Origin of the sequence: Afipia carboxidovorans OM5 (assembly GCF_000218565.1) — a bacterium.
GTDB lineage: Bacteria > Pseudomonadota > Alphaproteobacteria > Rhizobiales > Xanthobacteraceae > Afipia > Afipia carboxidovorans.
The window spans coordinates 1,822,348-1,880,018 of record NC_015684.1 but is presented as its reverse complement, the minus strand read 5'-3'; the positions used below and the strand labels follow the sequence as shown (position 1 = coordinate 1,880,018).

Sequence of the window (57,671 nt, the reverse complement as noted above, 5' to 3'; positions counted from 1 at the left end):
CAGACGATGGCGACAAGCCCGGCGCGCCAGGCAGCCTCCGCCTTCGCCCGCACCACCGCGTCGGTCTCGCCATGGTCGGTGCGGCGCTCGGAGTGCCCGACGATGACGTACGTGGCCCCCGCATCGGCCAGCATCTCGGCGGAGATATCGCCGGTATTGGCGCCGGAAGCCTCAGCGTGACAGTCCTGCCCGCCGATCGCGACCTTCGATCCGATCATGGCAGCGGCCGCCGGGAAGATCAGCGTCGCAGGCGGGCAGATCAGAAGATCGACCCTGCGCCAGACTTCGCCTGCACCCTTGCCGATCGCCGCAAGTTCACCGAGCGAGGCCTTGAGGCCGTTCATCTTCCAGTTCCCCGCGATCAGCGGTCGGATCTTGCCGGGCATCCTTGAAGCTCCCTCCCGTTGGCGACCTCGTTCCCGCTATCAGAGGCGCCGCATGGGCGCCACCCGGAGCCGGGCCTTATCCAGCACTCAAGGTCGCAGGCTTCGCACCCGGCCGCGGTTGCTCCCGTCAAAACGGCGTTTTATACGAGACGGAACAATGCGGTGGGGCCATCGGCCTCGTCATTCCGCCTCCTCCTACCAGATGTGGTGCCATGCTCCGAGGGATACGAAACGTCACGTCCAACCGCGTCGGCAAATGGATCATGAGCTTACTGTTCGGCGTGCTCATCATCAGCTTTGCCGTGTGGGGCATCGCCGACATCTTCAAGGGCTCGACCCAGACCACGCTTGCGACCGTCGGCAACACCGAAATCTCGATGGAGCAATTCCGCACTGCCTATACGGACAAGCTTCAGCAGATCAGCCGTCAGATCCGCCGCCCGATCAACGCCAATCAGGGCCGCGCCTTCGGCCTCGACCGCCAGTTGCTGCAGCAGACCATCGCCGAGGCCGCTCTCGACGAGGAGACCCGCCGCCTTGGGCTGACGATGTCCGACGCGGAAATGATCCGCACCATCTCGGGCGATCCGACCTTTGCCGGGCCTGACGGCAAGTTCGACGCACGGCGCTTTGCGGCGGCGATCCGCGACAACGGCTATACCGAACAGCGCTACGTCGCCGAGCAACGCCGCGTGACGCTGCGCCGTGAACTCGTCAGCAGCATCGTTGCAGGCCTCGAGCCCTCGAAAACCCAGATCGAGGCGCTGAGCCGTTTCCAGAACGAGCAGCGCACCATCGATTACGCCAAGATCGGTCCCGAGCAGGCCGGCACCATCGAGACGCCGTCGCAGCAGGTGCTCGACACCTATTACGACGAGCACAAGGCGCAATTCCGCGCGCCGGAATATCGCAAGGTCGTCTACCTCACGCTGTCGCCGGATGAGCTCGCCAAGAAGGTCGCCGTCTCCGACGAGGACGCGCGCAAGGTCTACGACAGCCGCCGCGACGAATACGCGACGCCCGCCAAGCGCGAGGTGCTGCAGATCGCCTTCCCGAGCGAGGATGCCGCCAAGACCGCGCGCGAGAAAATCGCCGGTGGCACCTCCTTCGAGGATCTCGCCAAGGAAATGAAGCTCACTCCGGGCGACATCAACCTCGGCCTGACCAGCGAGGCGAGCCTCGGCGATCCGACGATTGCCAAGGCCGCCTTCGCGCTGCCGCTCAACGAGGTCAGCCAGCCGGTCAAGGGTGCACTCGCGACCGTGCTGCTCAAGATCACCAAGATCGAGCCGGGCTCGCAATCCACCTATGAAAGCGTTGCGCCCGCGATCAAGAAAGAGATCGCCGAGCAACGCGTGCGCGCCGACTTCGACAATCTGCGCAACACCATCGAGGACGAGCGCAGCGGCGGCGCCACCATTCCCGAAGCCGGCCAGAAGGTCGGCCTCGATGCGGTGACGGTCGATATCGACCGCGCGGGCCGCACGCCCGACGGCAAGGAAGCGGCGCTGCCGAAAGGCGTCGATCTTGTGACCGCGGCATTCGGCAGCGATGTCGGTGTCGAGAACGATCCCCTCACCTTCCCCGGCGGCGAAGTCTGGTTCGACGTGCTCGGCGTCACCGCCTCACGCGACCGCGCGCTCGACGAAGTGAAGGATCAGGTCGCCACGCGCTGGCGCGAGGATCAGGTCGCCACGCGTCTCCGCGCCAAGGCGAAGGATCTCGTTGAGGCCATCAACAAGGGCGGCGCGTTCAAGACTGAGGCCACCAAGGCGGGCCTCAGTGCGCAGACCTCCTCGCCGTTCAAGCGTGACGACAAGGTCAACGGCCTGCCCGATCAGGCGGTCGATGTCGCCTTCCGCACGCCCAAGGACACGGCAGCCACGGCGGATAACGGCGCGGCCGGCAACGGACTCGTCGTGCTCAAGGTTGTCAACGTGACGACGCCGACGGTCGATCTGGAGTCCGAAGACTCCAAGAAGATGAAGGAAGCGCTCGAGCAGAACCTGAGCGACGAGCAGATCGGTCAGTACATCACCCATCTCGAAGCCAAGGCCGGCGTCCAGGTGAACCAGAACGCCTTCGCGATCGCGACGGGTGCCGCGAGCAGCCAGTGAGCGAACCTGCGATGAGCGACTTCAAGGCGATCCTCGCCAAGCTCGCCGATGGCAAATCGCTGTCGCGCGACGAGGCCGTGGCTGCGTTCGACCACCTGATGTCCGGCGAGGCCACGCCTTCGCAGATCGGCGGCGCGCTGATGGCGATGCGCGTGCGCGGCGAAACCGTGGACGAGATCACCGGCGCCGTCAGCACGATGCGCGCCAAGATGCTGCGCGTCACTGCGCCCGACGATGCGGTCGATGTGGTCGGCACGGGCGGCGACGGCTCGGGCTCGGTCAACGTCTCGACCTGCGCGGCCTTCATCGTCGCGGGCGCGGGCGTGCCGGTCGCCAAGCACGGCAACCGCGCGATGTCCTCGAAGTCGGGCGCGGCCGACGTGCTCGCCTCGCTCGGCGTCAACATCGAACTCACGCCGGAGCAGGTCGGCGCCTGCATCGCCAAGGCGGGCATCGGTTTCATGTTCGCCCCGGCGCATCATCCGGCGATCCGCCATGTCGGGCCAACGCGCAAGGAACTCGGCACCCGCACCATCTTCAACCTGCTCGGGCCGCTGTCGAACCCGGCCGGCGTCAAGCGGCAGATGATCGGCGTGTTCGCGAAACACTGGGTCGAACCGGTGGCGCAGGTTCTCAAAAACCTCGGCGCGACGGCGGCCTGGGTGGTGCACGGCTCCGACGGGCTCGACGAGATCACCCTCACCGGCCCGACCTACGTCACCGAGCTGGCGAACGGCGTCACGCGCTCGTTCACCGTCACGCCCGAGGACGGCGGCCTCGCCACAGTTGCGAATGCCGATCTGCGCGGCGGCGATGCCACCGCTAATGCGGCCGCGCTTGCGGCGGTGCTGAACGGCGTGAAGAACGATTACCGCGACGTCGCGCTCCTGAATGCGGGCGCCGCACTCGTTGTCGCAGGCAAGGCGCATGACCTGAAGGAAGGTGTTGCACTCGGCATCAAGTCGCTCGACAGTGGGGCCGCGGCCGACAAACTCGCGCAGCTCGTCGCAGTTTCCCGTGCTTGAGGAAGATCAATCTTTGTCCGACATCCTGCAAAAGATCGAACGCTACAAGCGCGAGGAAATCGCCTCTGCCAAGGCTGCGCATCCGCAGGCCGAGGTCGAGGCGGCCGCGCGCCATGCGCCGGCCCTGCGCGGGTTTGCGAAGGCGATCCGCGACCGGCTTGCGCACAAGCAATTCGCGCTGATTGCCGAGATCAAGAAGGCGTCGCCTTCAAAAGGCTTGATCCGCGCCGATTTCGATCCGCCTGCGCTGGCGCGCGCCTATGAGGCGGGTGGCGCGACCTGCCTGTCCGTGCTCACCGACACGCCCTCGTTTCAGGGCCACCTCGATTTTATGGTGGCGGCGCGCGCGGCCACCTCACTGCCGGTGCTGCGCAAGGACTTCATGTACGACACCTATCAGGTGATGGAGGCGCGTGCGCATGGCGCCGACTGCATCCTTATCATCATGGCGGCGCTCGATGACGCCGCCGCACGCGACATCGAGGCTGCAGCGCTCGACCTCGGCATGGATGTGCTGCTCGAAGTACACAACGAACCCGAGCTTGAGCGCGCATTGAAGCTGCGCTCAAAGCTTCTCGGCATCAACAACCGCAACCTGCGCACCTTCGAGACCACGCTTGCGACCAGCGAGGCGCTCGCCGCCTCCGTACCGAATGATCGCATCATGGTCGGCGAGAGCGGCATCTTCACGCCCGCCGACATTGCGCGGCTGGCCCGCGTCGGCATCGAGACGTTCCTCGTCGGCGAAAGCCTGATGCGGCAGACCGACGTTACATCCGCCACCCGCACCCTGCTTGCGAAGGCCTCATGACGCGATGACCGATAACCCCACCCTCACCCATATCGACGCCAAGGGCGAAGCGCATATGGTCGATGTGTCGGCGAAGGATGCCACCGAGCGCGTCGCAGTCGCGGAGGGGTTTGTGATCATGAGCACGGCGACGCTCGATCTCATTGTCCAGGGCAATGCCAAGAAGGGCGACGTGCTCGGCACCGCGCGCGTGGCCGGCATCATGGCAGCGAAGCGCACCTCCGACCTCATTCCGCTCTGTCATCCGCTCGCACTGTCCAAGGTCACGCTCGACATCGTGCCCGACGACAAGCTGCCCGGCTGCCGCGTCGAGGCAAGCGTCAAGGTGAAAGGCCCAACGGGTGTCGAGATGGAAGCACTCACCGCGGTCTCCGTCGCCTGCCTCACCATCTACGACATGATCAAAGCGGTCGAACGTGGCGTCCACATCGAAGGCATCCGCCTTCTGGAAAAGCGCGGCGGCAAATCCGGCCACTACAAACATGAAAAATAAGAACGGACGCCCTGCCATGTCGCTGATGTCGGTCGCCGATGCGCTGAACTCCATTCTCGACGGCGTCACACCCCTTCCTGAAGAAGACGTTTCCCTCGACGACGCGCTCCACCGCACGCTCTCACGCGACCTCGCCGCCCTCCGCACCCAGCCGCCCGCACCGATGTCGGCGATGGACGGCTACGCGGTCCGCACCACCGACGCCGCGAAGGGCGCGCGCCTCACCGTGATCGGCGAGAGCGCGGCCGGTCGGCCGTTCGAGGGGCCCGCGATCGGTCCGAACGAGGCGGTTCGCATCTTCACCGGCGGCGTCGTTCCCGCAGGGGCCGACACCATCGTCATTCAGGAGGACGTCGAGCGCGAACACAATTTTATCACATTAGCTGAAGCCGCTCCGAAGCCCCGCCACATCCGCGAAGCCGGCCTCGATTTTCGTGAAGGCGACGTGATGTTGCGGCGTGGCACCCTCCTCTCTGATCGCGACCTCTCGCTTGCAGCCTCGATGAACCATCCGACACTGCCGGTGCATCGCAAGCCGAAGATCGCCATTCTCGCGACCGGCGATGAACTGGTGATGCCGGGCTCGCAGACGGGACCGGGCCAGATTATTTATTCGAATGCCTATGCGATCCAGGCGTTGATGCGCAGCACCGGCGCGGAGACGATCTCGCTCGGCATCGCGCACGATACAATGGAAGACACCTGCGCCGCGATCCGCCGCGCGAAGGAGATGGGAGCCGACCTCCTCATCACCAGCGGCGGCGCTTCCGTCGGCGATCACGACATGGTCAAGCCCGCGCTCGAAGCCGAAGGCACCGACATCAAGTTCTGGAAGATCGCACTGCGCCCCGGCAAGCCGATGATGCACGGCCGCTGCGGATCGATGCGCGTGATCGGCCTGCCCGGCAATCCGTCATCGTCTTACGTGTGCTCGTTCGTGTTCGCGGTGCCGCTGATCCGCGCGATGCTCGGCCGCGCACAGGTCAACCACTGCATCGAGACCGCAATTCTCGGCCACGCTCTTCCTCCGAACGATCATCGGCAGGAATATCTGCGGGCGCGCGTTCTCAACGACAACGGCGTCGCGATTGCGACTACCGTCAATCTTCAGGACAGTTCGCTGCTCGGCAATCTCTCCGCGGCGGATGTTCTGCTGGTCCGCCCTCCGCTCGCACCGGCCGCGCAGGCAGGCGAGCGCTGTGACGTGATCCGTCTGCCGGCGTAACGCGCCGCGCGGCATCGCACGCGCCGTCAGGCGCGTCCGGCGATCTGCATATTCGAAAGATTGGCAACCGGCCTGCGACGCGCAGACGCTTCCATCTCCGCCTGCAGCATCTCGAGATCCGACGGCAACGGCACCCAACCGCACGGACACTCCTGCGCCTGATGCGCGCTCGACGTTTGACGATAGATTGCACCGAGGGCCGATGCCATCATCCGCATCACCACCATCGGCGGCAGCGCGGAGTTGTCGAGCATCCGGCAGAACGTCACCATCAGGTTGTGATCGACCTCGACCTGCGTGGGCTCCTCGTTGTGATAGTCCATCGGCAATCTCCTCCCGGCACGCAGTGTGTTGCGCGCAAGACCTAGGATGATGTGCCGCGCGGCTCAATCGCAGAAAGCCAGACTGGAATTAGAAGACGTTCAATCCGGCGCGGAATAGCTCGTGATCCAGTTCGCAACTGGCCGGCCCCGCCTCAGCACGATGGAACGATGCAAAGGCCCGTTCGGCATGAATTTGTAAAATTGGGCCGATTAGATTCATAAGAATTTAACTATTGCGGAACATGTATGGAACATATAGTGTATGTTCATGATTTGTTTCGAGTGAGTCTAGCACCCTGCAAGAACATCGGCAGGTGCCGCGACGACCGGGTTGAAGGCCCGGCAGATCAAGAATTGAGGGCTGGGCCGGATGCTGACACGCAAACAATACGAACTGCTGCGCTTCATCAACGAGCGCCTCAAGGAAAGCGGGATTCCCCCCTCCTTCGACGAGATGAAGGATGCGCTCGACCTGCGCTCGAAGTCCGGCATTCATCGCCTTATCACCGCGCTTGAGGAGCGTGGCTTCATCCGCCGGCTCGCCAATCGCGCCCGCGCCATCGAAGTCATCAAGTTGCCCGAGCCCGCACTTGGCAGCGGCGGCCGTCGCGGCTTCACCCCAAGCGTGATCGAAGGCAACCTCGGCAAGGCGCGCGGCCCGGCGAGCTTTGATGAAAGCGGCGAACAGCCCGTTGCCGTGCCGGTGATGGGTCGCATCGCAGCCGGCACGCCGATCGAGGCGTTGCAGACCCGCAGCCATACCATCAGCGTGCCGCCCGACATGCTCGGCGCCGGCGAGCACTACGCGCTCGAAGTGCGCGGCGATTCGATGGTCGAGGCCGGCATTCTCGACGGCGACATGGCGCTGATCCAGCGCAGCGAGAACGCCGACACCGGCGACATCGTCGTTGCGCTGATCGACGAGGAGGAAGCGACGCTGAAGCGCTTCCGCCGTCGCGGTGCTTCCATTGCGCTCGAGCCCGCCAACACCGCCTACGAAGTCCGTATCCTGCCGCCGAACCGCGTGCGGATTCAGGGCAAGCTCATCGGACTGTACCGCAAGTACTGAGCCAAGACTTGAGGCGACATCACAACGCCTGAGAATGCGGTCGGCGCGCGAATGCCCGACTGTGAATTGTCATTGTGAGAAGTGTAAGCGACGAAGCAATCCAACTCTCTCTGCACGCTCATAGTTGAGTTGCAGGGTAACTGTTGGATGCGGCGAGCGGGCGCGGATCAAATCCACGCGCAACGATGGTCGCGCACCTCAAGTAAAAAAAAATCGCAATCTATGGCGAGCTCTCGCGCACTGGCACGAGCGCGTTGCGGTCAGCGGCGGCACGAAATCAACGATGGCTTAGATCAGCGATAGCCGCCGAAAGGTGGCGGCGGCGCGGGCTGGCGCGGCTGCTGGGCCGGCTGCGGCCGTGCCTGACGCCGCTGCTGTGTTTGCTGCGGCGGCGGTGCGGGCTTCACCGGCTCGTTCTGCGCGGTAACGGGCTGCTCAGGTGATTTGCAGTCGATCAGCCACACGTCATAGATCGGATGCTCCACCGCGTGGAGGCCCGGGCTTGCCGCAAACATCCAGCCGGAGAAAATCCGCTTCACTTCATTCTGCAGCGTGATCTCGTCGACCTCGACAAAGGCGTCGGTGTTGGCGGCTTCCGTCGCGGGGCGCGTGTAGCACGCATCCGTCTTCACCCGCAGCGCACCGAACTGCACGGTCTCGCCGATATCCTGATCGAAGGTGATGATGCGGCCGGTGATCTTGTCGAGGCCGGAGAACACCGCCTTCTTGTTCGGGATCTTGATCGCGGGTGGCTCGGTGACGATTTCATCGCCGGGCTGCAGCGTCGCCGGAGACTGCTGCGGATTGCCGGCCGGCGGCTTCTGTCCCGGCAGCGCGTTGCCGGGCGGCGGATTGACCGCAACGTTGGGAGGCTGCTGCTGCGGTGCTGTCGCACTGCCAGGCGGCGGCGCCAGCGGTTGGGACTGCACCGCTCCGGGGCGTGGCGCACCCTGCCCCGGCGGCAGCGGACGCGCAGCCTGCGGCGCAGGCAATAGGCGACCCTGCGGAATTTCCGGGACTTCCTCTTCGTCGGGATCTTGCGTGGGATCGCCATGCGACAGGCCCGCAGGCGGACGCAGCGGCTGATCGGAAAAGATGTTGCCGATCTGCGCGCGTGCCGGCGGCAAGGCAAACAGCGAGGCCGCGATCAGTGTCGCAAACGAAATCGTGGCGGCGGTTCGAAGCATTGCACGCTCTGCTCGGGCGATTCGGGCTCGCGACATTCGGCGGACACCCGCGGCGCGAGGCCATCGGTTAACACGGGCATTGCGGCAGCGAAAGGGCGGGCGCGTCGCCCGCCTCGTTCAGCTTCCCGGTGTCCAGGCCTGATAGTCACCGGTTGCCTTGGGACGCTGGCCGCTCCCAAGCGTCGAGCCTGCAGGGCGATAAGCTGCCGGCGTACCGGTCAGGTTCGGGCGATGCGGCTTCTGCCAGTCCCGCGGCGTGTAGTGCTCTTCGGTCGGCGGCACATCCGCGGTGTGATGCAGCCAGCCGTGCCAGTCGGGCGAAACCTTGGTTGATTCGGTGTAGCCGTTATAGAGCACCCAGCGCCGCTCGATCCCGAGCGTCGGATCGATCTTCCCGCCACGCGTCCGGTAATAGCGGTTGCCCATCTCGTCGGTCCCGACCAGCTCGCCGAAGCGCCAGGTCCAGAACTGGGTGCCGAACGTGAATCCGTTCCACCAGGTAAAAATCCTCAAGAGAAACAGCTTCATCTGGGAATCCATGCCGAACAGGGAGCGTTGCGGAGCCCTTGATGCCACCCGCCCTCTCTGTTGTCCAGATACCTCCGGGCAAGGCCGTAGTGCGGAACACGAGCGCTTGAACAGGACACTTTGTCATGGAACCATGCCACACAAGCGCCAGAAAGTTCCCGACAACTTTGGGGAACTCTTTTGGAACGCGTCCCGATCCCGCGCGTTAGGTGCCTAGGCCGATCACAAGGGATAACTGGAGTAAAAAATGATGAATTTGACCAAGGGTCTCGCGGTAGCCGCTGTTCTGGCGCTGCCGCTCGGTATGGCTTCCACCGCGAATGCCGCTCCGCTCAGCGCGAATCCCGTTCTGTCGGGAACCGTAACGAGCACCTCGTCCGACCTCACGCAGCAGGTGCGTTGGCGTGGCCACCGTGGTGGCCATTGGCATGGTCACCGTGGCGGCGGCTGGGGCGGCGTCGGCGCGGGCCTTGCGGCCGGCGCGCTGATCGGCGGCGCGATCGCGGCGAGCCAGGCTCCCTACGGTTACTACGGCCCCGGCTATGCTCCCGGCCCGGCCTATGTTGAGGGCGATGCCGTGAGCTACTGCATGCAACGCTTCAAGTCATATGATCCGCGCTCGGGCACCTATCTCGGCTACGATGGCCTGCGCCATCCCTGCCCGTAAGCAGCTCTTTCCATTTTCGACAAGAGAGGCGGCGTAGCAATACGCCGCTTTTTCTTTGACAGGCACTCAGTAACTGAAGACGCCTATGCCCGTGCCGCGATCACAACGCCTGCGATGGTAAGCGCGAGCGCGCCGATCTGCGGCACACCCAGCGGCTCACCGAGTGAAATCGCCGAGGCCACGACTCCAGTCACCGGCACAATCAACGTCCCGATCGCAGCCGTCGAGGCAGGCAACCGCTCCAGCGCTGCGAACCAGCAAGCGTAGCCGATCGCGCCCTGAAAAATGGTGCTGAACCCGAACAGCAGCCAGCCAAGCATCGACATGCCGCCAAAATGCGGATGCTCGAACAGAAGACCGATCAAGGCCACCGGAAAACAGCCAAGCCCGATCTGCCAGACTGCACCCGGCAGCGGCGGAAGCATAATCGGCCGTCGTTTGGCGAGGACCGCGCCGAGAGCAAACAGTAGCGCTGCGATCAGCGCGTAAGCGATACCCGGCATCTTCTCCCAGGAGACGCTGATGCTGTCGCCGCCCATCAGCAGCACCACGCCGCCAATCGCCATTGCAATAGCGACGATCCGCAACACGGAAAGCCGGTCGCCAAGCATCGGCCATGCCAGGCCCGCCGCCCACACCGGAATCGTCGCACCGAGAATCGCGGTCTCCGAGGCCGGCAGATGCACCAGCGACAGCCCCATCAACCCCATCCAGAAGCCGACCATCAACGCCGCATAAAGAACGAGCTTGCCCCATTCGCCACGCGGTGCACGCAGCGACTGCCCTTTCGCGAAAACCAGTCCCGCAAGCATCATCGCACTGAACACGCCCGGCAGTCCGCGTATTGTCAGCGGCGGCAGTTCATTCAACAGCCATTTCGAGACCGGCCAGTTGACGCCCCAGATCACCGTCGCGATGAGCAAAAGACCGTAGCCCACCACACGGCGATCGTGCGGCGGTTGAGACGGGCGATCGTGCGTCGAAGCCTTTTCCGGCTCGCGCAGAGAGCGTTGATCCATCAGACCTCAGACGTTGCATGCATCAGCGGAAGTGGCGGGGTTAAGCACGCAAGCGCTTCATCGTCTACCCGAAATGCAGAGGATTAGACAGACGAGCAGCCGCCTTTCCGCAGAATGGGAGAGCTGCAAAAATGCGCAGAAAAGTGCACGTCAAAATCTATCGTAGACTGCCTTCAAGGTGCTCTGAAACCTCAAGCGAGATTCGGAATGTCACGAAAATTCCAGTCTACGATACGAATCGAAAAACCACGGCCGATGGGCCGTGGTTTTCATTCGATCAGATCGTAGCTTTCCGCTGTGACGCAGACAGACCCGCGCCGCCTTCAGCAAAGAATGCCGTCAGCTCGCCAGGCACTTCTTGACGAAGGAATTCTTGGCCGCACCGGACAGCGCCTTGCCGTCCGCGCTCTTGGCGTTATCCTCACAACACTTCTTCATGAAGCTTGTCTTGGCGGCGCCGGCGAGCGGCTTGCCGTCCGCGCTCACGGCCTTGCAGGCGGTCACTGCGAAGGCAGGCGACGCAACGAACAGGCTCAGGAGAACAGCAAGGGAAAGGCGTTTCATGTCGAGACTCTCCGTGGGTTAGGGACCAACAGCCTACTTCAAACAATGGCGCTGGCAATCTCCCGCACCGTTGAATTCCCCACTACCGAGGGCGGCGACCGACATGAAATTGCCATTAAAACGGGGGTAACGCGCTCCCTTGCCGGTACGATATTGAAGCATCGTTCGCCAGCCGCCTATACTCAGCTCACCGAACGCAGCCTGCCTGTCCGTTCGCCCGGAGGCCCGGCTGCCGTGACCCGCAACACCGCAAAACGTATCGCACCGTGCGGCTCACAAAACGCACGGCTGGCGTGTTTTGCTGCGGCCGCAGGATTGCTTGCACTCGTGGCGGGCGCCACCCCTGCCCTCGCGGCCGAGCCTGACGACGATGAGGACAGCGCGTCGGCATTTCCAAACATCTATCTCGACATGCGGACGAACTATTTCACCGTCCCTCCCGGCACGCTCGCCCTTGGCTTCAACAACACGCTGTCGTTGCCGGCACTGTCCTCTCTGTCGTCCGTCTCCGGACGGGGCGTGACGCTCGATCTGCCGCTTACGATCGATCTCAACGACCGTATCTCGGTGTTTGGCGGAGTCACCGGGAGCACGTCGAAGAACGACCTCTCGCCGTGGTCGTCTTTCGACATGACTAGCTGGAATGTTGGCGTACAGGCCGACGTCATCACACAGGACGACGGCTGGCTGCCGACCGTGACGGTGCTGTCGACCCTGACGAAATCCGCAGGCGACGGGCCTTTATCCTCCACCAACCTCACGACCGTTGTCGAAGCCGATCGCGCGCTCGACGAGGATGGAACGCGCGGGTTTCTCGCGGGCGTACAGGTGATGAATACCCGCATCGATTCCGGGCTTGCCTCGGTGCGCCCCGCGGTGATCGGCTATCTCGGCGCGTATTATCAGGGGGCGGACAACTGGAAGCTCACCGGCCGCGCAGGCGTGCAGTCTTTCGGCGGGGCGAACACCACGGAGTTGGTGCCCTTCCTGCCCGCGGGCCAGCCGCTGTTCTCGCTCCGCAGCTTCACCCAGCCTGTACTGCGGTTCGACCTCGACCGGATGGACGACAACGACAACCGCCTGTTCGGCATCACCGCGGCCATATTCTGGACCCCGCAGCCGGCGTTCCAGTTCACCCTGCGGACGCCGCTCTATCTCGTCAGAAAGTGAGTGTTCGCCCGGATTGCCGCCGCGCATTTCCCGCGTCAAATAAGCTGTGCATTTCAGGAACGAGATGCAGAAGCGGCGTTGCGGGAGGCGTAGGCTCGCTTGCGTGTGTCCTGTGCGAGTCGGCGTCCGTTCGGTCCTCCCCTCGCGCGTGTGGAGGAGTCCATGCTGAACCACGTCCAGCTTCGCGATTTCAAACCCGACGTCGTGATCTGCCCCAACTGCACCCAGCATTTGATGGGCGTGAGGGACGTGCAATGGGCCGCCGACCACATGTCGTTCACCTATGGCTGTGCCGGATGCGGCCATGAGATCGAGCGCCCCGTGGCTGAAGATCTGCTTCCGCCTCCCGCCCCACCGGCTGAAGAGACTGTAGAAGCAACTGCCGCGGCCGGCGACGACGTGACCGTGATGGAGGATCACCCCTTCCCATTCCGCGAATGGCGCAAAAGCTGCCCCGCGGCGCTTTCTGACGAAGAGACAACCGAAACAGAGAGCGAGACTGAACCGCAGATCGAGGCTGCCGCGGACGACACCATCGACAGCGAGGCTGCTGACAGCGAGACGCTCGATAGCGACGCTGCGGACGACGACGTTATGGACAATGACATTGCCGATGACGATGCGCCCGCGCCTTTCGCTTCATCGCTGCTGCTACCGCCCAAGCCCTGGCTCGATACACCCGTTCTTGGCCGACGTTTCAACGCGGAGGAACGCGTGCCTCTGACGCCGAAACAGATTTTCGACACCGACCGGCGCGACCGCGACAGCGAGCGGCACGAGAGCCTGCTCCCCGACGCATCGACTTGCACGCGCGCCAGCGCATTGCTGCGCGACGTCGCGATCTTCAATCTCTAGCAGCGTCCGTCGCGGCCGGCCGGAGAACACGATGCAAGACAGGATCGTGGCGATTACAGGCGCTTCCGGCGCACTCGGCCGCGTCGTGGCCGAAGCCGCGGCGGAGCGTGGCGCGCGCCTCGCCCTGATCGACCATGCCGCCGCCCGTGGCACGCCCCGGCCGCACCATGTCGAGATCGGCGGCATCGATCTCGCCGAGCCCAGCCATGCGGCGCGCGCCATCGAAGCCGCGATCAATCATTACGGGCGCCTCGACGCACTCATCAACATTGCCGGCGGCTTCTCATTCCAGCCGGTCGCGGATGGCGACACCGCCACCTGGGAACGCCTCTATCGCGTCAACACGCTGACGGCACTCAACGCCTCACGCGCTGCGATCCCGCATCTGATCGCATCGGGCTCCGGCCGCATCGTCAACATCGGCGCACTCGCGGCCCGGCAGGCCGGCGCAGGCATGGGCCCCTACGCGGCTTCGAAATCAGGCGTGCATCGCCTCACTGAAGCGCTTGCGGTCGAGTTGAAAGGCAAGGTCACAGTAAACGCCGTGTTGCCTTCGATCATCGATACACCTGCCAACCGTCGCGACATGCCGAAGGCGGATTTCGCGACGTGGGTCAGCCCGCAAGAACTTGCGAACGTCATCCTGTTCCTCGCAAGCCGCGAGGCAAGCGCAGTGACCGGCGCGCTGATCCCCGTCAGCGGGCGCGTCTAGGCTCTCCTCACACCGCTAGATGTTGGCGCCAAGGTCGCGGCTTGGGATCGTTACCGATCCCGGAAACAGCTTGCGCACCAGCATGTAGAAGATCGGGGTGAACACGAGTCCGAACAGTGTGACGCCGATCATTCCGAAGAACACTGCAACGCCGACCGCCTGACGCATCTCCGAGCCCGAACCGCTCGAAATGACGAGCGGCAGCACGCCCAGAATGAATGCGAACGACGTCATCAGGATCGGGCGCAGGCGCAAGCGGCAGGCCTCGATCACCGCATGCAGCGTATCCTTGCCCTCGCGCTCGATATCGCGCGCGAACTCCACGATCAGGATCGCGTTTTTCGCGGCAAGGCCGACCAGCACGACAAAGCCGATCTGGGTGAGGATGTTGATGTCCTGCCCCATCAGCCGCACGCCGATCGTCGCGGTGAGCAGGCACATCGGCACGATCAGGATCACCGAGAGCGGCAGCGTCCAGCTTCCGTATTGCGCGGCCAGCACGAGAAACACGAACAGCACGCAGACCGGGAACACATAGAGCCCGGCGTTGGCCGCCGTCACCTGCTGATAGGACAGATCGGTCCAGTCATAGGAGAAGCCGCTCGGCAGAATATCGGCCGCGAGCTTCTTCATCTCTTCGATCGCAGTTGCGGAGCTGGTGCCGGGCAAGGTGTCGCCCTGCAACTCCGCCGCCGGATAGAGATTGTAACGTGCGACGCGGTCGGGGCCTGAGATATCGCGGAAGTCGACGACGCTGCCGAGCAGCACCATCTCGCCCGCGAGATTGCGTGTCCGCAGTCGCGCGAGATCGGTGCTCTCCTTGCGGAACGGCAGGTCGGCCTGCGCGGTCACGCGATAGGTGCGGCCGAACAGGTTGAAGTCGTTGACATAGGCTGAGCCGAAATAGATCTCGATCGCCTCGGTGACGTTCTGCACCGGCACGCCGAGCATCTCCGCCTTCTGACGGTCGATATCGACGAACACCTGCGGCGTGTTGGCCGTGAACGGCGAGAACACCGCGGTGAGCCCCGGCGTCTTGTTTGCGGCGGCGACCAGCTCCGACGTTGCGGCCGCAAGCAGGCTCGCGCCCCTGCCCTGACGATCCTCGATCCGCATCGCAAACCCGCCACCCGTACCGATACCCGGCACGGCCGGCGGTGGCACCACGATGATGAACGCCTTCTCGATCTTCGACAGCCGCTTGCGCAACTCGTTGGTGATCTCGGCCGCGGACTGGCCCGCCTTCTTCGCCCGCAATTCCGGATCGTCGAACACCGGGAACATGGCGGCGGCATTGCTCGCCTGCGTGCGGGTCGCGCCGGAGAAACCGGCAAGTGTCGGCACACGCACGATGCCGGGCACGCCGAGCGCGATATTCTCGATTTCCTTCACGACCTCCGTGGTACGAGCCAGCGAAGCCGCACCCGGTAATTGCACCGAGATGATGACGTAGCCGCGATCCTGCGCGGGAATGAACCCCTTCGGCGTGCTGAACATGATCCAGCCTGCCGATCCGATCAGCACACCGTAAAGAGCCAGCATCGCCACGGAGTGCCGGATGGTGAAGTCCGCAGCGCGCGCATAGAAATGCGACAGCCAGTCGAAACCGCGATTGAAGTAGCCGGTGAAGATGCCCCACCAACGCGCGATAACATTCCAGCGCGCAGGCGGCTTCTTTTCATGATGCGCTTCGAGAATGAGCGAGGCCAGTGCCGGAGATAACGTCAGCGAACAGAAGCACGAGATCGCGGTCGCAACCGCAATCGTCACCGCGAACTGCTGGAAGAACTGGCCGGAAATGCCGCCAAGAAATGCGGTCGGCACAAACACCGCACACAACACCAGCGCAATCGAGACCAGAGCACCGCCGACCTCCTGCATGGTGAGAAGTGCCGCGTCACGCCGCGTCATGCCGGCCTGAAGATGGCGCTCGACATTCTCGACGACGACAATCGCGTCATCGACCACGATGCCGACCGCAAGCACGAGCCCGAACAGCGTAAGATTGTTGATGGCAAATCCGAGCGCCGCCATCACCGCGAACGTGCCGATGAGTGACACCGGAATCGCAAGAATGGGAATGATCGCCGGCCGCCAGCCCTGCAGGAACACGAGCACGACCACGACGACGAGGATCATCGCCTCGTAGATCGTCTTGATGAGCTCATGAACCGACTGCGCGATGAACTCGGTCGGGTTGTAGCCGATATTGTAATCGAGTCCCTCGGGGAATTTCTCCTTCAGGCTCGCCATGGTGTTTGAAATGCGCTCGGATGTCGCAAGCGCATTGGAGCCGGGCCGCTGCGTCACGAGAATGGCGACCGCTTCCTTGCGCAGCAGGAAAGCGTTGGTGTCATAGGACAGCGCCGCAAGCTCGATGCGCGCGACATCGCGCAGCCGCACAGTACGGCCATTCTCGCCACTCTTGAGAATGATGTTCTCGAACTGCTCCGGATCTTTCAGCCGCCCCTGGAAGGTAAGGTTCGGCTGAAAGGCGCGATCCGAGATCGGCGGCTCGGCGATGCGCCCACCTGCGATCTGCAGATTCTGCGCCCGGATTGCCGTCAGCACATCGCCCGCGGTCATGCCGAGGTTCGCGATCTTGTCCGGATCGAGCCACAGCCGCATCGAATAATCACGCGCGCCGAAGATCTGGATGTCACCGACACCATCGGTGCGCAGAAGCTGGTCGCGAACCTGCAGCAGCGCGTAGTTGCTGATGTAGAGCTGATCGAAGGTATCGTCCGGCGACAGCAGGAACACCACCATCAGGAGATCCGGGCTGTTCTTGCGGGTGACGACGCCGTTGCGCTTCACCTCTTCCGGCAAGCGCGGCTGGGCAATCGCGACGCGGTTCTGAACCAGCACCTGTGCCTGATCGAGATCGGTACCGAGCTTGAAGGTCACGGTGATCGTCAACTGGCCGTTCGACGTCGCCTGGCTGTACATGTACAGCATGTTCTCGACACCGTTGACTTCCTGCTCGATCGGCGCAGCGACGGTCTCCGACACCGTCTGGGCCGACGCACCGGGATATTGCGTCGTGATGACGACGGTCGGCGGCGCGACCTGCGGATATTCCGCGACGGGCAGCGTCGTATAGGCGATCGCGCCGACAATCAGCAGCACGATCGACAGCACCATCGCGAGAATGGGCTGGTGAATGGAGAGGCGTCCGAGATTCATGGCTTGGCGTCACCATTGTCAGCGTTGGCCGGGTGCGGCGAAACTTTCGCACCGACCCGCACGCGCTGCAGACCCTCCACAACGACACGATCATCCGCCTTGAGGCCGGTGCGGATTACACGCAGACCATCGTCGAGCGGACCAGGCGTCACTTCGCGTGCCTCGACCGAATCGTCGGGCTTCACCACGAAAACGATCTTGCGCGACTGATCGGTTGCAACCGCTGCATCCGGCACCAGCAGTGCCTCATAAGGCGCGCTACCGATCACGCGAATCCGCGCGAACTGCCCCGGCAAAATGGAGAGGTCGTGATTATCGACCAACGCGCGCCCGCGCAGCGTGCCGGTGCCGGCATCGAGACGGTTGTCGAGAAAATCCATCTTGCCTTCGTGAGATGGCTTGGTCTCACCCGTCAACAAAACCTGAACCGGGTTTGGTGTATCGCGCGAACTCGGCCGCTTGCCTTCGAACCACAGGCGGCTGTTGCGCTGATAGACCCTCTCATCCATGTCGAAATAAATATGGATCGGGTCCATCGAGACGATCGACGTGAGAAGCGTTGCTCCACTCTCGCTGCCCTGCACGAGATTCCCAACCGTGACGAGATGGCGGCTGATGCGGCCCGAGATCGGCGCGCGGACCTGACTGAACTCGACATCGAGTTGCGCGCGCTTCAACGCGCCCTCCGCCTGCAGAACGGCGGCTTCCGCCGTCTGGAGCTGCTGCGTGCGCTGATCAACGACGGATTGCGAGACCGCATCCGTCCTGATCAGCGATGAGGCACGCTCAAGCTCACGCTTGGCCAGCACGACACGCGCCTTTGCGTCTTGCAACTGCCCTTCGGCTTGCTCGGCAACGGCCTGATACTGGCGAGGATCGATGACGTAGAGAAGATCGCCGGCCTTGACGATCGCGCCATCCTTAAACTCGACGCTGGTGACGAACCCTGTCACGCGCGCACGAACCTGGACCTGCTGGACCGCATCGAAGCGGCCGCTGAACTCGTCCCAATCCGTCACCATACGTTTGACGGGTGTGGACACAGAAACCGCAGGTAGCGGTGCCGCCTGTTTCTGCTCGCTCGGGCCGCAGCTCGCAAGGCCAACTGCCAGAACCGGCATAGCCACGACAGCGAGAAAAGAAAAACCCAAAGAGCGGGATCGTGAAGGAGAGACAAGTCGTTCAATCATTGAAGTGGGCCCAGAAAGAAACAACGCGCATTGCGATCCGGAGAAATCCAGATGTGATCTGCAATTCGCGTTGGCAAGCCGTTGCCTCGCGAGACGAGGCGTGCGGAGCAAGATGGTCACGCTGATGGCGACGTGCAACCGCTTCTAGGCCAAAAGGCGGAGGCTTGATCTTTTCCAAATAAAATCAGGCGCCGAGCGAATTGCTCAGCGCCTGTCGTGATTCGGTTACATCACAATTCGTTCAAGCGGCGCGCACTTGACTCAAGAACTCATCCACAGCACGCCGCAACAATCCGGCCTGATGATCGAGGCCGCGCGCCCGCTCGAGAACATCGGATGCCGTTTGCCCGGTTGCGGCGGCCGCATCGCTGACGCCGCCAATGTGCTCATTTATTTCCGATGAGCCCGCTGCCGCAGCATGAATGTTGCGCGCGATCTCTTCCGCCGCACTTCCCTGCCGCTCCACGGCTGTCGAGATTTCTCCGGCGATGTCGCTCATCTGGTTGATGGTCGCAGCGATGTTGCTGATCGCGAGCACAGCATCCGCTGTCGTCGACTGCATGTTGGTGACCTGAGCCGCTATTTCCTCGGTCGCCTTCGCCGTCTGGGTCGCGAGTGCCTTCACTTCGGAGGCAACCACGGCAAATCCGCGCCCGGCCTCGCCCGCACGGGCTGCTTCAATGGTCGCATTCAGCGCAAGAAGATTGGTCTGTTCTGCGATGCTTTGAATAAGCTGGACCACGAGGCCGATTTTTTCTGCGCCACCCGACAGCAGTTGCACGGTGGAGTTAGTCTGCTCAGCCTCGCCGACCGCCTTCCGGGCGATCTCACTCGACTGCATCACCTGACGGGAGACATCGGCGACAGAGGTATTGAGCTCCTCCGCGGCATCCGCCACGGTCTGCACGTTCTCCCGCGCCTTCTCCGAAGCACTGCGGACAACGCCCGCGCGTTCGGTGTTGTGGCTCGCGGTCGACGACATCAGTTCGGCGGTCGTTTCCATCTGCGAAGCGGAATTTGCAACCGCTTCGACAATCGCGTTGACGCTGGTCTCAAACCGGTCGGCAAGTGCCACCATGGCCTCGCGACGCTCCTCGACCGCCCGCTTCTCTGCATCGTCACTCTCGCCCTGCATCGTCTGCAGATGTGCGATCCGGCCACGTACCGCCTGAAGGCTCGCTGCCATCGCACCGAACTCGTCACGGCGTTCTGTGCAGGGAATTTCGTCACCCACCTGCCCCTCCGCCATCTGCTGCAGGGAGGTGTCAAAGGTCCGTAGCGGCCGCAGGAGACTATATCGTATCGCCCCAAACAGAAGGCCGGCACCGGCCACAACACCGCCAAACACGGCTATCCCGGGTACGATTATATCGCCTCCATCCGCCAGCGTGCCGGCATAGAAACCGGCTCCCGCAGCCACGGCGATGGTTGCGACGGCGGCTCCGCCAAGCCGCGTCGCAAGCGAAATCCTGTCGAAAAGCCGCATCATATCCCCCGGAAAAAATTTTTAAGAATTTTTAAGCGGCAGGATATTACCCGCGATAGATTGTCTTTCCCTTAATCAAGCAGACAATTTCGGGCGCCGCGAGGCAACGCCCACGATCCCGCTTGTTCGGGAAGAAGGAAGGCTTAGTCCGCGCGCGAGGTCTTCTCGCCGGTCTTGCTCTTCCCGCCTGCGATCCGCACCGGATCGCCATCGACCACACCATCAGCAGGGGTGACTACGATACGATCGCGGGACGTAAGACCGGTCGCGATCTCGATCTCGCGGCCGAGGTCACGGGCGATCGTCACCTTCCTGAAGCGAATACGATCATCGGCATCGACAACGGCAACGCTCAAGCCGTCGCGGTTGAAGATCAGCGCGCTTGCGGGAATCGACAACAGATCGCGCTCACTCGTCAGAGTGAGCGTGACGTCAGCATAGGAGCCTGGCCGCAGATCTCCATCCACATTGTCGAGGGTGAGCTGCATCCGCGACGTGCCGGAGCCAACCTCCACTGCGTGCGAGGACGATTCCACGACCGCCGGGAACGTGCGGCCAGTATGCTCCGGCACCGTGATCGACGCCACGCTGCCGATCTTGATAGCCGCCAGATAGCTCTGCGGCACATTCACATAGACACGCAGCTTCTTGATGTCCGAGACGACGAACATCGCCGCACCCGTGCCGGTGCCGCCGTTGATCAGCGCACCGACATCGGTGTTGCGCTCAGTGACGACGCCATCGAACGGCGCCTCGACGCGCTTGTAGTCCGCGAGCGCCTGCAGGCGATCCACATTCGCCTGCATCGCCTTCACCTGCGCGTTCTTGCTCGCAAGATCCGCGGTGCGCTCATCGATCTCCTGCAGCGAGACAAAATTCGAGGCGAGCAGTGACTGGCGGCGCTTCAACGTCGCGGCGGAGAGCTTCGAGGCGGCTTCTGCATTGGCGAGGTCGGCACGGGCCTGCAGCAATTGCTGATCGAGGTCCGGCGCATCAATCTCAGCCAGCAACTGCCCTGCCGTCACCTTTGCGCCGATATCGACATGCCAGTTCTTCAGATAGCCGCTGACACGCGCATAGATCGGCGCGCGATAGTAAGCCTCGAGCCGCCCCGGCAGCGTCAACTTCGCGCTCGGCGGCTTGGTATTCGGCAGAGCGACGGCGACGGTCGGCACCGCCTGCGCATCGGTCCACTCCCGAAGCCGCGCATTGCCGTTCTCGCGCACGACGATTCCGGTAACCACGACGACCACGATCACGGCCCCCGCAATCAACCCGGCGAGGCGCAGCTTCCGCCGCGGGATGTGGGTCTCGGAATCAGACGGCATGAGACATCTCCGGAAAAGCCGGTCCCGGCTTCATATATCGCTTGTGGTGAAGCATACTGAAGACCACCGGCACCAGCATCAGTGTCGCAGCGGTTGCGAAGACCAGGCCGCCGACCACTGCGCGACCCAGCGGCGCATTTTGCTCACCGCCCTCGCCGAGGCCCAACGCCATCGGCGCCATGCCGATAATCATCGCGAGCGCAGTCATCAGCACCGGACGGCAACGCACGAAACCTGCCTCGAGTGCCGCCTTGACGGGATCGCCGCTGCGGTCAAGTTCCTCACGCGCGAAGGCAATGACGAGCACGCTGTTGGCGGTCGCAACGCCCATGCACATGATCGCACCGGTTAGCGCCGGCACCGACAACGTCGTGCCAGTGACGAACAACATCCAGATAATGCCAGCGAGCGCGGCTGGCAGCGCCATGATGATGACGAACGGATCGGTCCATGACTGGAAGTTCACCACGATCAGAAGGTAGATCAGCACGATCGCACCGATCAGGCCGAACAGGAGACCGGAGAACGCGCTGTTCATCGTCTCCACCTGCCCCGACAGCACCACCGTGCTGCCGCGCGGCACGTCCTTGGCAGTCTCATCCAGCACCTTGCGGATGTCGGCGGCAACGGCGCCGAGATCGCGGTCCTGCGGCGTGGCGAAGATCTGCACCATCGGCTGAATGTCATGCTGCGAGACCACCGCATTGGTGGCCATGCGTTTGATCTCGGCAATGCCACCCAGCAGCGGCAGGTTGGGCGCACCGGCAGCGTTGATCTGCACCGTCTGCAGCTTGCCGAGCGAATCCATCTGGTATTGCGGCGTCTGCATCACGACGGAATAAGACACGCCGTTCGCCGGGTTCAAAAAGAAGGTCGGCGCGACCTGTGAACTGCCCGCGAGATTGACAACAAGGCTATTGACCACGTCGCGTTCGGTCACGCCGAGATATTGCGCGCGGGTGCGATCGACATCGACGTTAAATCCCGGCGCGTTCGGCGATTGCTGGATGCGTGCGTCCGCCACGCCCGGAATGCGACGCAGCCGCCGCAACAGATCGTTGGCATAGGCGTAGTTTGCCTGAATGTTCGCGCCGCGGATCTGAAGATCGATCGGCGCGGGCGAGCCGAAATTCAAAATTTGACTGACGATATCGGCCGGCAGGAACGCAAACGATACGCCGGGGAATGCGCGCGGCAGTTGCTCGCGCAACGCCTTAACGTAAACGTCGCTCGGCTGATGGCCTTCCCTCAGCTTGATCTGGATATCGCCATCCTGCGTGCCGATCACACCGGTGTTGTTGTAGGTCATGTTGATGCCGCTATAGGGAATGCCGATGTTGTCGGTCATTGTTTCCAGCTCAGCGGCAGGAATGATCTCGCGAATGGCTTTCTGAATGTCGGCCAACTGATTGGCAGTTTCCTCGACGCGGGTCCCGACTTGCGTACGGACATGCATCAGGATCTGGCCACTATCCACCGAGGGGAAGAAATTGCGCCCGAGAAACGGCACCAGCAGGAACGAGGCCGCGACAAAGCCGAGGAAGCCGCAGACGAAAATGGCGCGATGGTTCAGCGCAAGTTGCAGCAGATCGCGATAGCCGTTGCGGAAACGCGCGAACTGCGCCTCGAAGGCGCGCTGGAATTTGACCAGCGGATTGCGCGACGGCGCTGGCGGGATCGGGTTGCCATTCTCATCGCGCGGATGCGGATGCAGCATGTACTTCGCCATCGTCGGCACCAGCGTGCGCGACAGGATGAACGACCAGATCATCGCGAACATCACCGCTTCGGCCATCGGCACGAACAGGAAGCGCGAGACACCGGTGAGGAAGAACATCGGTACGAACACGATACAGATGCAGAGCAGCGAGACGAAGGCCGGCGTCACGATCTGCGCCGCACCATCGAGAATGGCGGGCTCGACCTCTTTGCCGTGCTCCAGATGCCAGTTGATGTTCTCGATCGTCACTGTTGCGTCGTCGACCAGAATACCGACCGCGAGCGCAAGGCCGCCAAGCGTCATGATGTTCAGCGTCTCGCCGATCAGCGACAGCATCGCGACCGAGCCGAACACCGATAGCGGAATCGACACCGCGATGATGATGGTGGAGCGCCAACTCCCCAAGAATAGCAGGATCATGACGCTGGTGAGCAGTGCGGCGAGGATACCTTCCTTGGCAACGCCTTCGATCGCACCCCGCACGAAGATTGATTGATCGCCGATGAGGCCGATCTTCAGCGTTTCCGGCAGCGTGTCCTTGACGTCGACGATCTTCTTCTTGATGCCGTCGATGATATCGAGCGTCGAGGTCGAGCCCGCCTTCAGCACCATCATCAACACCGAGCGATTGCCGTCGACATGCACGATGTTGGTCTGCGGCGGGTTGCCGTCACGCACCTGCGCCACGTCGCGGATGTAGACCATCGCGCCGTTGACGGTACGGATCGGCAGATCGCCGAGTTCCTCGATCTTCAGCGGCGAGTTGTTGACCTGAATGATGTATTCGAAACTGCCGATTTTCTGGTTGCCGACCGGCGTGATCAGGTTCTGCGCCGCGAGCGCATTGGCGACGTCCTGCCCTGACAGGCCGAGCGCCTGCAGCGCCGTCGCGTTGAGATCGATCTGGATCTGGCGCAGCTTGCCGCCATAGGGCCACGGGATCGCAGCCCCCGGCACCGTGACGAGCGGCGTCCGCAACTGGTTGGTGGCGAAGTCGGCGAGGTTCTGCTCCGTCAGGCCATCGCCCGACAGCGCGAGTTGCAGGATCGGAACCGTGGAGGCGCTGTAGTTCAGGATCAGAGGCGGCGTCGCGCCCGGAGGCAACTGCTTCAGCATCGTCTGCGCGATCGCCGTCACCTGCGCGTTAGCAGTGCGAATATCGACGTTGGGCTGGAAGAAGATCTTGATGATGCCGATGCCGCCATAGGAGTTGGCGGAGATATGCTCGATGTCGTTGACAGTGGTGGTCAGCGCGCGCTGGAACGGCGTGACGATACGGCCCGCCATCTGGTCCGGCGGCAGACCGGTGTAGTTCCAGACGACGCCGATCACCGGAATGCGGATGTCCGGGAAGATGTCGGTCGGCGTGCGCAGCGCCGCGAGCGGGCCCACGATCATGAGCAGCAGCGCAAGAACCACGAACGTATAGGGTCGCTGCAGCGCAATACTGACAAGCCGGTTCATGAACAGCGCATTCCGATCAGCGATCCTGGTGAAAGTCCCCGAAGGGAAGCGGTTCGCAGCCGCCTGTTTCTCTATACGGAATCCGGGGGATGCGAGGCAACGCCGGCGGGGTCACAGTCCAGTGTGGAGCGGCGCGCGGGCACTTGTCCAAACGTCTAACATCCCTTGCCCATGCCCCTGACGACGGCGCGGGGTGCCCGAATCAGGCCGCAACCGGTACGATAGATCATGACGTATCTCTACCTGGTTGCCGCTATCGTCTTCGAGGTCATCGGAACCGCCGCGCTGCAGGCATCCGAGCAATTCACTCGCCCAAAACCGCTGGTCCTCACCGCGTTCGGCTACATCGCGTCGTTCTATTTTCTGTCGCTGGTGCTGCGGGCGATGCCGGTCGGCATCGCTTATGCGATCTGGTCCGGGCTCGGCGTGGTACTGATTACGCTCGTCGGCTTCGTATGGTTCGGTCAGCGTCTCGACATGGCGGCCGTCATCGGGCTCTCGCTCATCATTGCCGGCGTTGCCATCATCAATCTGTTTTCCAGGACCGTCGCTCATTAGGAAAGCGTCATGCCGAACCGCAACATCCTCATTCTCGTCATTGCCGCTCTTGTCGGAGCCGTCGCCGTGCTCGGCTACAATCTCTATGAGGCGAAGAAGGAGCCGAAGGGCCTGCAGATCAACGTCGGGCCGGATGGCTTGAAGATTCAAAACAAGTGAGGGGACGATGCGCGCAACACTGATCCTCGCCGCACTTGTGCTCGCCGCCAGCACACTGCCCTCCTCCGCGCAGACCGTATCGCGCGAGAGCGACATCACCCATATCCGGCTCGGGCAGCGCATCCTCGTCGATGACGGAAGCTGCCCGACCGGTCAGATCAAGCAGGTCACCGGTACGACGCTCACGCCGCAGGGCATCAGCACCGTCAAGCAATGCGTGCCGCGGCGTGGCGCGCGGCCCAACTGACAGCTACGCGCTTGATGCTCATTTCTCGAGGAAGTCGCCGCACTTCTGGATGGTGTCGCCCGCGCCCCATGGCATGATCGGAATCGAAGACGTCGAGTTCTGCGGCGAACCTTCGATCAGCCTATCCGAATAGACCATGTAGACGAGCACGTTGCGCTTGGCGTCGCAGCCCCGCACGATCTGCATCTTCTTGAAGAACAGCGAGCGACGCTGACGGAACATATCCTCGCCTTGCGAGAATTTCGCCTTGAACCGGATCGGCCCGATCTGCCGGCACGACAGCGAGATATCCGACACCTCCTCGGCGATGCCGAGCCAGCCCTTGTAGCCGCCCCTTTCCGGCACCGTGAAATGGCAGGCCACGCCTTCCACGTCCGGGTCATCGAGGCCGTAGGTCGCGAGCTTATCGTTCGGGCTCAAAAGCTTGAACACGGTCGAGCGCCGGAAAATCAGGTCCGGCTCTTCCGCTGCCTGGCTTGGCGCGACGAGACACACCGAGATTACGGCGACACAGACGGACAGGCACACGGCCCATTTCAGGTTCGGCATTTTGGTCCTTCGGCTGCGCGGGCAAGCGCCCGCTTGGCGGCATACGCGTGCAGGTAGGCAGGTTTTCCGGGAAAGGAACGTCATTGTGACCAAAAATCCTGCCTTATTAATCGGATGTCAGTTTCCCGCCGCTAGCGTTCCTCCCGCCGGGGCCGGCTGACGAGCCGCCCGGCATTCGCGCGCGTCGGATTTCCGGCTGCGAAACGGCGGTAATTGAACAGTGGGACTTGGCGTGAATAACCAAATACCTCTGGCGAGCCTCGAACAAGCCCTTCACCCCCATCGGGCCATCTCCCTCCGCTCCCTCGCTCTCGCCTCGGCCGTGGCGCTCATCGCCTGGCCATCGGCGGCGCAGGCGCAGTTCTTCTGGGATTTGGACAATGATGGTCCCGACGTCGAGCGCTCTTACGTCGAGCCACCACCCGCCCCGCGCCCGCAGGTCAAACATACCCGCAAGGCCCAGAAGCCAGCCGTCATCAAGGAGGCGGCGAAGCCGCAAGGCCCGGTCCTGATCTCGATCTCGATCGAGGAGCAGCGCCTTAAGGTTTACGATTCCAACGGCCTTTATGCCGAAACGCCGATTTCCACCGGGATGCGCGGCCATTCGACGCCGATGGGCGTATTCAGCATCATCGGCAAGAAGAAATTCCACCGCTCTAACATCTATAGCGGCGCGCCGATGCCCTACATGCAGCGCATCACCTGGTCGGGCATCGCGCTGCACGCCGGCGTGCTGCCGGGCTATCCCGCCTCGCACGGCTGCATCCGCATGCCGATGAACTTCGCCACACGGATGTACGGCTGGACGCGCATGGGCTCGCGGGTCGTCATCGCGCCGGGGCAACTGTCGCCGGTCGACTTCGAACATCCGCTCCTGTTTACCCGCCGGCCCGAGCCGAAGTTGACCGCGACTTCGACGCCGGCGCCGAATGAAACCGGTACAACAGCCACGGACAAGCAGGCCGACGCGCCGCTGCCCGATCTGAAGACCGGCCTGAACCTGCAGGACGGTCCGCGACAGTCCGATATGCTGATCCGGATCGCCGATACGGGCGACACGGTGCTCGCCGCCACGCCCGCGATCATGCGCGAGAGCACCGATACGACCGCACCCGTCCAGCCGAACGCCGCCACGCCTGCGCCTGCCACGGATGATCCGGCAGCGAGCACGGTGCCGGTCAAGCGCACCGGGCACATCGCTGCCTTCATCAGCCGCAAGGAAGGCAAGATCTTCATGCGGCAGAATTTCGAGCCGTTGTTCGAGGCACCCGTCACCATCGCTGATGGCGGCCCGCTCGGCACGCACGTCTTTACCCTGCGTGCGGACAAGGACGATCCGAAGGCTTTCAAATGGTCGGTGGTCTCCCTGCCGCCACGGCAGGCGGCCGCCTCTCAGCCGCACAAGACCAAACGTGGCGAGCGCACGCCCGTCGAGGTGGCGTTGCCCTCACCCTCAGTTGCACTCGACCGGATCACCGTGCCCGCCGACGCGATGGACCGGATCGCAGACGCCATGATGCCGGGGGACTCGCTCACCGTATCCGACCTCGGCCTCGGCGGTGAAACCGGGCGCGGCACCGACTTCATCGTGCCGCTGCGTTAACCTCACACCAAAGCTTTCCCCAGCCGCGATTTCCCGCATGGCGCAATCGCAGCGGGGCCGCTAGGCTTCCCTCGGAATGCGGCAGGGCCGCATATCGGGGGTGTGCCATGCGTCTTAAATCCGGCGTTGCATCTGTCACTGCCGTGCTCTCCATGTTTGCGGTCGGCGCCGCGTGGTCGCAAACCGCGCCCCGCCCGGCTGCTCCGTCTCCGGCTGCAACCGCAGCCCCACCGCCCGCTGCCACACCGCCCGCGAACGCCAAACCCGCCTGCGCAAACCCGAACGCGCTCGGCGTCAGCCGCGTCATTGCCATCAACACCACCGGCGGACCCGGTTTCGGATTCGAACATTTCAAACAACTCGACTTCCTGCGCGAGAAGGAAGTGGTGCTGACCTTCGACGACGGCCCATGGCCGGTGAACACACCGGCCGTCGTCAAGGCACTCGAAGAGGAATGCACCAAGGCAATCTTCTTTCCGATCGGCAAGCACGCGACCTATCATCCGGAAATCCTGAAATCGGTTGCCGCACATGGCCACACCATCGGTGCGCATACCTGGTCGCACGCGAACCTCAACAACAAGAAGCTCAACGACGAGCAGCGTAAGGCCGAGATCGAGAAAGGCTTCAGCGCGGTGAAGTGGGCGCTCGGCGCATCGCCCTCGCCCTTCTTCCGTTTCCCGGCCCTCCAGCATCCGCCGGCGATGGTGACCTACCTGGGCGAGCGCAACGTCGCGATGTGGTCGTGCGACGTCGACTCCTTTGACTTCAAGGCGCGCAACGCCAAGAAGATCGTCGACACCGTGATGAATAAGCTCGACAAGGTCGGCAAGGGCATCATCCTGATGCACGACTTCCAGAAGCACACAGCCGAAGCGCTGCCGGAACTTCTGAAACGGCTCAAGGCTGGCGGCTATAAGGTCGTGCAGGTGACGACCAAAACAAAGATCGAAACGATTGCGGCCTATGACGAGGACGTCGTAAAAGGCCTGAAACAGCCAGTGGTCAATTCGCGGCCGCTCTCAAGCGTGGTCGAAACCATCTCCGAATAAGCGAGTCCGTCTTGCCGATCGAAGCCTATGTCATCGTCTCCGCCAACGGCATGCTGGCGGACTCCTCAGGCGTCATGCCGGATTCGCTGAAGTTTCCCGGCGATCAGGCTTTCTTTGAGGGCGCGCTCGATGAAGCCGATCTCATTGTCCACGGCCGCCACTCCCATGAGGATCAGGCGCGCTCGAACGAGCGCATGCGCGTGGTGCTGAGCCGCGCCGTTCCTGCGCTTGCGCCAGATCCCGATCATCCGCGCTCGACGCTTTGGAACCCGGCCGGCGCTTCGTTCGAGGAAGCCTGTGCAGCAGCGGGCGTTACGCCATCCGCAAAAATTGCGGTGATCGGCGGCCCGCACGTCTATGCGCTCTTCCTCGGCCAATACGATGTATTCTGGCTGTCGCAGGCACATAGCGTTCAGATCGAAAACGGCCTCGGCGTTTTCCCCGACGTGCCCGCGCGAACACCGCAGGACATTCTCGCAGCCTCCGGCCTGCACGCCGCAGACACGCGCGTATTCGATGCCGAACGGCGCGTCGATCTCACGGCCTGGCGGCGTTAATTCGCGATCAGAAATCGGTGTAGGACGACGCCCTGTCGGTATACGTCGCCCGGACGGGTGCCGCCTCACGCGGCCGCCCCGCAATCATCAGCAGCGCGCCGATCAACGCTACGCTCTTCAATATCTCGAACACGGCCGCGGTACGCTCGACGCCTGCCGTATTCCAGACGTCATGCAAGGCAACGGCCGAGATTGCGAGCATGATTGCAAGCACCATGGCCAGAGCCCGCGCGCCGAAGTTGGCCGCGATGGCAACACCGCCCGCAACTTCGAGAATGCCGCCGAGGATGACAATCAGTTGCGCGGTCGGCAGACCGGTAAGGCCCTCGATCTGCGTGGCGATATCCGTCAGGGATGCGGGAATGACGAGATGTGCGCTGACGATCTCGGCTGCCGCCGGAATATCGAGCAGCTTGGCTGCGCCGGAGGCCATGAACAGGATGGCGAACAGAACACGACCGATGACGTAAAGCGTCGGCATAGTCCACCCCACTGACCATCAAACGGTTCGATACCGTAGGCCGAAGACGGGTGGCTCACTTTCCATAAGCCGTCCGCCTTATCGGCGATCTCAGGCCAGCATATGCGCAGGCCGGGCAAGACGCCACTGCTGTCTCACCCGGCCTGTAAGCATCAGGCGAACAGGGTCGGCTGCTTCATCCGCTCCTGCGCTTCCACCACCGCGACGGCCGTCATGTTGAGAATGCCGCGTGCGGTCACGGAAGGTGTCAGAATATGCGCGGTCTTCGCCGGGCCGATCAGGATCGGGCCGACTGGCAGCGCGCCGGACAGCACCTTGATCATCTGGAAGGCGATGTTCGCGGCATCGAGGTTCGGCATGATCATGATGTTGGCCGAGCCCTCGAGGCGGGAGTGCGGCAACACCTGATTGCGCGCCATCTCCGACAGAGCGCTGTCGCCCTGCATTTCGCCATCCGACTCGATTTCCGGATGGGAGCGCGCCAGCAACTCGGTCGCGCGGCGCATCTTGTGCGCCGACTCCGAGTCATGGCTGCCGAAATCCGAATGCGACAGGAAGGCGATCCGCGGCTTGATGCCGAAGCGCTGCACATGCACCGCCGCAAGCGCTGCGATTTCCGCAAGCTCCTCCGCCGTCGGATTCTGGCGGATCTGAGTGTCGGCGATGAAGTATGACCCCTTGTTCGTAATCAGGAGCGCAAGCGCTGAATAGTCGGTGAGCTCCGGTCGGATGCCGATGATCTCGCGAATCCGGCGCAGGTGGCTCAGGAAGCGCCCCTCCACGCCGCACAGCATCGCATCCGCCTCGCCGCGCTGAACCGCAAGCGCCGCGATCACCGTCGAATTGGTGCGCACCAGTGTGCGCGCCGCATCCGGCGTAATGCCATGACGGCCCGCGACATCGACATAGCTCTGTACATAAGAGCGATAGCGCGGATCGTCTTCAGGATTGATGAGGTCGAAATCCTCGCCGGCCTTGATCGAGAAGCCGGCACGCTTCAAACGCGTCGCGACGACGCTCGGGCGACCAACGAGAATCGGGCGTGCGATCCCTTCCTCGATCACGGCTTGCGTTGCGCGCAGCACGCGCTCGTCCTCGCCCTCGGCGTAGATCACGCGCATCGGCTGATTGCGCGCCTTCGCAAACACCGGCTTCATGATGAGACCGGAGCGGAAGGCAAAGCGGCCGAGCTCTTCGGCATAAGCCGTGAAATCCTCAATCGGGCGGGTCGCCACGCCCGATTCCATCGCAGCCTTCGCCACAGCAGGCGCAACGCGCAGAATGATACGCGGATCGAATGCGCCGGGAATCAGTGAACCTGGACCGAAGCCGCGCGATTCCGTGCCGTCGAAACCACGCGTCACGACGTCCGACGGCGGATCGCGCGCGAGTTGCGCAAGTGCATCGACCGCCGCGCGCTTCATCTCCTCGTTGATCGCGGTTGCGCCAACGTCGAGCGCGCCGCGGAAAATGAAGGGGAAGCACAGGACGTTGTTGACCTGGTTCGGGAAGTCCGAGCGGCCGGTGCAGATCATCGCATCGGGGCGCGCCTCGCGCGCGACGTCCGGCATGATTTCCGGCGTCGGATTGGCGAGCGCCATAATGAGCGGACCATCTGCCATCGTCTTCAGCATCTCGGTCGTCAGCACATTCGGGCCCGAGAGACCAAGGAACACGTCCGCACCGACGATGGATTCCGCTAGCGTGCGCTGGTCCGTCTTCTGCGCGTAGATGGACTTCCATTTGTCCATCAGCGTATTGCGGCCCTCATAGACGAGGCCGTCGATATCGTTGACCCAGATGTTCTCGCGTTTCGCACCCATCGAGACGAGAAGGTTGAGGCAGGCAAGCGCCGCGGCACCCGCGCCAGCCGTCACGATCTTGATGTCTTCGAGCTTCTTGCCGTTCAGCACCAGCGCATTGCGGATCGCAGCGCAGACGATGATCGCGGTGCCGTGCTGGTCGTCATGGAACACCGGAATTTTCATCCGGGCCTTGAGCTGCTCCTCGATCTCGAAGCACTCGGGCGCCTTGATGTCTTCGAGGTTGATGCCACCGAAGGTCGGCTCCAGCGCCGCCACCGTCTCCACGACATTCTTGACGGTATGCGCATCGATCTCGATGTCGAACACGTCGATACCGGCGAACTTCTTGAACAGAACCGCCTTGCCTTCCATCACCGGCTTCGAGGCCAGCGGACCGATATCGCCAAGGCCGAGGACGGCGGTGCCGTTGGTGACAACGGCAACGAGGTTCGAACGGATGGTCAGGGAGGCCGCCTGAGCGGGGTCCACAGCAATCGCCTGGCAGGCTGCGGCTACGCCGGGGGTGTAAGCAAGCGCAAGGTCGCGCTGATTTCCAAGTGGCTTTGTCGCTTGAATTTCAAGCTTACCGGGACGCGGCAAGCGGTGGTACGATAATGCGGCGTTACGCAACTCGTCCGACGACTGTCCCATTTCTGAAGCCAATGTATCCCGCCGTTTCGGCGCTCCCTCATTCAGTTCTGTGGAAGATTGAGTCTGATGTGCAACTCACGCAACTGCTGAGTGGTCACGTCGGAGGGCGCCCCCATCAGCAAATCCTCTGCGCGCTGGTTCATCGGGAATAGCGAGATTTCGCGCAAGTTGTTCGTGCCACACAGCAGCATAACAATTCGATCTACGCCTGCCGCCATACCACCGTGCGGCGGTGCGCCATACTGGAAGGCGCGATACATGCCGCCGAAGCGCTCGATGACCGTCTCCTCGCCATAGCCCGCGATCTCGAACGCCTTCACCATCGCAGCCGGCTTGTGGTTGCGAATACCACCGGAGGCGATCTCGTAGCCATTGCAGGCAATATCGTACTGGAACGCCTTGATGGTGAGCGGGTCCTGCGTCTGCAGCGCCTCGAGCCCACCCTGCGGCATCGAGAACGGGTTGTGCGAGAAGTCAACCTTCTTCTCGTCTTCGTTGTACTCGTACATCGGGAAGTCGACGATCCAGGCTAGCTCGAACCGATCCTTGTCGATCAGGTTCAATTCCTCGCCGAGCTTGGTGCGCGCGAGGCCCGCGAACTTCCAGAACTTCTGCGGATCGCCGGCGACGAAGAAAGCCGCGTCTCCTTCCTTGAGGCCGAGTTGATCACGGATCGCAGCGGTACGCTCGGGACCGATGTTGTTGGCGAGCGGACCTGCGCCCTCACCTCCCTCGCGCCACATGATGTAGCCGAGACCGGGCTGCCCTTCGCCCTGCGCCCACGAGTTCATGCGATCGCAGAACGCACGGCTGCCGCCGGCGGGCCCGGGGATTGCCCAGACCTCATTACCCTCCTGCTCCAGCATGCGCGCGAACACCTTGAAGCCCGAGCCGCGGAAGTGCTCGGAGACGTCCTGCATGATGAGCGGGTTGCGCAGGTCCGGCTTGTCGGTGCCGTACTTGCGAAGCGCCTCTGCGAACGGGATACGCGGCCAGTTCTTCGTCACCGGCTTGCCGTCGGCAAAGTCCTCAAACACGCCGGTGATGACCGGCTCCATCGCAGCAAAAACATCCTCTTGCGTGACGAAGCTCATCTCGAGGTCGAGCTGATAGAACTCGCCCGGCAGGCGGTCAGCGCGCGGGTCTTCGTCGCGGAAGCACGGCGCGATCTGGAAGTAGCGGTCGAATCCCGACATCATCAGGAGTTGTTTGTACTGCTGCGGAGCCTGCGGGAGCGCGTAGAACTTGCCGGGGTGGATGCGGCTCGGCACAAGGAAGTCGCGCGCGCCCTCCGGCGAGGACGCAGTCAGGATCGGCGTCTGGAACTCGAAGAATCCGACCTCCTTCATCCGGGCCCGCATGGAATCGATGATCTTGCCGCGGGTCATGATGTTCTGGTGCAACCGGTCGCGGCGCAGATCGAGGAAGCGATACTTGAGCCGGATTTCCTCCGGGTATTCCTGATCGCCGAACACCGGCATCGGCAACTCGGCCGCCTCGCCCAGCACCTCGATCTCGTTGATGAACACCTCGACAGCACCGGTCGGCAGTTCAGGATTGTCGGTGCCATCCGGGCGGCGACGGACCCGGCCGTCGAACTTCACCACCCACTCGGAGCGCAGCGTTTCGGCCAGCCGGAACGCCTTGGAATCCGGATCAACCACGCATTGCGTGATGCCGTAATGGTCGCGCAGGTCGATAAACAGGAGGCCACCGTGGTCGCGGATGCGATGGCACCAGCCCGACAGCCGGACGTTGGAATCGATGTCGCTCTCGCGGAGCGCGCCGCAGGTATGGGACCGGTAGCGATGCATGGAAATCCTGAAAAGGCTTCTAAAGGAGAATCGGAAAAGCGCGGAAGCCCGCGCGTGGCAGGGGTTTACCCGAGCCGGGTCGGCGCGGCAACCGACGGATCGGCCATCCCGGGCTGTATTCGGCGCAAAAAGTCAGTAAAAACAAGAGCGCCCCTGCGCCGTGTCGCTCCTTCCCGGCCTGGCAACCGGCCCTCGGGTCCCATTGCCGCGCAGGGCCCCGGAGGTGCAGCAGCGTCCATCCCACGGCGCAGGATCAGGGGCAGCAAGATCATTCGAGGGTCGAACTGTCTGAAAAGGCGACCTAAAAAATCAACTCTGCCCCACCCGAACCAGGGGCGACATCGTCCTTCCAAACCTTTATGCAGCACCCATGGAATTGATTAGCACCACCGAGCAGCTCAAAGCCGTCTGCGAGCGGCTTGCGCAACACCCGTTCGTCACCGTCGACACCGAATTTCTGCGTGAGACGACCTATTACCCCCTGCTGTGCGTCGTGCAGCTCGCCAGCACCGATGAAGCCGTGGTGGTGGATGCGCTCGCCGAGGGTATCGACCTCAAGCCGTTCTTCGATCTCATGGCGAACGAGAAGGTCCTGAAGGTTTTTCACGCCGCGCGGCAGGATATCGAGATCGTCTGGCATCTCGCGAACATCGTGCCGCATCCGGTGTTCGATACTCAGGTTGCCGCCATGGTGCTGGGCTATGGCGACTCGATCGCCTACGACCAGCTCGTCGGACGTATCACCGGCCACAAGCTCGACAAGACCCACCGCTTCACCGACTGGTCGCGCCGGCCGCTGACGCAGGAGCAGACGACCTACGCGCTCGCCGACGTCACGCACCTGCGCGACGTCTTCCTCGTGCTCGATGCCGATCTCAAGAAACGCAATCGTGCCGACTGGGTCAGCGAGGAAATGCAAATCCTGACCTCGCCCGCCACTTATCACACGCCACCCGAGCGCGCATGGGAGCGGCTCAAGACTCGCGTGCGCAAGCCGCGTGAGCTTGCAGTGCTGATCGAGGTCGCGGCATGGCGTGAACGTGAGGCACAAAACCGCGACGTGCCGCGTTCGCGTGTGCTGAAAGACGATGCCATCGGCGATATCGCCACCCACGCGCCGACGACGCTCGAAAAGCTCGCACACCTGCGCTCGCTGCCAAAAGGCTTTGATCGCTCGCGCTGGGGGCAGGACATCATCGATGCGGTCAAGCGCGGGGTCGAGCGCAATCCCGCGACGCTGCCCAAGCTCGACAAACCGCGTAACAATGGCAACGGCGCCGCGACAGTCGAGCTTCTGAAAGTCCTTTTGCGGATGACGTCCGAAAAGCATGCCGTCGCAAGCAAGATCATCGCGACGGTGGACGACCTCGAACAGATCGCCGCCGACGATGCGGCAAACGTCTGCGCCATGCGCGGCTGGCGGCGCGCACTGTTCGGTGAGCCTGCGCTCGCGCTCAAGCACGGCAAGCTTGCACTCGCCATCGAGAAGGGCCGCGTCGTTCCAGTAACGGCGAAGGACGAGCCCGGCTAACCGCGCTTCGGCCCGAGCAAGGTTCGCTCGACCACCCGGCTCTGCCATCCTGCCGGCACGGTGATGTCGAGCGTGTCGTCGCCGATGATCGCGAACTCATCGCCTGGCCCGAGCACCATCAGCTTGCGCCAGCAACTGAGAAATCCGGTCGCGCCGTCGATCATCTCCTGCAGCGACTTTTCATAGCGAATGCCGCGCGGCCGCCGCAGCCACACCACCCGCGATCCGGCGATCGGTTTTGCGTCCCCATGCAGGTGATAATAGAGGCCGCCATGGCCGAAATCGGTTCGTCGCGATACCGCCGCGTGAACCTCCCAGCGCTCCGGCTTCACGGCAGCCAGGTTCAGCGTATCGAGCGCCGCTGACGACGTGACAAAGCACCAGTCCTCATAGCCGCGCCGGCCATTGAGCCACGCCACCTCGGAGACACGGTATGTCGCGGAGGTCTCAAGGCCGGGAGGCGGTTCTGCGCCGAGGTCTGAGTGAAAGCCGACCAGTGCGGCTTCGTAGTCGCGCGGGTCGACACTTGCGAGCGGCAAATGCCAAAAAACGTAAGCCAGCATAATTCCTAGACAGTCTCCACTGCGCCGGTTTGCCCGGCGAGTTTGAGACATTGCCGGAAACGGTTGCTGACGCGATCAGCGACTATATTGGCGATCCGATGCTCAACGACCAGAAATATTTTTCGCTTACTTCTCCGGAATCGGGTTGCGGAGAGAATCCCGGGATGCGCGGAGGAAATCGAATAGCCGACGCGCAGCATCTGGCCGACAAGACGCGCGCGCGCAACCATCTCTGGGGGCAGTAACGAGAGAAGCTCGGTGTGCGGCTCATTCTTCGGGCTGCCGCCCGCATAGCGGAAATAGACGGCGAGCGCGAGAAAGACGCGCTCCTCATGGCTTGCCGCGCCGAAATTGCCGTTGGCGATGACGTGCAGTGTTTCGTCGCCGCGATAGTCGGGATGCGCGCGCCAGCCGATGTCGGACAAAAGACAGGCCGCATGGCGAAGTCGCCTGTCCTGTTCATCTTCCACGATGGCCGCGGTCCTGACGAAGCGATCGGTCCAATCGATCAGGTCGTCGGCATGGCGCGGCACGCGCGAGCGCAGATCGTTCAAATGCCGCGCAGTCGAAATCAGCCCATCTTCCTGCCGAACGCGCTCGGGCAGCATCTCGAACAAAAGGCCCTCGCGCACGCCGAAGGTCGAGAACGTGATCACCGAGGGCTTGGCCATGAGGATGATATGCTCAAGCACCAGCGCAGCGTAAGCCAGGAGCGAGCGTCGCGCTTCCACGACCGTATCCATATCAGCAAGCGTGCCGGCCGCCGCGAGTTTGCGCAGGCGCCGGACGAAGTCGAGCGCGCTTGCGGCCGAGATACTGTAGCCATGCATCACCCGCAGCGGATAGCCGCTCTGGAGGATGTGAATCCGCGCCAGCGCACGCCATGTGCCGCCGACGGCATAGAAGGCTCGCCCCTCTCCCGCCTTCAGTTGCGGCACGGTGGCGAGTTTGGTCCGCACGATCCGCGCGGCCTTCTTGATCGACTTCTGCGATGAATCCTGGAGCGCAAGGCCACCGAGCGGCAACGTTACGCCGGTGTGCACACGATGGCCGCGCACATCGATCAATTCGAGCGAGCCGCCGCCAAGGTCGCCGACGATGCCATCGGGCTTGTGCACGCCGGAAATCACGCCAAGCGCGGAGAGCTTTGCCTCACGCGCACCGGACAGCACTTCGATATGGAGCCCGCAGATACGTTCCGCCTGCGCGATGAACTCCGGCCCGTTGGTCGCGTCACGACATGCCGCCGTGGCGATCGCATAGAGGCGGCCGACCTTCATGAAACGGCAGAGCGCGCGAAAACGCTTCAGCGCAACGAATGCCTTCTCGACCTCACGCTCACCCAGCAGACCCGTGGTCTGAACGGCACGGCCGAGACCGCACAGCACCTTTTCGTTGAGGATCGGCGAGAGGCTGCGCGTCAGCTCCTCGTAGACAACGAGACGCACCGAGTTGGAACCGATGTCGATGACGCCAACGGTTTTCTCTTTCGGATTGAGGATCAGAGGCCAAGGCAGCGAAGTTGACAGCGACGTTCGCGAACGTGCAGCCGCGCCTTTTCCGTCAGCGTTTCGAGCGCCGCGTGAGCCGGCGTGGTGAGGATTCTTTGAGCGATTTTCCACGGCCGGACAGACTCGGATTCGTCATGAAGTATTTATGCACGTTGAAGGGCTCCTCACCCTTCCCGGCCTTCATACGCGTTGACGATCCATCCGGCAATAACTGCCAGCTCTGCTCGTTGTCCTCGAGGTTCGCGACCATGATCTGATCGAGCACCTGCGAGTGCACCGTGGGATTCTGCAACGGGCACAGCACCTCGACCCGGCGATCGAGATTGCGCGGCATCATATCGGCCGAGGCGATATAGACGGCCGCCTTCACATGCGGCAGCCCATGCCCCATTCCGAAACAATAGACGCGGCCGTGCTCGAGGAAGCGGCCGACGATCGACTTGACGCGAATGTTTTCCGACAGGCCCGGCACGCCGGGACGCAGGCAGCAGATGCCTCGTACCACGAGATCGATCGAGACGCCGGCCTGTGAGGCTGCATAAAGCGCGTCGATGATATCGGGATCGACCAGCGCATTCATCTTCATCCAGATCGCGGCCGGCTTGCCATGGCGGGCAAAGTCAGTCTCCGCCTCGATGTGTTCGAGGATGCGCTTGCGCAGCGTCAGCGGCGACACTGCCATCTTCTCGATATCGACGGGCTCGGCATAACCGGTGATAAAATTGAAGACGCGCGCGGCATCGCGCGCGATCACCGGGTCGCAGGTGAAATATGACAGGTCGGTGTAGATGCGCGCCGTCACCGGATGATAGTTGCCGGTGCCTGTGTGAACATAAGTCGTGAGCCCCCCGCCCTCGCGGCGCACGACGAACGACAGCTTTGCGTGGGTCTTCAGCTCAAGGAAACCGTAGACGACCTGCACACCGGCGCGCTCGAGATTGCGCGCCCAGCGAATGTTCGCCTCCTCGTCGAAACGCGCCTTCAGCTCGACCAGCGCGGTGACGGACTTGCCCGCCTCTGCCGCTTCCGCAAGCGCGCGCACGACCGGGGAGTCGCGCGAGGTGCGATAGAGCGTCTGCTTGATCGCCACGACATCGGGATCGCGCGCAGCCTGCTGCAGGAACTGCACAACGATATCGAACGACTCATAGGGATGATGGACGATCAGATCCTTCTGCCGGATCGCCGCAAAGATATCACCGCCATGGTCGCGCACGCGTTCTGGGTGACGGGGCACATAGGGCGTGAACTCAAGATCAGGACGGTCAATCCGGGTGAGCTGCGAGAGTTCGTTCATCGCAAGCAGACCGTCGACAAGCAGCACATCGTCGTCCGGTGTCGACAGCGCCCGCTGCACGAACGCGCGCAGATCTTCCGGCATCGCCGCTTCGATTTCGAGGCGGATCACCGACCCGCGGCGGCGGCGCTTCAACGCCGTCTCGAACAGGCGTACGAGGTCTTCCGCCTCTTCCTCGATTTCCAGTTCGGAGTCGCGGATGATGCGGAACGCGCCGCGGCCCGCCACCGTGTAACCGGGAAACAGCCGGCCGATGAACAGGCTCGTCGCCTGCTCGATCGTAATCATGCGCACGCTGCCGTCGCCATTTGACGGCAGGCGAATAAACCGGTCGATCTTGATCGGCATGCGGATCAGCGCGTTCATCGCCTTGCCGTCCGACTTGCGCACGAGATGCAGCGCGATAGTGAAGCCGAGGCTCGGGATGAACGGGAACGGATGCGCCGGGTCGATGGCAAGCGGCGTCAGCAACGGGAAGATGTGATGGAGGAAATGCTCCTCGATCCACTTGGTTTCCGATTTGGTGACGTCACGGCCTTCCACCAACACGATGCCTGCATCGGACAGCACCTTGTGCAGATCGCGCCAGATCGCCTGCTGGTCGGTCGCGAGCGTAAAGACAGTCTTGTTGATGAGGTGCAATTGCTCGGCCGGGGTCAGGCCATCGGGGCTGCGCTCGGCGACACCTTCACGGATCTGCGCCTTCAGGCCCGCGACGCGGACCATGAAAAATTCATCGAGGTTGTTTGCCGAAATCGACAGGAACCGGACGCGTTCCAGCACCGGGTGATCGGGATTGACCGACTCCTCGAGGACGCGCCGATTGAAATGCAACCAGGACAACTCCCGGTTGATAAAGCGCAAGGGGCTTTCGGCGATTTCTGTCAGCGGTGTCTCCGCACCATTTTCGTCTGTAGTTACAGCAACTTCCACCGCGTCCATGCCATTGCTCACGAGAATCCAGAAACCCCATTCCAGATCATCGACAAAGCCCATGACCAATCAATGACAGCTTCTCGCCTCCGTCAATAAGACGCAGGCGCATACCCGCAGATCGGATACTGGCGGATTAAGATGGATCGTAGGCGGCGGCAGCGGAAAGGGAGCTCAGAGCGGCAGGACGCCCTGCCCGCGAAACAGCGCGGCCGCGAGCGCCCGGGTGACGGGACGGCGCAACCGCAGCGCCTCCGCATCGAGTTGTTCCACCGCATCACGGGCCGCAGCAAAGGAGCGCTCGATCCGGGTCGCGAGATAGCTCACCACGCTCTCATCCACCGCCATCTGGCGGTCGGCGCAGAACTTCACCAGAAGCGCCCGCAGCAACTGGTCGTCCGGCGGCTCGACGCTCACCACCGGAATGGCGCGCAGCCGCGAGCCGGCATCGCGCAACTCGACCTCGAACGAGGCCGGTGCCGCCCGCGCGGTCATCAGCACGAAGGCGTTGGTCTCGCGCGCAAGGTTGAGAAGGTGGAACACCGCGCGCTCGTCGAAATAACCCGGCTCCAGATGCTCGACCACCAGGGCGCCGGTCGCCAGCGCCCCCGGCACATCCTGCGGCGTCAGTGCATGAGCGCCGACGATCCGCGCGCCCGCTTCAGCGGCCCAGATCGCCGCGAGATGGCTCTTGCCGCATCCTTCGGGGCCGACCAGCATCATCACCCGGTTGGTCCAGTCCGGCCAGCGGTCGATCAGCGCTAGTGCCTGCGCGTTGCTCGGCCCTTCGAGATAGTCGTCGCGAGACAGGCTTTCGGCATGCGGCAGATCGAGTGCAAGTTGGCGAGGTGGTGTCGGCATCGGCATTCTCACGACGCCTCGGGGGTGCCGACATGGCGCACCCACGCAATGAAATAGAGCGACACCGACAGCAGTGTCAGGATGGTGACGGCTGCCATCAGAATGAGGTCATAGGGCCACGCATTGAATTTGAACCCGAGCGAGGCAAGAACCAGCGCGGCAAAACCCACCTGCGCCACCGTGTTGAGCTTCGAGGCCATCAGCGGCTTCACCGGCATCGGATTGTCCATGAACCAGGACACGATCATCGCGCCGACTATCATGAAATCGCGCGACACCACGAGAATGACGAGCCAGCGCGGAATATCCCCGGTGATACCGAGCGCGACATAGATCGAGACGAGAAGCGCCTTGTCAGCGATCGGATCGAGCAGCGCGCCGAGTTCGGTCGTCATGTTGAAGCGCTTGGCGAGAAATCCGTCGACGGCATCGCTCAAGCCCGCCACCGCGAACAGGACGAAAGCGATCTGCATCTGGGACGCAGCAATCGCCCACACCACCAGCGGCACGAGGATGATACGGCCAAGCGTAATGAAATTGGGGATATTCAACGCACGCGGCCCCTCAGGCACTCCGGAACTGCACAGGGCCGAAGCAGCACTCGCCTGCCCCCGCCGCCCTCTCTAATAATCCACCCGCGCGGCGGAGGCGAGCCATTGCACCGTTTTGGAATCCGACGTAACCACCGCTCTGGTTTCAGGAAAATGGCATGAGCGAAAAACAACCCGGCCTTACCTATTCGTCCTCCGGAGTGGATATCGACGCCGGTAACCGGCTGGTGGATATCATCAAGCCGATGGTCCGCGCGACCGCCCGGCCGGGCGCCGATGCCGAGATCGGCGGGTTTGGTGGGCTGTTTGACCTTAAGGCGGCGGGGTTCCGTGACCCGGTGCTGGTCGCCGCGACCGACGGTGTCGGCACCAAGCTCAAGATCGCCATCGAGACCGGCATTCACGGCGGCATCGGCATCGACCTTGTCGCGATGTCGGTCAACGACCTCGTGGTCCAAGGCGCCGAGCCCTTGTTCTTCCTCGACTATTTTGCTTGCGGCAAGCTCGACCCGGACGCTGTCGCGGCCATTGTGGCGGGCATTGCCGAGGGTTGCCGGGAATCCGGGTGCGCGCTGATCGGCGGCGAGACGGCGGAAATGCCCGGCCTCTACCAGAAAGACGATTACGACCTTGCGGGCTTCGCGGTCGGCGCGGCCGAACGCGGCACGCTGCTGCCGCGCAAGGATATCGCCGCGGGCGACGCGCTGATCGGGCTCGCCTCCTCCGGTGTTCACTCCAACGGCTTCTCGCTGGTGCGCAAGGTGGTCGAGCGCTCCGGCCTCGCCTTCGATGCGCCCGCGCCGTTCGCCCCCGTCATGAAGCTCGGCTCCGCCCTGCTCGCGCCGACCCGGCTCTACGTGAAATCCTGCCTGAAGGCGATCCGCGAGACCGGCGCCATCAAGGCCCTGGCGCATATCACCGGCGGCGGCTTCACCGACAACATTCCGCGCGTGCTGCCGAAGACCCTCGGCGTGCGGGTCGATCTGTCCGCCATCCCGGTGCTGCCTGTGTTCAAATGGCTCGCCGCGGAAGGTAGCATCGCCGAGCTCGAAATGCTGCGCACCTTCAACTGCGGCATCGGCATGGTCGCCGTGGTCGCACGCGACAAGCTCGTCGACGTGATGGACCTGCTTGCCGAGGGCGGCGAGCGCCCCGTCATTCTGGGCGAAGTCACCGAAGCGGGCCCCGATCCCGTCGTCTATGACGGCCATCTCGATCTGGTGCCATGACCAAGCGCCGCGTCGCCATTCTGATTTCGGGCCGCGGCTCCAACATGGCCGCGCTGATCAAGGCGGCCAAGGACCCGACCTTTCCGGCCGAAATCGTTCTGGTGATGTCGAACATCGCCAATGCCGGCGGGCTCGAGCGGGCTCAGGCGGCGGGCATCGCAGCCGTCACGATCGAGAGCAAATCGTTCGGACGCGATCGCGAGGCGTTCGAGCGGGCGATGCACGACGAACTCGTCCGCCATAACATCGACCTTGTCTGCCTCGCCGGTTTCCTGCGTCTCCTGACGCCGTGGTTCGTGCAGCAATGGCAGGGCCGGATGATCAACATTCACCCGGCGCTCCTGCCCGCCTATCGCGGCCTGCACACCCATGAGCGGGCGCTTGCGGACGGCGTGAAGATCCACGGCGCGACCGTGCATTTCGTCGTCCCCGACGTCGATGCCGGACCAATCATCGTTCAGGGCGCTGTCGCCGTGCACGAGACCGACACGGCCGATACGCTTGCGGCGCGCGTGCTCGAAGTCGAGCACCAGATCTATCCGCAGGCGTTGCGCATGGTGGCGAGCGGCCAGACCTCGATCATCGGCGCGCTCTGCCGGGCAACCGGTGCCACTGCGACAGAAAAGACGCTGATCTCGCCCTCTCCGTAAGCTCTGCCGCTTTCATTTTCAGCCTCACCAAAGACAACGCCGCCCTGCCGGTGTCGGCAGGACGGCGTCATTTCAACAGTTGGCTTTGCGACCTCCGCAAGCGTCAGGCCAAGCCTGACGCCAGCAGACGGTTTTCGCTTAGGCCGGCACGGCCTCGGTTGCATGCTTGGCCATAGCGCGGCTCCGAAGTTTGGAGCCGATGACCAGCACGACAACTACGCCCAGCAACGCCATCAGGAATTCCGCGAGATCGATCGCGAAGCCGAAGGTGTTGTTGAAGCCGGCAACGGCCGAGCTCGCAGCGACGTTGAGCCCGATCTTGCCATGCAGGAGGCTCTCCAGCACCGGGTGCACAGCCGGGTCGGTCGCGATCACTTCGCCGGCGACCCAGCCCAGCAGTGCTGCGCCGAACCACACGAGCGATGGCATCCTGTCGAGGATCGCCATGATCAGTGCCGCACCTGCAACGATCAGCGGGATCGAGATCAGCAGGCCGAGGATCAGCAGCAGGATGCTGCCGTCGGCGGCTGCCGCAACCGCGATCACGTTGTCGAGGCTCATGATGAGGTCGGCAACTGCCACGATGCGAACCGCGGCCCACAGATGCTGTCCAGCCTGGACCGAATCCTCGCTGTGGTCTTCCGGCACCAGAAGCTTCGCTGCGATCGCGACGAGCGCAAGACCACCGATGAGCTTGAGGAAGGGAAGCGTCATCAGCGATGCGACGATACCCGTGAAGATGATGCGCAGGAAAACCGCGACGCCCGCGCCGAGGATCATACCCCAGCGACGCTGCTTCGGCGGCAGACCACGACAGGCGAGCGCGATGACAAGCGCGTTGTCGCCCGACAGAAGGATGTTGATCCAGATGATCTTTGTCAGGCCGACCCAGAATTGAGGCTGAGCGATCTCATCCTCGATATGGACCAGCCAATCGACAATGGAAAATGACGTTATAGCTTGGAATATCTCGTTCACCGTTTCCCCCACCATGTTGGTTGGCTGCTGGTATATTCCATACCAGAGCCATCTGGCGATACCCTCTTAACCGGTAATTTAAGGGGGGCACAGTGGTGCGCGTCAAACTGACGCGCGAAACCCAACGCTACCCCACAATCTCATTCCCGGCGAAAAACTGGGCAATTTCGACCGCTGCGGTCTCGGCGGCATCGGATCCGTGGACCGAATTTTCGCCAATGGAAAGAGCGTGAACCTTGCGGATCGTGCCATCGGCCGCCTTGGACGGGTCGGTCGCACCCATGACCTCGCGGTACTTGGATATGGCATTATCGCCCTCCAGCACCTGGACCACCACCGGTCCGGAGGTCATGAAGTCCACCAGCTCGCCGAAGAACGGGCGCGCCTTGTGGACCGCGTAGAAGGTTTCGGCCTGCTCGCGGGTCATCCGGATCCGCTTCTGGGCGATGATGCGAAGACCAGCCTTCTCGATGATGGCGTTCACGGCACCCGTCAAATTGCGTGCGGTCGCATCAGGCTTGATGATCGAAAAGGTGCGCTCGGTCGCCATGGCTTATCCTTGATGGAATGGGAAATGGAAAATGTGCGGGGCTTATAGCGGCGCCCCCGCAGCGCGGCAAGCACTCAGGCCCTTTATTCCGGCCATCGAAATAAGCCGCAACATTACGCCGATTTCATCGAAATGAACCCCGTCTGAAGACACCATCCTCGCTCCATTCACGTTGCCCTGCATAGAGTTTGGTCCTGGCCTCGAGCGCGATTTCCGGCCGGAGCATCAAAGCCAACGGCGTGCGCATCGCGCCATCGCAAGGAGAACGATCATGCTACGCAAATTGAGCCTTGGATTGGTTGCCGCATCAGCCCTCGTCATCGGCATGGCCGGAATGTCGTCGGACGCCGCCGCGCGCGGCGGGCATCATGGTGGTGGGCATCACGGTGGCGGATGGCATCATGGTGGCGGACACCATGGTGGTTGGCATCACGGCGGTGGCTGGCACCGTCGCGGCTGGGGTGGCGGCCCGCGTTTCTACGCTGGTGGCCCGTATTATTATGGCGGCTATAGCGGCTGCTACGTGCGCCGTCTGGTTCCGACGCCGTGGGGTCCGCGCTGGCGGCGCATCAACCGCTGCTACTGATTTCCGATCAATCCAGTCACGACGTTTCAGAAAAGCCCGGTCCTACCGGGCTTTTTTGTTGCCGCAGACCGGAGCGCCAGTAACCGCCCGGCTGAAGTTGGTTCCAAATCGATTTAATTTTTACGCATTGCTTACCTTCACCTCAAAAGGGCGGAAACACTTCTTGGTTCTATTCATTGGTGAGATACGATCAATTTGAATGAAATAGCGAGGAAGGTGGGCACGATGGCAAACCTTTCGATAGACCTAACGTCCGAGACCGACATCGCCCTTGACGGGCGCACGAGCCGCGCCGTTCGCGACGGCATCGGAGAGCGGCTTCGCGAGATGATGGCGCCGACAACGCCCCTGCCCCCTCGCCTGCAAGACCTCATGAGTCGCCTTCGCGACATCGACGACGCGCCCTCCATCGTCTCCGGCAGCCTGTCTCCGCGCTAGATTGATCGCTGCGCGCGGGACGGCTTGCGCTCGCGCGTCATTCCGGGGAGAACCCCGCATGCTTTCCATCCAGGACATCTCGATCCGCATTGCCGGACGCATGCTGATTGAAGCGAGTTCGGCCCAGATCGTGCCGGGCGCGCGCGTAGGCTTCGTCGGCCGCAACGGCGCGGGCAAATCCACGCTGTTCCGCGCCATTCGCGGTGAATTGTCGCTCGAAGCCGGCGCAATCACGGTTCCGCCGCGCTGGAGCATCGGCAGCCTCGCGCAGGAAGCGCCCGACGGCCCGGAAAGCCTGATCGACGTGGTGCTCAAAGCCGACACCGAGCGCCACGCTCTTCTGGCCGAGGCCGAGACCGCGCAGGACCCCGCGCGGATCGCCGACATCCAGACACGCCTCGTCGACATCGACGCCCATTCCGCTCCCGCGCGCGCGGCCGCCATCCTGTCCGGCCTTGGCTTTTCAACCGCCGATCAGGCACGCGCCTGTCAGGAGTTTTCAGGCGGCTGGCGGATGCGCGTGGCACTTGCCGCGACACTGTTTGCCGCGCCCGACCTTCTGCTGCTCGACGAGCCGACCAACTATCTCGATCTCGAAGGCACGCTATGGCTCGAAGATCATCTCGCGAACTATCCGCGCACGGTGATCGTCATCAGTCACGACCGCGACTTGCTCGATACGTCCGTCGATCAAATCCTGCATCTCGATCACGGCAAGCTCGCCCTCTACAAAGGCAGCTATTCCTCGTTCGAAGAACAGCGCGCCGCGCGCGAGATGATCGAGGCAAAGCACGCCAAGCGTCAGGCAGAGGAACGCAAGCGCCTGCAGGATTTCGTCGACCGCTTCAAGGCGAAGGCCTCGAAAGCCAAACAGGCGCAGTCGCGCGTCAAGATGCTGGAGCGGATGAAACCCGTCACTGCGCTGGTGACGCAGGACGTGAAGGAAATCCGCTTTCCCGAGCCGGAGAAAACATTATCGCCACCGATCGTCGCGCTCGACAATGTCAGCGTCGGTTACGAGCCCGGCAAGCCGGTCTTGAGCCGCGTCACACTGCGGATCGATAACGACGATCGCATCGCGCTGCTCGGCGTCAACGGCAACGGCAAATCGACGCTGGTGAAGCTGCTCGCAGGCAAGCTGCCGCCGTTCTCGGGCAAGATGGTGCGCGCCGATAAATTATCGGTCGGCTATTTCGCCCAGCACCAGACAGACGAACTCGACCCCGACGGCTCGCCTTACACGCATCTGCGCCGGCTGATGCCGGATGCGCCGGAAAGCAAGGTGCGCGCCCGCGCCGGTGCCATCGGCTTTTCCGGCAAGGCCGGCGACACCACGGTGCAGAGTCTCTCGGGCGGCGAGAAGGCGCGGCTTCTGCTCGGCCTCGCGACATTCGCGGGACCGAATCTCATCATCCTCGACGAGCCGACCAACCATCTCGACATCGACAGCCGCGCGGCACTGGCCGAAGCGATCAACGAGTTTCCCGGCGCGATCATCATGGTCTCGCACGACCGGTATCTGGTCGAGTCTTGTGCGGATCGGCTGTGGGTGGTCGCCGACCGCACCGTAAAGCCTTATGACGGCGACCTCGACGAATATCGCCGCACCATTCTCGCGCCGCAGACGCTCCCGCCCTCGCGCGAGAGGGTACGCGAGCCAAGCAAGCCGCCGCGAAGTCGGTCGGAGAAAAGCTCGCTAAAGCAGAAGATCGCAACAGCGGAAGCCGAGATCGAACGCATCGGCGGCATCATCGCCAAAATCGATGCAGCACTTGCTTTGCCTGATATCTTTCAGCGCGATCCGAAACAGGCCGCGCAACTCACCAAGGCGCGCGCGGCGGCAGAGGCTGCACTCGGCAAGGCCGAAGAGGAATGGCTTGAGGCGAGCGCATCGTTTGAAAGCGCGGACTAATGCGCACTGAAATTAGTGCCTGCGCCTTGTGGGCTTGGCAGGCTTCCTCGCGGGTGGAGGCGCCTCGACGGCATCGATGATGGTGAGCCGTCCCGCGGTAAACGTGTAGATGCCGGGCCGCGGTCCGTGCGTATAGGTCAGCACCGTCTGACGCTGGCCATGCTCATTGGCGGAAATGTTGACGTTGTCGGGCGTGCCGGCCGCGCGCGCGACGTCACACTCGGTATGGCCGAGCGCCACCGATCCAACTGGTGCAGCGACAGGCTCGCCGGGCTGCTGCTGTCCGTCGGCGTTCGCATTCGCCTGCATCGCTGCTGGCGCCATGCCGGGGCATGCGCCCTCTGCGGTAATGAGATCGTCGGGCGAAACCGGCTTGTCCGGATTCAAAGGCGGGGTCTCGAGCGACAGTGTTTTCGTGTTGAAAAGTTTGCTGGGGCGCGTGAACCATTCCTGATCCTTGAGCGAATAGTCGCTCAGCGTCCCGCCGCAACCGCTCATCAGCGGCGCGATAACCAGTATCGCCAGCGCGATCTTGATAACGCGCCGGTTCACAGGGCCCTTCGACTCAATCCCTACTCGCAAAACTGGAATCCCCGGATACTCCAATACGACCCCGTTCCCACACGCCGCACGGTGCCAACCCTGGCTTATGCGACAAGCGGCACCGTCCCTGATCCGCTTGCACCATCACTTTGCGGCACCAGAGTGGCTAACCGCAAGCGGCAAAACCAAAAGCTGGACCTATCCTTAATTGCGGCAACGCTTAAGTGCCACCGCCGTCCTTGCGCTGCCAGCGGCCGCGCTCGTCCGCCTGCCAGTAGGTTTGCTCATAGCCGCGCGCCTTGCAATCGGTCCATGCTGCACGCGCTGCCTGCAGTGCACCATCGTCGTCACCATCGAAGATCAGCACGATGCGTTGATACGCGGTGCAATCTTCCGGGACAGTGGCGCCATCGACAAGAAAGCGCACGGTCGCATCGTTCGGATTATCGTCGCGCACCGTGAGCACGACGGGTTGCTCAGCCGCATCCGACTCGCGCCATGTGCCGTGCGGCAGGAACGAGTCGTCGCGATAGGTCCATAGATGGGAATCAAGCGCCTCGGCGCGCTCTTCCGATCCCGCCTGCACCACGACGCGCCAGCCGCGCTCAAGCGATTTCTCGATGAGCGGCGGCAGCACGGCCTCAAGCCGCATGTCCTGCAAATGATAGAACAGAACTTCGGTCATGCTCGCCCCTCAGCGCCGTCATTGCGAGCGAAGCGAAGCAATCCAGTATCAAGCTTAGACCGGATTGCTTCGTCGCTTACGCTCCTTGCAATGACGCCAAGTGCAGGAAGTGCAGGTCGCCGCCTTATCGCTTCGTCTCGTAATGCTGCGCGACGAGATGATCGAGAAGGCGCACGCCGTAGCCCGACCCCCAACTCGTGTTGATGTCGGTCGCCGGTGCGCCCATCGCAGTGCCCGCGATATCGAGATGCGCCCATGGCGTGTTGTCGACAAAGCGCTGCAGAAGCTGCGCAGCCGTGATCGAGCCGCCCCAGCGTCCGGCCGCATTCTTCATGTCGGCGAACTTGGAATCGATCTGCTTATCGAATTCAGGCCCGAGCGGCATGCGCCAGACACGCTCGCCGGTGGCATCGCCCGATTTCGAAAGCCGCTCCGATAACTGGTCATTGTTGGAGAACAGACCCGCATATTCGGTGCCAAGCGCGACCAGAATGGCGCCGGTCAGCGTTGCGAGATCGACGATGAACTTCGGCTTGTGCTTCTGCGTGACGTACCAGAGCACGTCGGCAAGCACGAGGCGGCCTTCCGCATCGGTGTTGATGATCTCGATGGTCTGGCCCGACATCGTCTTGACGATATCGCCGGGACGCTGGGCGTTGCCGTCCGGCATATTTTCAACAATGCCGATGGCACCGACCGCGTTCACCTTCGCTTTGCGCGCGGCAAGCGCATGCATCAGGCCGACGACGCAGGCCGCGCCCGCCATGTCGCCCTTCATCTCCTCCATGCTGCCGGCCGGCTTGATCGAGATGCCGCCGGTGTCGAAGCAGACGCCCTTGCCGACGAACGCAACCGGCTTGTCGGCCTTGTTGGACGCACCGTTCCAGCGCATCACCACCATACGGCCGGGATGATAGGAGCCCTGCGAAACGCCGAGCAGCGCGCCCATGCCGAGCTTTTCCATTGCCTTGACGTCGAAAATCTCGACCTTCACGCCGAGCTTGCGCAACTGCGCGGCGCGGCGGGCGAACTCGGCCGGGTACAGCACATTCGGCGGCTCGTTGACGAGTTCGCGCGCAAGAACGACGCCGTTCGCCACATGCGCGTCGCGGATAAACGCCTTGCGGGCCGCCGCCACATCGGCAACCGCGACCGAGAACTGTGCGACAAGCGCTTTGTCCTTGTCTTTCGTCTTGGTTTTGTAACGATCGAACTTGTAGCCACGCAGCCGCGCGCCGACGGCAAGGGCTGCCGCCTGATGCGGCTTCATCGCGCCGCCCGGAAGTTCTGCGACAAGCGTCACCGCACTCGCGTTCGATCCGATCTTGCCGGTCGCGGTGCCGCCAAGCTTGATGAAATCCTCATCCTTCACGGAGCCGGCTTTGCCGGTGCCGACCACGATCAGCCGGGCAGCTTTCACACCCTGCGGCGCAAGGATATCGAGCGCCGAACCACTCTTGCCCTTGAACTCGGCGGCCGCGGCCGCGCGCTTCACGACATCGCCCGCGTTTACGAGATGCTTGCGGCTTGCAGGGCCGAACTTCATCGATTCATCGGTGAAAACGACGAGGACGCCCTTCGGCGCGGTAGAAAGCGGGACAAAGCCGACCTTGACGGCGTCGGTCATGGACAATTTCTCCAAACGTGGATCGTGCTGCTGAATGCTGCGGCGGGAGCCATACTATATGCGCCTCCGTACGCTCCCTGCAAAGTGGCGGAGGCAACGCCCTCACGCGACGAACGTCCCCTCCTTTTGCCGACCCTGCATCAACTCCCTTATCGTTCCGAATCGTGGCACCAAGGTCACGTGCGCAGGTTTTGTTAACCACGCCGCCCGCGCTGCCTTGGGCCAGCCATTTTATCGGCGGATCAACGGGATAGTATGAGTTATAGTGAACTCGGGCGACACCTTTCCACGGGGGATCGGGATTCCAGGAATTCCGATCCGGATCGGTGGCGTACGGGAGAGATGGGGATACCACTGCGCAATGGCGTCGATTGAGTTCGCCTGCAGGGGCGCGGCAGCGATGCCGGTCCCGGCGCTGGTCTGTCGTGCAGCGTTCCTCGGGTCGCCGCGTGCTTTCGCACGCTCCCTTTCTCCCGCACACATCTTTGCAAACGGGTGGCCGGTCGCATGCTGACCACAACGCTCGCCCGTTATTTCGCCAGGCGTTTCATCGTCGCATCCTGCGCGGTGTTCCTCGGTATTTTCCTGCTGCTCGTGCTGGTCGATTACATCGAGATGGTGCGGCGGACGTCGAGCATCCCCACCGCGTCCGCCTTCATGGTCGCGCAGACCTCGCTGTTTCGTGTGCCGCAACTGCTCGAGCGGTTGATGCCGTTCTGCATCCTGATCGGCGCGATGTCCTGCTATCTTGCACTATCGCGCAGCCTTGAACTCGTGGTGGCGCGTGCCGCCGGCATTTCAGCGTGGCAGTTCATCACCCCCGCGCTCGTCAGTGCGCTTGTGATGGGCATCCTCGCGACCGTTGCCTACAACCCGATCTCGGCGGCGATGCAGGAACGCAGCAAGGAGATGGAGGCACAACTCTTCTCCAATGGCGGCGTTCAGGATGTCGCTCAATCCTGGATCAACCAGGTGACGTCGGAAGGGCAATCCATCATCAGCGCGGCGCTCTCCCAAAATCAGGGCACCCGCCTCTCGGGTGTAACCGTGTTCCGCTTCAACCCGGACGGCAGCTTCCGCGATCGAATCGATGCCCGCGACGCCAATCTGGAGCCTGGCCAGTGGCGGCTCGGCGGCGCGCGAATCTATTCCATGACGGCCGCGCCGATTCCCCACGACAGCTTTCTGTTGAGCACCAACCTGACGCCTTCACAGGTCCGGAACAGCTTTGCCACCCCTGAGACTGTGTCATTTTGGCAACTTCCGGAGTACATCCGGTCGTCTCAAAGCTCGGGGTTGGCCACAGCAGGATACCGTCTGCAGTACCAAAAGCTGCTGGCAAGGCCGTTTTTGCTGGCCTCGATGGTGCTGGTGGCGGCCGCCGTCAGCCTGCGGTTCTTCCGTTTCGGCGGTGTCCAAAAGATGGTTTTAAGTGGCGTGGCAGCGGGCTTTCTGCTCTATGTCCTGTCGAAAGTAACTGAGGATTTAAGCAAGGCCGAGTTGATGCATCCACTCGCTGCCGCATGGCTGCCTGTCTGCGTCGGCGGCCTCATCGGCTTTTTGGCCTTGCTGCATCAGGAGGACGGGTAGTGGCTGGTTTTGCCGCCCTCCAACGACGGACGCCTGGGTTCAGGCGGCGCATGAGGCTGCGCCGCTATCGCCTTGCTGCGGCCTTCGCTCTGGTGCTCGGCACAGGCGCGATCCTCTTCACCAATGTTCCTGCCGCGGTTGCTCAGGGTCGGTTCGTCTACAACCGCCGCCCGCCGGCACCGCCGCCGGTGAAGGATCCGAACGCCAATAGCGGGCAGATGCTCGTGAAGGCGCTTGAGATCAATTACGACTACAACAACAACCGCGTCGCCGCCGTCGGCAACGTGCAGATCTACTACAACGGCTCGACGCTCGAGGCCGACAAGGTTATCTACGACCAGAAGACAAAACGTCTGCACGCCGAAGGCAACGTCCGCCTCACCGAAGCCGACGGCAAGGTGGTGAACGCCAACCTGCTCGATCTGTCCGACGATTATCGTGACGGCTTCGTCGACTCCCTGCGGCTCAACACGCCTGACGAGACCCGGATGTCGGCCGCACGCGCCGACCGCACCAATGGCGACATTACGATCTTCCAGAGCGGCACTTACACCGCCTGCGCCGCCTGCCGCGACAACCCGCAGCGCCCGCCGCTGTGGCAGGTGAAAGCCGCGCGCATCATTCACAACAAGACCGAGCAGATGCTCTATTTCGAGGATGCCCGCCTCGAATTCTTCGGCCAGCCGCTCGCCTATCTGCCCTATTTCTCGACGCCCGACCCGACGGTGAAGCGCAAGACCGGCTTCCTGATGCCGTGGGCGAGCTACAACTCGTTCACCGGTTATAGCGCCGAGATTCCGTTCTACTGGGCGATCGCACCGAACTACGACATGACCATCGCGCCGCGCATTTCCTCGCGCCAGGGCGTGCTCGGCCAGATCGACTTCCGCCATCGTCTTATCAACGGCGCGTATGAAATCCGCGCCTACGGCATCAACCAGCAGGACCCCGGCGCCTATGCGGGACAGGTCGGCGACCGCAACTGGCGCAGCGGCCTCGACTCCAACGGCCAGTTCGCGCTGAACGACAAATGGGTCGTGGGCTGGACCGCAACGATCGCGACCGACAATCGCTTCTTCAGCGACTACAAGCTCGGCCCCTACAAGAACCCGCTCGGCTCGTTCCTGCTGACGCCGACCGAAGGCGTCTCGCAGGCCTACCTGACCGGCGTCGGCAACCGCAGCTACTTCGACTTGCGCTCGATCTACTATTTCGGCTTCAACGCCGCGGACGTGCAGAGTCAGATCCCGGTCGTCGCGCCGGTGATGGACTACAACAATGTCCTCAACCGCAATCTTCTCGGCGGCGAGTTCAGCTACAAGGCGAATTTCGTCAACCTGACGCGCGGTCAGGCGAACTTTGACGGGATTTCCGCGGCCGCTCAGGCAGAGGCGCGAACGAACCTGGGTGTCATTCCGCCATCGTGCCTCACTGGCGCCGACACCGTGAACCGGGCCAATTGCGTTCTGCGTGGCGTGCCCGGCGAATACACACGCCTCTCGGCGGAGGCTCAGTGGCGGCGCACCTTCACCGATCCGTGGGGCCAGTTGTTCACGCCGTTTTTCTCGCTGCGCGGTGATGTGATCCACGCCAACATCGACAACGATCCGGGTGTCTCCAGCTTCATCACGCCCGGCGACCATCAGGCCGTTCGCCTGATGCCGACGGTCGGCCTCGAATATCGCTACCCGTTCATCAACGTTCAGCCGTGGGGCACGACGACGATCGAGCCGATCGCGCAGGTCATCGTTCGCCCGAACGAGATCAACCCCGGCCGGCTTCCGAACGAAGACGCACAGAGCCTGACGTTCGATGACTCGAACCTGTTCAGCGTCAACAAATTCTCCGGCTGGGACCGCGTGGAAGGCGGCGGCCGCGCCAACGTCGGCGTTCAGGCGACCACGCAATTCGACCGCGGCGGCTCGATCAACATGCTGTTCGGCCAATCCTATCAATTGTTCGGCCTGAACTCCTACGCGGTGCAGAGCCTCACCAACACCGGGCTCGGTTCCGGCCTCGACAAGCCTGCCTCCGATTACGTCGGTCGCCTCTCCTACGCGCCGAACCGTATCTTCAGCGTGACGACGCGCTTCCGGCTCGACGAGGCGTCGATGGACATCAAGCGTTTCGAGGCCGAGGGCCGGGCGAACTTCGATCGCTGGTCGGTCAGCCTGCTCTACGGCAAGTATGCGCCGCAGCCTGAACTCGGCTTCCTCACCGAACGTCAGGGCCTGCTCGGCACCGGTTCGTTCAAGCTCGCCGAGAACTGGCAGGTCTCCGGCGGGTTGCGCTATGACCTCGCCAACAGCAAGGTCAACCAGTACATCGTGGGTGCCGGCTACGTTGACGACTGCTTCCTGCTCGCCGTCAACTACGTGACCGACTACAACTACACGACGATCGGCAGCATTGCTCCTGTCACCGATCACCGCGTCATGGTCCAGCTCGGTCTGCGCACGATCGGCGGAACATCGCTCTCGCAGAACGTCTCTTCAGCCACGACGCCGTGACATAATTACGGTCGATTGCACGGCTATGCTGCGCATTTGATCGAGATGAAACCCGACAGCAAAGTGACGATGAACGCGCCTCTCCTTTCCGTTTTTGTCAGCCGCATTGCTCTTGCCTTCGCGGCCTTCATCATCCTCGCCGTGACTGCTCCGTCCGTACAGGCGCAGGGCATCGTCGTGATGGTGAACGGCGAGCCGATCACCACCTACGATATCGAGCAGCGCACCAAGCTCATCACGCTCACGACCCGCAAGGCGCCGACACGGCAGCAGGCGCTTCAGGAACTGATCGACGACCGCCTCAAGATCAAGGAAGCCAAGAAGTTCGGCGTCGACCTCAGCGCCTCCGACGTCGATAGCGCTTTCGCCGGCATGGCCCAGCGCATGCGGATATCATCCGACCAACTCGCGCAGGTTCTCCAGGCTCAGGGCGTGCGACCCGACACCATGAAGTTTCGCCTGAAGGCCGATACGGCCTGGGGCGCACTGGTGCGCGGCCGCTTCAAACAGAGCCTTCTTGTCGGCGAGCGCGACGTGCAGGCTGCCGTGGGTGAGAACCCCTCGGGCGAGCGAACCGAAAGCTACGAATATCACATGCGCCCGATCGTGCTGTTCGTGCCACGCGGCTCCTCGGGCGCTGTCGAGCAGCGCAAGAAAGAAGCTGAAGCGCTTCGCGAGCGCATTCAGAGCTGCGAGGAGGCAACCCGCGTCTTCAAGTCGCTGCGTCAGGCGAGCATCCGCGACACCATCGTGAAGACGTCTGCCGACCTGCCGCCAAACCTGCGCGAGCTTCTCGACAAGACGCCGGTCGGCCGCATGACGGCCCCCGAAGTCACCCGTCAGGGCATCGAGATGGTGGCGCTCTGCAATCGTCAAGTCACGACCGCCGATACGCCTGCAAAGCGCGCCGCACGCGACAAGCTGTTCGCGCAGAAATACGAGGCGAAGTCGAAGTCCTATCTCGAGGACCTTCGCAAACGCGCGATGATCGAATACAAGCAGAAATAGAGTACAGGCAGACATAAAACCCATGCGCCAAGCCCCGCTCGCTCTCACGCTCGGTGAGCCATCCGGGATCGGGCCCGACATCACGATTGCCGCCTGGCTGAAGCGCAGCACCGACAATCTGCCTCCCTTCTATCTGATCGGCGACGCCGACCTCATCCGCCGCCGCGCCGAACGCCTCGGCGTTCGCATCGAGATCGCCGAAACTTCGCCGCAGAGTGCTGCGGAGATTTTTCCCCGCGCTCTGCCTGTCGCGCCGACGGGCCATGTCGCAACCGGAACGCCCGGCGCGCCCGACTCGACGAGCGCCCTCGCCGCCATCGCCTCGATCAAGCAAGCCGTCGCGGATGTGAAGGCCGGCGTGGCGTCCGCCGTCGTCACCAACCCCATCGCCAAGAGCGTCCTCTACGAGGCTGGTTTCAAGCACCCCGGTCATACCGAGTTTCTCGCAGAGCTTGCCGCAACGCATGGCAAGACGCCGAAGCCCGTGATGATGATCTGGTCGGAAACGCTCGCGGTCGTGCCCGTCACTATTCATCTGCCGCTGCGCGAGGCGATCACAACGCTCACGCGCGAACTGATCGTCGAGACCGCACGCATCGTCGTTACCGATATGCGCAAGCGGCTGCGCCTGCCCTCGCCGCGGCTTGCGATCGCCGGACTCAATCCTCACGCCGGCGAAGGCGGCACGCTCGGCAAGGAGGACGGCGCCATCGTCGCGCCCGCCGTCGAGGACCTACGCCGCGAGGGCATCGACGCCCGTGGCCCGTTGCCTGCCGATACCATGTTCCATGAGGCCGCGCGCAAGACCTACGACTGCGCCATCTGCATGTATCACGATCAGGCGCTGATCCCGGTGAAGACGCTTGCCTTCGACAGCGGCGTCAACGTCACGCTCGGCCTGCCGTTCATCCGCACCTCGCCCGACCACGGCACCGCGTTCGATATCGCAGGCAGCGGCCGCGCCAACCCCTCGAGCCTGATCGCGGCGCTACGCCTTGCCGCACGCATGGCCGCTACCAGCGCGGCGACATGAGCCAGATCGACGATCTGCCGCCGCTGCGCGAGGTGATCCGCAAATACGATCTTTTCGCGCGCAAATCGCTCGGCCAGAATTTTCTGTTCGACCTCAACCTGACGGCGCGGATCGCGCGCGCTGCAGGTCCGCTCGACGACGTCACCGTCATCGAGATCGGCCCCGGCCCCGGCGGGCTCACGCGCGCGCTGCTTGCAACCGGTGCCAAGCGCGTCATCGCGGTCGAACGCGACGAGCGAGCGATCCCCGCGCTGGAAGAGATCGCGCGACGTTATCCTGGTCGTCTCGAGATCATTCATGGCGATGCCACGACGTTCGATCCCACGCCGCTGCTGCAAGGCGAGCGAGCGCGGATCGTCGCCAACCTGCCTTACAATATCGCGACGCTGCTGCTCACAGGCTGGCTGTCGGTCGAGCCATGGCCGCCATGGTTCGACATGATGGTGCTGATGTTCCAGCGCGAGGTCGCTGAGCGGATCGTCGCGACGGAAAACGACGAGGCTTATGGCCGTCTCGGTGTGCTCGCGAACTGGCGCGCGGAAACAAAAATCCTGTTCGACATCGCACCCGGTGCCTTCGTGCCGCCACCGAAAGTGATGTCCTCCGTCGTACGCCTCGCACCGCGCGCGGCACCGCTGGCGTGTTCACGCCGCGCGCTGGAACAAGTCACAGCGGCTGCGTTCAACCAGCGTCGCAAGATGCTGCGCCAGAGCCTGAAAGCACTCGGTGTCGATCCCGCAGCGCTTGCGGAAGCCGCTGGCGTCGATCCGACCCGGCGTGCCGAGACGGTGTCGATCGCAGGCTTTGTCGCGATGGCGAACCGCCTCATCGAACTCAAAGCCTGATTGAAGCGTCGCCATGGCCCTGATGCACCGTCAGTCTCTCGTGAAATTCGGATCGCCGGTCTGCGAGACGATTGTGGAGGCGCCCTCTCCGCAAGGCGGCGAGGTGCTGCTGCGCGTCGCACGCTGCGGCCTCTGCCATTCCGACCTGCATCTGCAGGATGGTTTTTTCGACGCCGGGCAAGGCCAGCGCATCGACATCACGCGCGGCATCAAGCTGCCCTTCACGCTCGGTCACGAGA

At 63.0% G+C, this 57,671-nt stretch carries 53 protein-coding genes (2 of these 53 only partly in view); 28 read left to right on the top strand and 25 right to left on the bottom strand.

Annotated features, from left to right (window positions below; genetic code table 11):
- On the bottom strand, positions 1–386 hold the 5' portion of the coding sequence (gene tpiA, locus OCA5_RS08755) for a triose-phosphate isomerase (protein ID WP_012563441.1). The gene continues 370 nt to the left of window position 1, outside the view; the window shows 386 of its 756 coding nt (coding positions 1–386); its start codon is at positions 384–386; its stop codon lies beyond the left edge, outside the window.
- Positions 387–598: 212 nt separating this feature from the next.
- On the opposite strand from tpiA, the gene OCA5_RS08750 reads away from it, so the two are divergent.
- Genes OCA5_RS08750 through OCA5_RS08730 form a run of 5 tightly spaced genes read left to right on the top strand, consistent with a single transcriptional unit; the run spans position 599 to position 6,057 of the window.
- Complete coding sequence (locus OCA5_RS08750) at positions 599–2,503, top strand: peptidylprolyl isomerase (RefSeq protein WP_013913065.1); 1,905 nt, start codon at positions 599–601, stop codon at positions 2,501–2,503.
- 11 nt (positions 2,504–2,514) lie between these two features.
- Positions 2,515–3,528, top strand: coding sequence for an anthranilate phosphoribosyltransferase (trpD, locus tag OCA5_RS08745; protein ID WP_012563443.1), 1,014 nt, complete (start codon positions 2,515–2,517; stop codon positions 3,526–3,528).
- 13 nt (positions 3,529–3,541) lie between these two features.
- Positions 3,542–4,339 carry an indole-3-glycerol phosphate synthase TrpC gene (trpC, locus tag OCA5_RS08740; RefSeq protein WP_012563444.1) on the top strand — a complete coding sequence of 266 codons (798 nt, stop codon included), beginning with the start codon at positions 3,542–3,544 and terminating at the stop codon, positions 4,337–4,339.
- Between the two features lie 4 nt (positions 4,340–4,343).
- Positions 4,344–4,832, top strand: a complete 489-nt coding sequence (gene moaC, locus OCA5_RS08735; RefSeq protein ID WP_012563445.1) for a cyclic pyranopterin monophosphate synthase MoaC — start codon at positions 4,344–4,346, stop codon at positions 4,830–4,832.
- Between the two features lie 16 nt (positions 4,833–4,848).
- Complete coding sequence (locus tag OCA5_RS08730; protein ID WP_012563446.1) at positions 4,849–6,057, top strand: molybdopterin molybdotransferase MoeA; 1,209 nt, start codon at positions 4,849–4,851, stop codon at positions 6,055–6,057.
- 26 nt (positions 6,058–6,083) lie between these two features.
- Here OCA5_RS08730 and OCA5_RS08725 read toward each other — a convergent pair whose 3' ends face one another.
- Complete coding sequence (locus OCA5_RS08725; protein ID WP_012563447.1) at positions 6,084–6,380, bottom strand: hypothetical protein; 297 nt, start codon at positions 6,378–6,380, stop codon at positions 6,084–6,086.
- Positions 6,381–6,750: 370 nt separating this feature from the next.
- Between OCA5_RS08725 and lexA the strand changes: the two genes are divergently transcribed.
- The gene (gene lexA / locus OCA5_RS08720) at positions 6,751–7,449 is read left to right on the top strand and encodes a transcriptional repressor LexA (protein WP_012563449.1); all 699 of its coding nucleotides are present in this window, start codon (positions 6,751–6,753) and stop codon (positions 7,447–7,449) included.
- A gap of 293 nt (positions 7,450–7,742) precedes the next feature.
- On the opposite strand, the gene OCA5_RS08715 is transcribed toward lexA, so the two are convergent.
- Both OCA5_RS08715 and OCA5_RS08710 read right to left on the bottom strand, forming a co-directional pair.
- A complete protein-coding gene (locus OCA5_RS08715) occupies positions 7,743–8,636 on the bottom strand; it encodes a DUF2155 domain-containing protein (RefSeq protein WP_012563450.1) in 894 nt (297 codons plus the stop codon).
- Positions 8,637–8,753: 117 nt separating this feature from the next.
- Positions 8,754–9,164, bottom strand: coding sequence for an NADH:ubiquinone oxidoreductase subunit NDUFA12 (locus tag OCA5_RS08710; protein ID WP_012563451.1), 411 nt, complete (start codon positions 9,162–9,164; stop codon positions 8,754–8,756).
- Positions 9,165–9,411: 247 nt separating this feature from the next.
- Here OCA5_RS08710 and OCA5_RS08705 point away from each other — a divergent pair, with 247 nt between their 5' ends.
- Positions 9,412–9,831 carry a BA14K family protein gene (locus OCA5_RS08705; protein ID WP_041559580.1) on the top strand — a complete coding sequence of 140 codons (420 nt, stop codon included), beginning with the start codon at positions 9,412–9,414 and terminating at the stop codon, positions 9,829–9,831.
- Positions 9,832–9,914: 83 nt separating this feature from the next.
- On the opposite strand, the gene OCA5_RS08700 is transcribed toward OCA5_RS08705, so the two are convergent.
- Both OCA5_RS08700 and OCA5_RS08695 read right to left on the bottom strand, forming a co-directional pair.
- Positions 9,915–10,850, bottom strand: coding sequence for a DMT family transporter (locus OCA5_RS08700; protein WP_012563453.1), 936 nt, complete (start codon positions 10,848–10,850; stop codon positions 9,915–9,917).
- 339 nt (positions 10,851–11,189) lie between these two features.
- Entirely contained in the window at positions 11,190–11,414 is a 225-nt protein-coding gene (locus OCA5_RS08695) for a hypothetical protein (protein ID WP_012563454.1), read from the bottom strand.
- Positions 11,415–11,648: 234 nt separating this feature from the next.
- Here OCA5_RS08695 and OCA5_RS08690 point away from each other — a divergent pair, with 234 nt between their 5' ends.
- The 3 genes from OCA5_RS08690 to fabG all read left to right on the top strand — a co-directional run bounded on the left by OCA5_RS08690 (position 11,649) and on the right by fabG (position 14,151).
- Positions 11,649–12,584, top strand: a complete 936-nt coding sequence (locus OCA5_RS08690; RefSeq protein ID WP_012563455.1) for a hypothetical protein — start codon at positions 11,649–11,651, stop codon at positions 12,582–12,584.
- A gap of 162 nt (positions 12,585–12,746) precedes the next feature.
- Positions 12,747–13,439, top strand: coding sequence for a hypothetical protein (locus OCA5_RS08685; RefSeq protein ID WP_012563456.1), 693 nt, complete (start codon positions 12,747–12,749; stop codon positions 13,437–13,439).
- A gap of 31 nt (positions 13,440–13,470) precedes the next feature.
- Complete coding sequence (gene fabG, locus OCA5_RS08680; RefSeq protein WP_012563457.1) at positions 13,471–14,151, top strand: 3-oxoacyl-ACP reductase FabG; 681 nt, start codon at positions 13,471–13,473, stop codon at positions 14,149–14,151.
- A gap of 15 nt (positions 14,152–14,166) precedes the next feature.
- On the opposite strand, the gene OCA5_RS08675 is transcribed toward fabG, so the two are convergent.
- From OCA5_RS08675 to OCA5_RS08655, 5 genes are all read right to left on the bottom strand, one after another.
- Entirely contained in the window at positions 14,167–17,337 is a 3,171-nt protein-coding gene (locus OCA5_RS08675; protein ID WP_012563458.1) for an efflux RND transporter permease subunit, read from the bottom strand.
- Positions 17,334–18,527 (bottom strand): efflux RND transporter periplasmic adaptor subunit, encoded by a 1,194-nt coding sequence (locus tag OCA5_RS08670; protein ID WP_013913062.1) that lies wholly within the window; start codon positions 18,525–18,527, stop codon positions 17,334–17,336. Before OCA5_RS08670 ends, OCA5_RS08675 begins: the two co-directional genes overlap by 4 nt.
- 241 nt (positions 18,528–18,768) lie before the next feature.
- Positions 18,769–20,013 (bottom strand): methyl-accepting chemotaxis protein, encoded by a 1,245-nt coding sequence (locus OCA5_RS08665; RefSeq protein WP_013913061.1) that lies wholly within the window; start codon positions 20,011–20,013, stop codon positions 18,769–18,771.
- A gap of 143 nt (positions 20,014–20,156) precedes the next feature.
- On the bottom strand, positions 20,157–21,341 hold the full coding sequence (locus OCA5_RS08660) for an efflux RND transporter periplasmic adaptor subunit (protein ID WP_012563461.1): 1,185 nt from the start codon (positions 21,339–21,341) through the stop codon (positions 20,157–20,159).
- Positions 21,331–24,525, bottom strand: a complete 3,195-nt coding sequence (locus OCA5_RS08655) for an efflux RND transporter permease subunit (RefSeq protein WP_012563462.1) — start codon at positions 24,523–24,525, stop codon at positions 21,331–21,333. Before OCA5_RS08655 ends, OCA5_RS08660 begins: the two co-directional genes overlap by 11 nt.
- A 225-nt stretch (positions 24,526–24,750) precedes the next feature.
- Between OCA5_RS08655 and OCA5_RS08650 the strand changes: the two genes are divergently transcribed.
- The 3 genes from OCA5_RS08650 to OCA5_RS08645 are packed head-to-tail and all read left to right on the top strand — an operon-like array spanning position 24,751 to position 25,489.
- Positions 24,751–25,083, top strand: coding sequence for a DMT family transporter (locus tag OCA5_RS08650; protein ID WP_193372379.1), 333 nt, complete (start codon positions 24,751–24,753; stop codon positions 25,081–25,083).
- Between the two features lie 9 nt (positions 25,084–25,092).
- A complete protein-coding gene (locus OCA5_RS19265; protein WP_012563464.1) occupies positions 25,093–25,242 on the top strand; it encodes a hypothetical protein in 150 nt (49 codons plus the stop codon).
- Between the two features lie 7 nt (positions 25,243–25,249).
- Entirely contained in the window at positions 25,250–25,489 is a 240-nt protein-coding gene (locus OCA5_RS08645; RefSeq protein WP_012563465.1) for a DUF6719 family protein, read from the top strand.
- An 18-nt stretch (positions 25,490–25,507) separates the two neighbouring features.
- Here OCA5_RS08645 and OCA5_RS08640 read toward each other — a convergent pair whose 3' ends face one another.
- On the bottom strand, positions 25,508–26,038 hold the full coding sequence (locus OCA5_RS08640) for a CreA family protein (RefSeq protein WP_012563466.1): 531 nt from the start codon (positions 26,036–26,038) through the stop codon (positions 25,508–25,510).
- A gap of 322 nt (positions 26,039–26,360) precedes the next feature.
- On the opposite strand from OCA5_RS08640, the gene OCA5_RS08635 reads away from it, so the two are divergent.
- The 3 genes from OCA5_RS08635 to OCA5_RS08625 all read left to right on the top strand — a co-directional run bounded on the left by OCA5_RS08635 (position 26,361) and on the right by OCA5_RS08625 (position 29,250).
- Positions 26,361–27,641: a L,D-transpeptidase gene (locus tag OCA5_RS08635; RefSeq protein WP_012563468.1), complete on the top strand. Its 1,281-nt coding sequence runs from the start codon at positions 26,361–26,363 to the stop codon at positions 27,639–27,641.
- Between the two features lie 107 nt (positions 27,642–27,748).
- Positions 27,749–28,693, top strand: coding sequence for a polysaccharide deacetylase family protein (locus OCA5_RS08630; RefSeq protein WP_012563469.1), 945 nt, complete (start codon positions 27,749–27,751; stop codon positions 28,691–28,693).
- A gap of 11 nt (positions 28,694–28,704) precedes the next feature.
- A complete protein-coding gene (locus OCA5_RS08625; protein WP_012563470.1) occupies positions 28,705–29,250 on the top strand; it encodes a dihydrofolate reductase family protein in 546 nt (181 codons plus the stop codon).
- A 7-nt stretch (positions 29,251–29,257) separates the two neighbouring features.
- On the opposite strand, the gene OCA5_RS08620 is transcribed toward OCA5_RS08625, so the two are convergent.
- From OCA5_RS08620 to aspS, 3 genes are all read right to left on the bottom strand, one after another.
- Positions 29,258–29,731, bottom strand: coding sequence for a DoxX family protein (locus tag OCA5_RS08620; protein ID WP_012563471.1), 474 nt, complete (start codon positions 29,729–29,731; stop codon positions 29,258–29,260).
- A gap of 152 nt (positions 29,732–29,883) precedes the next feature.
- A complete protein-coding gene (locus tag OCA5_RS08615) occupies positions 29,884–32,187 on the bottom strand; it encodes an NADP-dependent malic enzyme (protein WP_012563472.1) in 2,304 nt (767 codons plus the stop codon).
- Positions 32,188–32,228: 41 nt separating this feature from the next.
- Positions 32,229–34,001: an aspartate--tRNA ligase gene (gene aspS / locus OCA5_RS08610; RefSeq protein ID WP_012563473.1), complete on the bottom strand. Its 1,773-nt coding sequence runs from the start codon at positions 33,999–34,001 to the stop codon at positions 32,229–32,231.
- Positions 34,002–34,371: 370 nt separating this feature from the next.
- On the opposite strand from aspS, the gene rnd reads away from it, so the two are divergent.
- Entirely contained in the window at positions 34,372–35,532 is a 1,161-nt protein-coding gene (rnd, locus tag OCA5_RS08605) for a ribonuclease D (RefSeq protein ID WP_012563475.1), read from the top strand.
- Here the strand turns inward: rnd and OCA5_RS08600 are convergent.
- The 5 genes from OCA5_RS08600 to OCA5_RS08580 form a co-directional block, all read right to left on the bottom strand.
- Positions 35,529–36,095 carry a hypothetical protein gene (locus tag OCA5_RS08600; protein ID WP_012563476.1) on the bottom strand — a complete coding sequence of 189 codons (567 nt, stop codon included), beginning with the start codon at positions 36,093–36,095 and terminating at the stop codon, positions 35,529–35,531. The genes rnd and OCA5_RS08600 overlap by 4 nt on opposite strands.
- Positions 36,096–36,100: 5 nt before the next feature.
- Positions 36,101–37,597: an exopolyphosphatase gene (ppx, locus tag OCA5_RS08595; protein WP_162096603.1), complete on the bottom strand. Its 1,497-nt coding sequence runs from the start codon at positions 37,595–37,597 to the stop codon at positions 36,101–36,103.
- A gap of 61 nt (positions 37,598–37,658) precedes the next feature.
- Entirely contained in the window at positions 37,659–39,845 is a 2,187-nt protein-coding gene (locus tag OCA5_RS08590) for an RNA degradosome polyphosphate kinase (RefSeq protein WP_041559654.1), read from the bottom strand.
- Between the two features lie 165 nt (positions 39,846–40,010).
- Positions 40,011–40,703 carry a P-loop NTPase family protein gene (locus OCA5_RS08585; RefSeq protein WP_012563479.1) on the bottom strand — a complete coding sequence of 231 codons (693 nt, stop codon included), beginning with the start codon at positions 40,701–40,703 and terminating at the stop codon, positions 40,011–40,013.
- Positions 40,704–40,705: 2 nt separating this feature from the next.
- On the bottom strand, positions 40,706–41,248 hold the full coding sequence (locus OCA5_RS08580; RefSeq protein ID WP_012563480.1) for a CDP-alcohol phosphatidyltransferase family protein: 543 nt from the start codon (positions 41,246–41,248) through the stop codon (positions 40,706–40,708).
- A 158-nt stretch (positions 41,249–41,406) separates the two neighbouring features.
- On the opposite strand from OCA5_RS08580, the gene purM reads away from it, so the two are divergent.
- Positions 41,407–42,477, top strand: a complete 1,071-nt coding sequence (gene purM / locus OCA5_RS08575) for a phosphoribosylformylglycinamidine cyclo-ligase (protein ID WP_012563482.1) — start codon at positions 41,407–41,409, stop codon at positions 42,475–42,477.
- Positions 42,474–43,127 (top strand): phosphoribosylglycinamide formyltransferase, encoded by a 654-nt coding sequence (purN, locus tag OCA5_RS08570; protein ID WP_012563483.1) that lies wholly within the window; start codon positions 42,474–42,476, stop codon positions 43,125–43,127. Before purM ends, purN begins: the two co-directional genes overlap by 4 nt.
- Positions 43,128–43,265: 138 nt before the next feature.
- Here the strand turns inward: purN and OCA5_RS08565 are convergent, their stop codons facing one another.
- Both OCA5_RS08565 and ndk read right to left on the bottom strand, forming a co-directional pair.
- Positions 43,266–44,105: a YjbE family putative metal transport protein gene (locus OCA5_RS08565; protein WP_012563484.1), complete on the bottom strand. Its 840-nt coding sequence runs from the start codon at positions 44,103–44,105 to the stop codon at positions 43,266–43,268.
- A 127-nt stretch (positions 44,106–44,232) separates the two neighbouring features.
- A complete protein-coding gene (gene ndk, locus OCA5_RS08560) occupies positions 44,233–44,655 on the bottom strand; it encodes a nucleoside-diphosphate kinase (RefSeq protein WP_012563485.1) in 423 nt (140 codons plus the stop codon).
- Between the two features lie 271 nt (positions 44,656–44,926).
- On the opposite strand from ndk, the gene OCA5_RS18760 reads away from it, so the two are divergent.
- The 3 genes from OCA5_RS18760 to OCA5_RS08545 all read left to right on the top strand — a co-directional run bounded on the left by OCA5_RS18760 (position 44,927) and on the right by OCA5_RS08545 (position 47,591).
- The gene (locus OCA5_RS18760; RefSeq protein ID WP_012563486.1) at positions 44,927–45,241 is read left to right on the top strand and encodes a hypothetical protein; all 315 of its coding nucleotides are present in this window, start codon (positions 44,927–44,929) and stop codon (positions 45,239–45,241) included.
- 225 nt (positions 45,242–45,466) lie between these two features.
- Positions 45,467–45,679, top strand: coding sequence for a hypothetical protein (locus OCA5_RS08550; protein WP_012563487.1), 213 nt, complete (start codon positions 45,467–45,469; stop codon positions 45,677–45,679).
- A gap of 58 nt (positions 45,680–45,737) precedes the next feature.
- Positions 45,738–47,591, top strand: a complete 1,854-nt coding sequence (locus OCA5_RS08545; protein ID WP_012563488.1) for an ABC-F family ATP-binding cassette domain-containing protein — start codon at positions 45,738–45,740, stop codon at positions 47,589–47,591.
- A 12-nt stretch (positions 47,592–47,603) separates the two neighbouring features.
- Here the strand turns inward: OCA5_RS08545 and OCA5_RS08540 are convergent, their stop codons facing one another.
- The 3 genes from OCA5_RS08540 to OCA5_RS08530 all read right to left on the bottom strand — a co-directional run bounded on the left by OCA5_RS08540 (position 47,604) and on the right by OCA5_RS08530 (position 50,446).
- A complete protein-coding gene (locus OCA5_RS08540; protein ID WP_012563489.1) occupies positions 47,604–48,143 on the bottom strand; it encodes a hypothetical protein in 540 nt (179 codons plus the stop codon).
- 211 nt (positions 48,144–48,354) lie between these two features.
- A complete protein-coding gene (locus OCA5_RS08535) occupies positions 48,355–48,819 on the bottom strand; it encodes a DNA polymerase III subunit chi (protein WP_012563490.1) in 465 nt (154 codons plus the stop codon).
- Positions 48,820–48,943: 124 nt separating this feature from the next.
- Positions 48,944–50,446, bottom strand: a complete 1,503-nt coding sequence (locus OCA5_RS08530; protein WP_012563491.1) for a leucyl aminopeptidase — start codon at positions 50,444–50,446, stop codon at positions 48,944–48,946.
- A 507-nt stretch (positions 50,447–50,953) separates the two neighbouring features.
- Between OCA5_RS08530 and lptG the strand changes: the two genes are divergently transcribed.
- The 6 genes in view from lptG to OCA5_RS08500 are tightly spaced (at most 50 nt apart) and all read left to right on the top strand, a layout consistent with a single transcriptional unit that may run on beyond the window.
- The gene (gene lptG, locus OCA5_RS08525; RefSeq protein WP_013913055.1) at positions 50,954–52,036 is read left to right on the top strand and encodes an LPS export ABC transporter permease LptG; all 1,083 of its coding nucleotides are present in this window, start codon (positions 50,954–50,956) and stop codon (positions 52,034–52,036) included.
- Positions 52,037–52,086: 50 nt separating this feature from the next.
- On the top strand, positions 52,087–54,546 hold the full coding sequence (locus OCA5_RS08520) for an LPS-assembly protein LptD (protein ID WP_012563494.1): 2,460 nt from the start codon (positions 52,087–52,089) through the stop codon (positions 54,544–54,546).
- Positions 54,547–54,591: 45 nt separating this feature from the next.
- Complete coding sequence (locus tag OCA5_RS08515; RefSeq protein WP_013913053.1) at positions 54,592–55,554, top strand: peptidylprolyl isomerase; 963 nt, start codon at positions 54,592–54,594, stop codon at positions 55,552–55,554.
- A gap of 22 nt (positions 55,555–55,576) precedes the next feature.
- Positions 55,577–56,587, top strand: coding sequence for a 4-hydroxythreonine-4-phosphate dehydrogenase PdxA (gene pdxA, locus OCA5_RS08510; RefSeq protein WP_012563496.1), 1,011 nt, complete (start codon positions 55,577–55,579; stop codon positions 56,585–56,587).
- The gene (gene rsmA, locus OCA5_RS08505; RefSeq protein WP_012563497.1) at positions 56,584–57,432 is read left to right on the top strand and encodes a 16S rRNA (adenine(1518)-N(6)/adenine(1519)-N(6))-dimethyltransferase RsmA; all 849 of its coding nucleotides are present in this window, start codon (positions 56,584–56,586) and stop codon (positions 57,430–57,432) included. The genes pdxA and rsmA overlap by 4 nt, the downstream gene beginning before the upstream one ends.
- Positions 57,433–57,445: 13 nt before the next feature.
- Positions 57,446–57,671 carry the 5' portion of an alcohol dehydrogenase gene (locus tag OCA5_RS08500; protein ID WP_012563498.1) on the top strand. It continues 839 nt past the right edge of the window, so 226 of the gene's 1,065 nt are visible here — the first part of the coding sequence; the start codon lies at positions 57,446–57,448; its stop codon lies off the right edge, out of view.

Bases quoted from the DNA above. Each gene is read 5' to 3' on its own strand.
- OCA5_RS08750 (WP_013913065.1), top strand. From the start codon at position 599: ATGCTCCGAGGGATACGAAACGTCACGTCCAACCGCGTCGGCAAATGG.
- OCA5_RS08695 (WP_012563454.1), bottom strand. From the start codon at position 11,414: ATGAAACGCCTTTCCCTTGCTGTTCTCCTGAGCCTGTTCGTTGCGTCG.
- OCA5_RS08670 (WP_013913062.1), bottom strand. From the start codon at position 18,527: ATGATTGAACGACTTGTCTCTCCTTCACGATCCCGCTCTTTGGGTTTT.
- OCA5_RS08520 (WP_012563494.1), top strand. From the start codon at position 52,087: ATGAGGCTGCGCCGCTATCGCCTTGCTGCGGCCTTCGCTCTGGTGCTC.
- moaC (WP_012563445.1), top strand. From the start codon at position 4,344: ATGACCGATAACCCCACCCTCACCCATATCGACGCCAAGGGCGAAGCG.
- OCA5_RS08615 (WP_012563472.1), bottom strand. From the start codon at position 32,187: ATGGGACAGTCGTCGGACGAGTTGCGTAACGCCGCATTATCGTACCAC.
- OCA5_RS08630 (WP_012563469.1), top strand. From the start codon at position 27,749: ATGCGTCTTAAATCCGGCGTTGCATCTGTCACTGCCGTGCTCTCCATG.
- OCA5_RS08730 (WP_012563446.1), top strand. From the start codon at position 4,849: ATGTCGCTGATGTCGGTCGCCGATGCGCTGAACTCCATTCTCGACGGC.
- OCA5_RS08705 (WP_041559580.1), top strand. From the start codon at position 9,412: ATGATGAATTTGACCAAGGGTCTCGCGGTAGCCGCTGTTCTGGCGCTG.
- OCA5_RS08725 (WP_012563447.1), bottom strand. From the start codon at position 6,380: ATGGACTATCACAACGAGGAGCCCACGCAGGTCGAGGTCGATCACAAC.
- OCA5_RS08550 (WP_012563487.1), top strand. From the start codon at position 45,467: ATGGCAAACCTTTCGATAGACCTAACGTCCGAGACCGACATCGCCCTT.
- OCA5_RS08515 (WP_013913053.1), top strand. From the start codon at position 54,592: ATGAAACCCGACAGCAAAGTGACGATGAACGCGCCTCTCCTTTCCGTT.
- OCA5_RS08645 (WP_012563465.1), top strand. From the start codon at position 25,250: ATGCGCGCAACACTGATCCTCGCCGCACTTGTGCTCGCCGCCAGCACA.
- aspS (WP_012563473.1), bottom strand. From the start codon at position 34,001: ATGCATCGCTACCGGTCCCATACCTGCGGCGCGCTCCGCGAGAGCGAC.
- purN (WP_012563483.1), top strand. From the start codon at position 42,474: ATGACCAAGCGCCGCGTCGCCATTCTGATTTCGGGCCGCGGCTCCAAC.
- OCA5_RS08700 (WP_012563453.1), bottom strand. From the start codon at position 10,850: ATGGATCAACGCTCTCTGCGCGAGCCGGAAAAGGCTTCGACGCACGAT.
- OCA5_RS08660 (WP_012563461.1), bottom strand. From the start codon at position 21,341: ATGCCGTCTGATTCCGAGACCCACATCCCGCGGCGGAAGCTGCGCCTC.
- ndk (WP_012563485.1), bottom strand. From the start codon at position 44,655: ATGGCGACCGAGCGCACCTTTTCGATCATCAAGCCTGATGCGACCGCA.
- OCA5_RS08675 (WP_012563458.1), bottom strand. From the start codon at position 17,337: ATGAATCTCGGACGCCTCTCCATTCACCAGCCCATTCTCGCGATGGTG.
- OCA5_RS08655 (WP_012563462.1), bottom strand. From the start codon at position 24,525: ATGAACCGGCTTGTCAGTATTGCGCTGCAGCGACCCTATACGTTCGTG.
- OCA5_RS08600 (WP_012563476.1), bottom strand. From the start codon at position 36,095: ATGCTGGCTTACGTTTTTTGGCATTTGCCGCTCGCAAGTGTCGACCCG.
- OCA5_RS19265 (WP_012563464.1), top strand. From the start codon at position 25,093: ATGCCGAACCGCAACATCCTCATTCTCGTCATTGCCGCTCTTGTCGGA.
- fabG (WP_012563457.1), top strand. From the start codon at position 13,471: ATGCAAGACAGGATCGTGGCGATTACAGGCGCTTCCGGCGCACTCGGC.
- OCA5_RS18760 (WP_012563486.1), top strand. From the start codon at position 44,927: ATGCTACGCAAATTGAGCCTTGGATTGGTTGCCGCATCAGCCCTCGTC.
- OCA5_RS08640 (WP_012563466.1), bottom strand. From the start codon at position 26,038: ATGCCGAACCTGAAATGGGCCGTGTGCCTGTCCGTCTGTGTCGCCGTA.
- lptG (WP_013913055.1), top strand. From the start codon at position 50,954: ATGCTGACCACAACGCTCGCCCGTTATTTCGCCAGGCGTTTCATCGTC.
- rsmA (WP_012563497.1), top strand. From the start codon at position 56,584: ATGAGCCAGATCGACGATCTGCCGCCGCTGCGCGAGGTGATCCGCAAA.
- pdxA (WP_012563496.1), top strand. From the start codon at position 55,577: ATGCGCCAAGCCCCGCTCGCTCTCACGCTCGGTGAGCCATCCGGGATC.
- OCA5_RS08715 (WP_012563450.1), bottom strand. From the start codon at position 8,636: ATGCTTCGAACCGCCGCCACGATTTCGTTTGCGACACTGATCGCGGCC.
- OCA5_RS08685 (WP_012563456.1), top strand. From the start codon at position 12,747: ATGCTGAACCACGTCCAGCTTCGCGATTTCAAACCCGACGTCGTGATC.
- OCA5_RS08710 (WP_012563451.1), bottom strand. From the start codon at position 9,164: ATGAAGCTGTTTCTCTTGAGGATTTTTACCTGGTGGAACGGATTCACG.
- OCA5_RS08665 (WP_013913061.1), bottom strand. From the start codon at position 20,013: ATGCGGCTTTTCGACAGGATTTCGCTTGCGACGCGGCTTGGCGGAGCC.
- OCA5_RS08590 (WP_041559654.1), bottom strand. From the start codon at position 39,845: ATGGACGCGGTGGAAGTTGCTGTAACTACAGACGAAAATGGTGCGGAG.
- purM (WP_012563482.1), top strand. From the start codon at position 41,407: ATGAGCGAAAAACAACCCGGCCTTACCTATTCGTCCTCCGGAGTGGAT.
- OCA5_RS08535 (WP_012563490.1), bottom strand. From the start codon at position 48,819: ATGACCGAAGTTCTGTTCTATCATTTGCAGGACATGCGGCTTGAGGCC.
- OCA5_RS08530 (WP_012563491.1), bottom strand. From the start codon at position 50,446: ATGACCGACGCCGTCAAGGTCGGCTTTGTCCCGCTTTCTACCGCGCCG.
- OCA5_RS08585 (WP_012563479.1), bottom strand. From the start codon at position 40,703: ATGCCGATGCCGACACCACCTCGCCAACTTGCACTCGATCTGCCGCAT.
- lexA (WP_012563449.1), top strand. From the start codon at position 6,751: ATGCTGACACGCAAACAATACGAACTGCTGCGCTTCATCAACGAGCGC.
- rnd (WP_012563475.1), top strand. From the start codon at position 34,372: ATGGAATTGATTAGCACCACCGAGCAGCTCAAAGCCGTCTGCGAGCGG.
- OCA5_RS08620 (WP_012563471.1), bottom strand. From the start codon at position 29,731: ATGCCGACGCTTTACGTCATCGGTCGTGTTCTGTTCGCCATCCTGTTC.
- trpD (WP_012563443.1), top strand. From the start codon at position 2,515: ATGAGCGACTTCAAGGCGATCCTCGCCAAGCTCGCCGATGGCAAATCG.
- OCA5_RS08545 (WP_012563488.1), top strand. From the start codon at position 45,738: ATGCTTTCCATCCAGGACATCTCGATCCGCATTGCCGGACGCATGCTG.